The 57,671-nt window shown below is 55.5% G+C and carries 51 protein-coding genes and 2 tRNA genes (2 of these 53 only partly in view); 23 read left to right on the plus strand and 30 right to left on the minus strand.

Features of this window, described 5'->3' with window-relative positions:
• The 3 genes from purC to dapA form a co-directional block, all read right to left on the minus strand.
• Positions 1-492, minus strand: partial view of a phosphoribosylaminoimidazolesuccinocarboxamide synthase gene (gene purC / locus P8S54_RS07795; RefSeq protein ID WP_009101963.1) — the 5' portion only. Its footprint begins 225 nt before the window's first position; only the first 492 of its 717 coding nucleotides appear in the window; it begins with the start codon at positions 490-492; its stop codon lies beyond the left edge, outside the window.
• Positions 493-523: 31 nt separating this feature from the next.
• Positions 524-1,522 carry an outer membrane protein assembly factor BamC gene (gene bamC / locus P8S54_RS07800; RefSeq protein WP_281443930.1) on the minus strand — a complete coding sequence of 333 codons (999 nt, stop codon included), beginning with the start codon at positions 1,520-1,522 and terminating at the stop codon, positions 524-526.
• Positions 1,523-1,604: 82 nt separating this feature from the next.
• On the minus strand, positions 1,605-2,489 hold the full coding sequence (dapA, locus tag P8S54_RS07805; protein WP_281443931.1) for a 4-hydroxy-tetrahydrodipicolinate synthase: 885 nt from the start codon (positions 2,487-2,489) through the stop codon (positions 1,605-1,607).
• 258 nt (positions 2,490-2,747) lie between these two features.
• On the opposite strand from dapA, the gene P8S54_RS07810 reads away from it, so the two are divergent.
• On the plus strand, positions 2,748-3,224 hold the full coding sequence (locus P8S54_RS07810) for a peroxiredoxin (protein WP_281443932.1): 477 nt from the start codon (positions 2,748-2,750) through the stop codon (positions 3,222-3,224).
• A 52-nt stretch (positions 3,225-3,276) separates the two neighbouring features.
• On the opposite strand, the gene P8S54_RS07815 is transcribed toward P8S54_RS07810, so the two are convergent.
• Positions 3,277-4,389: an AI-2E family transporter gene (locus P8S54_RS07815; RefSeq protein WP_009101955.1), complete on the minus strand. Its 1,113-nt coding sequence runs from the start codon at positions 4,387-4,389 to the stop codon at positions 3,277-3,279.
• Positions 4,386-4,637 (minus strand): sulfurtransferase TusA family protein, encoded by a 252-nt coding sequence (locus P8S54_RS07820; protein ID WP_009101952.1) that lies wholly within the window; start codon positions 4,635-4,637, stop codon positions 4,386-4,388. Before P8S54_RS07820 ends, P8S54_RS07815 begins: the two co-directional genes overlap by 4 nt.
• Before the next feature lie 165 nt (positions 4,638-4,802).
• Between P8S54_RS07820 and P8S54_RS07825 the strand changes: the two genes are divergently transcribed.
• Positions 4,803-6,263, plus strand: coding sequence for a M48 family metalloprotease (locus tag P8S54_RS07825; RefSeq protein WP_105208844.1), 1,461 nt, complete (start codon positions 4,803-4,805; stop codon positions 6,261-6,263).
• 160 nt (positions 6,264-6,423) lie between these two features.
• On the opposite strand, the gene nadA is transcribed toward P8S54_RS07825, so the two are convergent.
• The 9 genes from nadA to purL form a co-directional block, all read right to left on the minus strand.
• Positions 6,424-7,452, minus strand: coding sequence for a quinolinate synthase NadA (gene nadA / locus P8S54_RS07830; protein ID WP_035540986.1), 1,029 nt, complete (start codon positions 7,450-7,452; stop codon positions 6,424-6,426).
• A gap of 286 nt (positions 7,453-7,738) precedes the next feature.
• Positions 7,739-7,814, minus strand: a tRNA-Lys gene (locus P8S54_RS07835).
• A 138-nt stretch (positions 7,815-7,952) separates the two neighbouring features.
• Positions 7,953-8,028 (minus strand) — tRNA-Lys (locus P8S54_RS07840).
• 90 nt (positions 8,029-8,118) lie between these two features.
• Positions 8,119-9,000 (minus strand): 23S rRNA pseudouridine(2605) synthase RluB, encoded by an 882-nt coding sequence (gene rluB / locus P8S54_RS07845; RefSeq protein WP_009101946.1) that lies wholly within the window; start codon positions 8,998-9,000, stop codon positions 8,119-8,121.
• A complete protein-coding gene (gene scpB / locus P8S54_RS07850) occupies positions 8,984-9,826 on the minus strand; it encodes an SMC-Scp complex subunit ScpB (RefSeq protein ID WP_281443933.1) in 843 nt (280 codons plus the stop codon). Before scpB ends, rluB begins: the two co-directional genes overlap by 17 nt.
• Complete coding sequence (locus P8S54_RS07855; RefSeq protein WP_009101942.1) at positions 9,823-10,767, minus strand: ScpA family protein; 945 nt, start codon at positions 10,765-10,767, stop codon at positions 9,823-9,825. Before P8S54_RS07855 ends, scpB begins: the two co-directional genes overlap by 4 nt.
• Positions 10,768-10,845: 78 nt before the next feature.
• Entirely contained in the window at positions 10,846-12,681 is a 1,836-nt protein-coding gene (locus P8S54_RS07860; protein ID WP_281443934.1) for a DEAD/DEAH box helicase, read from the minus strand.
• A 1-nt stretch (position 12,682) separates the two neighbouring features.
• Positions 12,683-13,474 carry a crotonase/enoyl-CoA hydratase family protein gene (locus P8S54_RS07865; RefSeq protein ID WP_281443935.1) on the minus strand — a complete coding sequence of 264 codons (792 nt, stop codon included), beginning with the start codon at positions 13,472-13,474 and terminating at the stop codon, positions 12,683-12,685.
• Positions 13,475-13,660: 186 nt separating this feature from the next.
• Positions 13,661-17,581: a phosphoribosylformylglycinamidine synthase gene (gene purL, locus P8S54_RS07870; protein ID WP_281443936.1), complete on the minus strand. Its 3,921-nt coding sequence runs from the start codon at positions 17,579-17,581 to the stop codon at positions 13,661-13,663.
• 183 nt (positions 17,582-17,764) lie between these two features.
• On the opposite strand from purL, the gene mltF reads away from it, so the two are divergent.
• Both mltF and P8S54_RS07880 read left to right on the plus strand, forming a co-directional pair.
• Entirely contained in the window at positions 17,765-19,228 is a 1,464-nt protein-coding gene (mltF, locus tag P8S54_RS07875; RefSeq protein ID WP_281443937.1) for a membrane-bound lytic murein transglycosylase MltF, read from the plus strand.
• An 18-nt stretch (positions 19,229-19,246) separates the two neighbouring features.
• Positions 19,247-21,199 (plus strand): diguanylate cyclase, encoded by a 1,953-nt coding sequence (locus P8S54_RS07880; protein ID WP_281443938.1) that lies wholly within the window; start codon positions 19,247-19,249, stop codon positions 21,197-21,199.
• Positions 21,200-21,202: 3 nt separating this feature from the next.
• Here P8S54_RS07880 and tadA read toward each other — a convergent pair whose 3' ends face one another.
• Entirely contained in the window at positions 21,203-21,673 is a 471-nt protein-coding gene (gene tadA, locus P8S54_RS07885; RefSeq protein WP_210403930.1) for a tRNA adenosine(34) deaminase TadA, read from the minus strand.
• Between the two features lie 111 nt (positions 21,674-21,784).
• On the opposite strand from tadA, the gene P8S54_RS07890 reads away from it, so the two are divergent.
• Positions 21,785-22,606, plus strand: coding sequence for an acyl-CoA thioesterase II (locus tag P8S54_RS07890; protein WP_281443939.1), 822 nt, complete (start codon positions 21,785-21,787; stop codon positions 22,604-22,606).
• Positions 22,607-22,704: 98 nt separating this feature from the next.
• On the opposite strand, the gene P8S54_RS07895 is transcribed toward P8S54_RS07890, so the two are convergent.
• Both P8S54_RS07895 and rpmE read right to left on the minus strand, forming a co-directional pair.
• Positions 22,705-23,976 carry a malic enzyme-like NAD(P)-binding protein gene (locus P8S54_RS07895; protein ID WP_281443940.1) on the minus strand — a complete coding sequence of 424 codons (1,272 nt, stop codon included), beginning with the start codon at positions 23,974-23,976 and terminating at the stop codon, positions 22,705-22,707.
• Between the two features lie 332 nt (positions 23,977-24,308).
• On the minus strand, positions 24,309-24,524 hold the full coding sequence (rpmE, locus tag P8S54_RS07900) for a 50S ribosomal protein L31 (protein WP_009099080.1): 216 nt from the start codon (positions 24,522-24,524) through the stop codon (positions 24,309-24,311).
• A gap of 19 nt (positions 24,525-24,543) precedes the next feature.
• Here rpmE and P8S54_RS07905 point away from each other — a divergent pair, with 19 nt between their 5' ends.
• The 13 genes from P8S54_RS07905 to tatC all read left to right on the plus strand — a co-directional run bounded on the left by P8S54_RS07905 (position 24,544) and on the right by tatC (position 37,206).
• Positions 24,544-26,928, plus strand: coding sequence for a primosomal protein N' (locus P8S54_RS07905; RefSeq protein WP_281443941.1), 2,385 nt, complete (start codon positions 24,544-24,546; stop codon positions 26,926-26,928).
• Between the two features lie 143 nt (positions 26,929-27,071).
• Positions 27,072-28,757: an arginine--tRNA ligase gene (argS, locus tag P8S54_RS07910; RefSeq protein WP_281443942.1), complete on the plus strand. Its 1,686-nt coding sequence runs from the start codon at positions 27,072-27,074 to the stop codon at positions 28,755-28,757.
• 3 nt (positions 28,758-28,760) lie between these two features.
• Entirely contained in the window at positions 28,761-29,492 is a 732-nt protein-coding gene (locus tag P8S54_RS07915; protein ID WP_281443943.1) for an SPOR domain-containing protein, read from the plus strand.
• A gap of 171 nt (positions 29,493-29,663) precedes the next feature.
• Positions 29,664-30,197: an ATP-dependent protease subunit HslV gene (hslV, locus tag P8S54_RS07920; protein WP_263066149.1), complete on the plus strand. Its 534-nt coding sequence runs from the start codon at positions 29,664-29,666 to the stop codon at positions 30,195-30,197.
• A 10-nt stretch (positions 30,198-30,207) separates the two neighbouring features.
• The gene (gene hslU, locus P8S54_RS07925) at positions 30,208-31,530 is read left to right on the plus strand and encodes an ATP-dependent protease ATPase subunit HslU (RefSeq protein WP_281443944.1); all 1,323 of its coding nucleotides are present in this window, start codon (positions 30,208-30,210) and stop codon (positions 31,528-31,530) included.
• 116 nt (positions 31,531-31,646) lie between these two features.
• The gene (locus tag P8S54_RS07930) at positions 31,647-32,030 is read left to right on the plus strand and encodes a DUF971 domain-containing protein (RefSeq protein ID WP_281443945.1); all 384 of its coding nucleotides are present in this window, start codon (positions 31,647-31,649) and stop codon (positions 32,028-32,030) included.
• Positions 32,031-32,152: 122 nt separating this feature from the next.
• Complete coding sequence (gene ubiE / locus P8S54_RS07935) at positions 32,153-32,908, plus strand: bifunctional demethylmenaquinone methyltransferase/2-methoxy-6-polyprenyl-1,4-benzoquinol methylase UbiE (RefSeq protein ID WP_281443946.1); 756 nt, start codon at positions 32,153-32,155, stop codon at positions 32,906-32,908.
• Between the two features lie 40 nt (positions 32,909-32,948).
• Positions 32,949-33,629 carry an SCP2 sterol-binding domain-containing protein gene (locus P8S54_RS07940; RefSeq protein ID WP_281443947.1) on the plus strand — a complete coding sequence of 227 codons (681 nt, stop codon included), beginning with the start codon at positions 32,949-32,951 and terminating at the stop codon, positions 33,627-33,629.
• Positions 33,626-35,248, plus strand: coding sequence for a ubiquinone biosynthesis regulatory protein kinase UbiB (gene ubiB, locus P8S54_RS07945; protein ID WP_281443948.1), 1,623 nt, complete (start codon positions 33,626-33,628; stop codon positions 35,246-35,248). Before P8S54_RS07940 ends, ubiB begins: the two co-directional genes overlap by 4 nt.
• Positions 35,249-35,300: 52 nt before the next feature.
• Positions 35,301-35,657: a phosphoribosyl-ATP diphosphatase gene (locus P8S54_RS07950; RefSeq protein ID WP_009099100.1), complete on the plus strand. Its 357-nt coding sequence runs from the start codon at positions 35,301-35,303 to the stop codon at positions 35,655-35,657.
• A 23-nt stretch (positions 35,658-35,680) separates the two neighbouring features.
• Positions 35,681-35,974, plus strand: a complete 294-nt coding sequence (tatA, locus tag P8S54_RS07955; protein ID WP_281443949.1) for a Sec-independent protein translocase subunit TatA — start codon at positions 35,681-35,683, stop codon at positions 35,972-35,974.
• A gap of 3 nt (positions 35,975-35,977) precedes the next feature.
• Positions 35,978-36,430 (plus strand): Sec-independent protein translocase protein TatB, encoded by a 453-nt coding sequence (gene tatB / locus P8S54_RS07960; protein WP_281443950.1) that lies wholly within the window; start codon positions 35,978-35,980, stop codon positions 36,428-36,430.
• Positions 36,427-37,206, plus strand: a complete 780-nt coding sequence (gene tatC, locus P8S54_RS07965; protein ID WP_009099107.1) for a twin-arginine translocase subunit TatC — start codon at positions 36,427-36,429, stop codon at positions 37,204-37,206. Before tatB ends, tatC begins: the two co-directional genes overlap by 4 nt.
• A gap of 95 nt (positions 37,207-37,301) precedes the next feature.
• On the opposite strand, the gene elbB is transcribed toward tatC, so the two are convergent.
• The gene (elbB, locus tag P8S54_RS07970; protein ID WP_281443951.1) at positions 37,302-37,961 is read right to left on the minus strand and encodes an isoprenoid biosynthesis glyoxalase ElbB; all 660 of its coding nucleotides are present in this window, start codon (positions 37,959-37,961) and stop codon (positions 37,302-37,304) included.
• A 174-nt stretch (positions 37,962-38,135) separates the two neighbouring features.
• Between elbB and hemB the strand changes: the two genes are divergently transcribed.
• Positions 38,136-39,143 carry a porphobilinogen synthase gene (gene hemB, locus P8S54_RS07975; RefSeq protein WP_281443952.1) on the plus strand — a complete coding sequence of 336 codons (1,008 nt, stop codon included), beginning with the start codon at positions 38,136-38,138 and terminating at the stop codon, positions 39,141-39,143.
• Between the two features lie 131 nt (positions 39,144-39,274).
• A complete protein-coding gene (ppk1, locus tag P8S54_RS07980) occupies positions 39,275-41,467 on the plus strand; it encodes a polyphosphate kinase 1 (RefSeq protein WP_281443953.1) in 2,193 nt (730 codons plus the stop codon).
• A gap of 88 nt (positions 41,468-41,555) precedes the next feature.
• Here ppk1 and metE read toward each other — a convergent pair whose 3' ends face one another.
• Positions 41,556-43,853 (minus strand): 5-methyltetrahydropteroyltriglutamate--homocysteine S-methyltransferase, encoded by a 2,298-nt coding sequence (metE, locus tag P8S54_RS07985; protein WP_281443954.1) that lies wholly within the window; start codon positions 43,851-43,853, stop codon positions 41,556-41,558.
• A 99-nt stretch (positions 43,854-43,952) separates the two neighbouring features.
• Here metE and P8S54_RS07990 point away from each other — a divergent pair, with 99 nt between their 5' ends.
• Complete coding sequence (locus P8S54_RS07990) at positions 43,953-44,891, plus strand: LysR family transcriptional regulator (RefSeq protein ID WP_281443955.1); 939 nt, start codon at positions 43,953-43,955, stop codon at positions 44,889-44,891.
• Here the strand turns inward: P8S54_RS07990 and P8S54_RS07995 are convergent.
• Positions 44,854-46,461 (minus strand): ATP-binding protein, encoded by a 1,608-nt coding sequence (locus P8S54_RS07995; protein ID WP_281443956.1) that lies wholly within the window; start codon positions 46,459-46,461, stop codon positions 44,854-44,856. The two genes, P8S54_RS07990 and P8S54_RS07995, sit on opposite strands and share 38 nt — an antisense overlap.
• Positions 46,462-46,478: 17 nt before the next feature.
• Positions 46,479-47,237, minus strand: a complete 759-nt coding sequence (locus P8S54_RS08000; RefSeq protein WP_009099122.1) for a winged helix-turn-helix domain-containing protein — start codon at positions 47,235-47,237, stop codon at positions 46,479-46,481.
• Between the two features lie 217 nt (positions 47,238-47,454).
• Here P8S54_RS08000 and P8S54_RS08005 point away from each other — a divergent pair, with 217 nt between their 5' ends.
• A complete protein-coding gene (locus P8S54_RS08005) occupies positions 47,455-47,592 on the plus strand; it encodes a hypothetical protein (RefSeq protein WP_168183923.1) in 138 nt (45 codons plus the stop codon).
• Positions 47,593-47,716: 124 nt separating this feature from the next.
• Here P8S54_RS08005 and P8S54_RS08010 read toward each other — a convergent pair whose 3' ends face one another.
• The 5 genes from P8S54_RS08010 to P8S54_RS08030 form a co-directional block, all read right to left on the minus strand.
• Positions 47,717-47,896 (minus strand): PLDc N-terminal domain-containing protein, encoded by a 180-nt coding sequence (locus tag P8S54_RS08010; RefSeq protein WP_009099124.1) that lies wholly within the window; start codon positions 47,894-47,896, stop codon positions 47,717-47,719.
• 78 nt (positions 47,897-47,974) lie between these two features.
• Positions 47,975-48,484, minus strand: coding sequence for a TIGR02281 family clan AA aspartic protease (locus tag P8S54_RS08015; RefSeq protein ID WP_281443957.1), 510 nt, complete (start codon positions 48,482-48,484; stop codon positions 47,975-47,977).
• Positions 48,485-48,509: 25 nt separating this feature from the next.
• A complete protein-coding gene (locus tag P8S54_RS08020; RefSeq protein ID WP_281443958.1) occupies positions 48,510-49,853 on the minus strand; it encodes an MFS transporter in 1,344 nt (447 codons plus the stop codon).
• A gap of 123 nt (positions 49,854-49,976) precedes the next feature.
• A complete protein-coding gene (locus P8S54_RS08025; protein ID WP_281443959.1) occupies positions 49,977-50,123 on the minus strand; it encodes a hypothetical protein in 147 nt (48 codons plus the stop codon).
• A 55-nt stretch (positions 50,124-50,178) separates the two neighbouring features.
• Complete coding sequence (locus tag P8S54_RS08030; RefSeq protein WP_281443960.1) at positions 50,179-51,804, minus strand: BCCT family transporter; 1,626 nt, start codon at positions 51,802-51,804, stop codon at positions 50,179-50,181.
• Positions 51,805-51,970: 166 nt separating this feature from the next.
• Between P8S54_RS08030 and P8S54_RS08035 the strand changes: the two genes are divergently transcribed.
• Positions 51,971-52,327, plus strand: a complete 357-nt coding sequence (locus P8S54_RS08035) for a hypothetical protein (RefSeq protein ID WP_281443961.1) — start codon at positions 51,971-51,973, stop codon at positions 52,325-52,327.
• Between the two features lie 117 nt (positions 52,328-52,444).
• Here the strand turns inward: P8S54_RS08035 and P8S54_RS08040 are convergent, their stop codons facing one another.
• The 4 genes from P8S54_RS08040 to dacB form a co-directional block, all read right to left on the minus strand.
• Complete coding sequence (locus tag P8S54_RS08040) at positions 52,445-53,338, minus strand: AEC family transporter (protein WP_281443962.1); 894 nt, start codon at positions 53,336-53,338, stop codon at positions 52,445-52,447.
• A 146-nt stretch (positions 53,339-53,484) separates the two neighbouring features.
• Positions 53,485-56,484 (minus strand): bifunctional [glutamate--ammonia ligase]-adenylyl-L-tyrosine phosphorylase/[glutamate--ammonia-ligase] adenylyltransferase, encoded by a 3,000-nt coding sequence (glnE, locus tag P8S54_RS08045; protein ID WP_281443963.1) that lies wholly within the window; start codon positions 56,482-56,484, stop codon positions 53,485-53,487.
• Between the two features lie 50 nt (positions 56,485-56,534).
• Complete coding sequence (locus tag P8S54_RS08050) at positions 56,535-56,906, minus strand: diacylglycerol kinase (protein ID WP_009099138.1); 372 nt, start codon at positions 56,904-56,906, stop codon at positions 56,535-56,537.
• 31 nt (positions 56,907-56,937) lie between these two features.
• A protein-coding gene (dacB, locus tag P8S54_RS08055) for a D-alanyl-D-alanine carboxypeptidase/D-alanyl-D-alanine-endopeptidase (RefSeq protein WP_281444079.1) crosses the window boundary here: on the minus strand, positions 56,938-57,671 show its 3' portion. Its footprint extends 700 nt past the window's final position; only the last 734 of its 1,434 coding nucleotides appear in the window; the start codon falls outside the window, past its right edge — the gene reads right to left on this strand; the stop codon is at positions 56,938-56,940.

A 57,671-nucleotide genomic window follows, 5' to 3' on the forward strand; every position in this document is an offset into this window, starting at 1 on the left:
TTGCTTAAGTATGTTGTTTACCTGAAAGGTCAACGTCTTCATTTTTGCTAATTGCTCTGGGGTCGCCCAGCCAAACGTTTCCGCCAATGATTCGTTGATCATCGGGTCGCCCTTTTCATCGTTCTTTAGGAACAGTTCAAAGGTGGGCGGATTGAGCGCAACGCCCTCTTCCACACCCAAACGCTTCACCAAACCACCGGCGGCTATGTTGCGCACTACGCACTCCACCGGAATCATCTGCATCTTTTTCACCAGACTTTCCGTATCGGAAAGCTGTTTCTCAAAATGCGTAGGGATCCCTGCCTCTTGCAGGCGCTCCATAATGAAGGCATTAAAAATATTGTTCACCATGCCTTTGCGGGCTAGCGACTCTTTCTTCTTACCGTCAAAGGCGCTGGTATCGTCCCGAAAGTGCAGCACCAGCAGGTCAGGGTCGTCGGTGGTATAAACAGATTTTGCCTTACCGGCATAGAGTTCTTGGCGCTTTTCCATGGGGGCTCCGAAAAGGATGCAACATCAAAAATTAACGTAAGTAGCCGGAGACACGCTCAAGCAACTCGCGCTGATCGTCGGCGCTGAAGCTACGCTCGCTGGCATTGACCGCACGCAGTATGGTCTTGTCGCCATCAGGCTGCAGGGCAAGACGAATCTCCTGCGACATGCGGCGCACATCTTGGCTGAAAACAATTTGCAGCGGATTACGACCACGCTCGCTTTCCGTCATGTATTCAACTAAGAACTCGTAGTTTTCCGCAGAGGTGTCGATCAACTCACGCTGGCCTTCAACGCTAAAATCGAGTGCCAGATAATGGTTTAGCTCTGCCCAAACACGATCAGCTGGTTGGGGAATCACCACTTGCCACTCATCGTCTTGTTGGCGTACCTGCAGGGTTTGCTGACTGGAAAGGCGTTGGGCTGTCCAGGAAGAAGACGCGCTGGCTGATGCACTGCGTGCGCCCAAATACTGCTCTAATGCGTCAAGACAGCTAGCTTGCGTTTGTCCGCCTTGCTCGCAGCGTACTTCACTGCTGCCTGCACGTAGCGCACTTTGCAAACGCAGCGTCGCCTGAGAAGTTTCAATTACCCCTTGGCTGGCGTTGCTCTGCTGTACACCTAGTTGCCGGCTGTGTGCAAAGGCTTCTAACTGCGGCCATACAGCGCCGGTTTCAGCGGCTACCACCAACCACGACTGCCCACCTACCTGACGACGCTCAACATAATCGGGTTCTAAGCCGCTACCAATCGTCAACGACTGCGGTGGCGCAATGTCTGCCGCTCTCTCAACCCGCGTGCCTTGGGTCGCTGCCTGTGGCACCGGCATCGCATCACGGTAACGCTGAGTATTACGGGTTTCGGGCAGCACCAGGGGCGGGGCAGGCGCTACTTCGGTGTAATCCAGGTTACGGTCATGGTAATAACCATCCCGCGCGCAGCCAGCGAGCACAACAGCGGTTGCCAGTGCCAGCGGTATCCATTTAAGCACACGTTTTTCAAGCACAGGGTTTTTAAGCACAGGGCTCATCAAGCCACCTTAACAGTCAACAAATTAGATACCCGGCAGGCCCAAGGGCCTTACGCCGGGTAGCAAGGGGTATCGCGACGGGTTACTCCTCTACAACGCCCGCAAGCTGCAGCGCCTCGCTGACGGTGCCGTGATACTTTTCCGACAACCACGTCAGCGGTAAACGAATACCTGCGTCCATATAGCCCATGCGATGCAACGCCCACTTAACCGGAATCGGGTTGGACTCGATCCCCAGATTAGTATGCAGCGGCATCAAACGCGTATTGAGCTGGTGAGCTTTATCAGCATCACCGGCAATAGCTGCGGCACATAAATCGTGCATCGCTTGCGGGGCAACGTTGGCGGTAACGGAAATATCACCATGCCCACCCATCAACATGAAGTCACACGCCGTAGCGTCATCACCTGAGTAGAGCATAAAGCCACTGCCTTTCAGGCGACTGATTAGATCTTCTGCGCGCTCAAGGTTCCCCGTGGCGTCTTTCAAGCCGATGATATTATCCACCTCGGCCAAGCGCAAAACGGTCTCATTGTAGAGGTCAGAGCAGGTGCGGCTAGGCACGTTATACAGAATTACGGGTAATTTACTGCCCTCGGCCACCGCTTTGAAATGCTGGTAGAGCCCTTCCTGGGTGGGCTTATTGTAGTAGGGGCAAACCGACAAGCAGTAGTCAGCGCCTACTTCACTGGCATAACGCGCCAGCTCCACCGCTTCAGATGTAGCGTTGGCGCCAGTGCCCGCAATGACTGGAATTCGACCATTCACCTCTTCTACCACGCTACGAATCACATCAAAGTGTTCGGCAAAGGACATGGTAGTGGGTTCGCCCGTGGTGCCCGCTGCGACAATGGCATCGGTACCATTGTCGAGGTGGAAGTTCACCAGACGACGAAGCGCCTCCCAGTCGATGTCGCCATTGACCTTCATCGGCGTCGCCAGGGCGACAATGCTGCCTGTGATCATCCGTTTTTTCCCTCACCTGCAAAATGTTGAAATCAACCTGCCACGTGCGACGCAATGAACTTCATTGAGCTAAAACGCAGCATTGATACCTTAAGGAGCATGGTCAGCCCCGCCCATAACCAGCAAATGGTACTCAGGCGACTCAAGCCTGTACAGCGTAAAGCGCAGTGAGTTTGCTTAACCTGGGTGATCCGCTTTGACAGGCGGGCTGCACTTGCGTGTAATCCCTCTTGAACGTTACCTCAAAAAGGAGTCTGTATGTCTATTGAACTTGGCCAGCCAGTAGCCGACTTTTCCGCCTCTGCCACGGGCGACACTACCATCACGCTTTCGGAGCTCAAGGGCAAACAAGTCGCCATCTACTTTTACCCAAAAGCCAGCACGCCGGGCTGCACCACCGAAGGGGGCGACTTTCGCGATCGTAAAAGCCAGTTTGATGCGGCCAATACGGTCATTATCGGCGTTTCCCGGGACGGCATCCGCGCCCAGGAGAACTTCAAAGCCAAGCAAGACTTTAACTTCGAGCTCATTTCTGACAAAGATGAAAACGTTTGTCAGCTATTCGACGTTATCAAGCTAAAAAAGATGTATGGCAAAGAGCATTTGGGAATTGAGCGCAGCACGTTCTTAATCGACAGCGAGGGCAAACTCGCCCAAGCGTGGCGCGGCGTAAAAGTCCCCGGCCATGTGGATGAAGTGCTAGCCGCTGCTGAAGCACTGCACGCCGGGCACTAAGCGCTCCTCTACTTTCTGGCAACTTGCGCTCTGCCCAATAGGCAGAGCGCGATCAATCTTTAGGCAACTCTTGCCCCGAATGATTCAGTAAACGATTTTCCTCCTGCTCTTCAACACCTCTCGGCCACGCATACACCAACGCTTTAAGCAGTGTTGCCAGCGGTATCGCAAAAAAGATGCCCCAAAAGCCCCAAATACCGCCGAAAAACAGCACTGCGACAATAATCGAAACGGGGTGGATATTGTTAGTTTCTGAAAACAGCACGGGCGCCAGCACGTTACCGTCCAATGCTTGAATCACACCATACGCCACCAGCACATAGGCAAACTGCTCGCTGATACCGAAATGAAAACCTGCAACTGCCGCCACTGGTAGTGTGGCGACCGCCGCGCCAATGTAAGGAACCAGCACTGACAGCCCGACTAACACCGCAAGCAGCGCCGTATAAGGCAGGCCAAAGAAAGCAAAAGTGAAGAAAGCCACGCTGCCGACAATGATTATTTCAATAAATTTACCGCGTATGTAATTAGCAATCTGATGGTCCATTTCATGCCAAATACGCGTTAACAGCGTGCGCTTCTGCGGCAGTAACGAAAGCGTAAAACCGACTAACGCTTCACGGTCTTTAAGCATGAAGAAAACCAGGATGGGCACCAACACCAAATAGATAATCAGCGACATCACGTTACCCAGAGAAGCCAGCGAAAGGGTCAACGCGCGCTGACCCACCTGACTAATTTCACGCCCGGCAACGCCAATCCAGCTCTGCATTTGGTCAGGGGTAATCAAGTTTGGGTAGCGAGCCTGCAGCTCATCCAACCACCCTTGGCCGCTGGCAAACATGCGCGGCGTTTCCTGTACGAGCCCTACCAACTGGTTCCAAATAAGCGGCATCAAAATAAAGGCCAGCGTTAGCAACACGCCAATAAAGCCTAGAAAAACGATAATCACGGATAACAAATGCGGCACACTTCGCCGCGTTAACACGTTCACCACGCCTTGCAACAGAAACGCCAACACGAGCGCCGTAAAAAACGGTGCCAACATTCGGCCAAACCAGATAATGGCCGCAAAGCCCGCTACCAGCACCAGCAGAAGAATTAACGCCTCTTCGTCTGAAAAGTAACGATCAATCCAACTTTTCAGAATAGTGCGCATGGTCATGAGTGTGTATTCCCTGCTTTACGTATCCAAAAAAAGTAAACATCGTCGCGCTGCTCACGCTGCTCTAGCACGTGGGCGCTTTGGTCGGTAAATGATGCCATATCCCGCCACGCGCCAGCATCGGTCGCACGAACTTCCAGCAGTTGACCCGGCGCAAGACCTGACAGCGCCTGTTTTGCCTTTAACAAAGGAAGCGGACAGTGCAGCCCACTCGCATCCAGTATTAAATCGGGGGTTTGCCCAGCCATAACCTCTCCCTCAAAATGCTGCCTAAATATGGCATTGTTGCATAAACTATTTTTTCGCGATGCCCGCTGTGGATTTGATTTAACGGCACTTCCCTGCCTGAATCAATGTCACACCGCTGTTCACTGCGCATAATACTTTACGTCAGACTCACTCATGAGGATGCCATGTCGCACCTTCGCACTGCTTACCCACGCTGGGCCCTTGCGCTTTTCTTTGCGCTTAGCACGGCTGCCGTTAGCCCTTCGGGCCACGCCATCGATGATTACCAACTGCCTAGTCTTGGCGGTGCAGCCACCTCAGTGAGCAATGAAGAGTATCGTTTGGGCCGAGCGTGGCTGCGTCAGTTTCGCGCCCACGCCCCCCAGTGGCAGGATCCTATCGTTAGCGACTACGTGCATGGCCTGATCGCCCGCCTTGCCCCCCACAGTCAACTCGGCAGCCTGCAAACCACTATCGTCATGGTCGACAACCGCTCACTGAATGCGTTCGCGGTTCCCGGCGGTGTTGTAGGCATCAACTCTGGGCTGTTTGCTTTTGCCGAAGATGAAGGCGCTTTCGTGTCAGTACTCGCTCACGAGCTTGGCCATCTTTCCCAGCGCCATTACGCCCGAGGCAGCGCCCGCGCTGAGCAGACCCAGCTGCCCGCCATGGCCGCCATGCTGGCGGGCATGTTGATTGCCGCAAGCGGCGGTGGCGACGCGGGCATTGCCGCTGCCATGGGGTCCCAGGCAGCACTGATTCAAGACCAGCTCAGCTACTCTCGCCGCTTTGAGCAAGAGGCCGACCGGATTGGCCTTCAAGCCATGGCAAATGCAGGCTACGACCCGGAGGCTATGGTACGTATGTTTGGTGCTATGCAACGCATGGCGCGCTTGCAGGGAGGCTCACCGCCAGAGTTCTTATTGACCCACCCTGTCTCTGATAGTCGCTTAAGTGATGCCCAGGCCCGTGCATCCCAGCTCCAGGTTGCCGATACTTACACCAGCGATACGCTGTACGACATGATGCGCGCACGAGCACTGCTAAGCATTAACCGCAATAACCCTCAGCAGGCTGCTTCCCGCTTTGCCCAGGAGGGCGCAGAAGAACCCGCACAGCGCTACCTAAGTGCTCTTATTGCGGCGCATAACGGCCAAACGGATAGCGCCCTCAATACCCTCGATCAATTAGCCCGTGAACTGCCTGATTACAGCATGCTACCTGCATCTGCCGCCAGCATAGCGCTTGATGCTCAGCGCTATGACGACGCCATTACCCGCAGCCAACGGTTACTAAGGCTATCACCAAGCTATTTACCCGCACAGTTAGTATTGGCTGAAGCACAGTTACAGCGAAATCCGGAAGCCGCTTACAGTCTGCTAAGAGACATTACCGCACGCCACCCGGAAAACCCGCAAGGGTTTAGCCTGCTTGCTGAAGCCGCGGGCCGCAGTGGCGATAATGGCTGGGCGCACCTGGCCCGTGCTGAACACCTTCAGCTCACCGGCAGAATAGATCGTGGCATTCGCCAGCTCAGCATCGCCAAAGATGCGGCTCAGCAGGAGAATGACCAGCAAGCGCTAGCGCGTATTGAACAGCGGCGGGAAGCGTTTATTGGGTACCGTGAAGCGCTTGATAAGTTTTGATGTAAAGAAACAAAACGACCCGAACTACCTATGGCGGTTCGGGTCGGGCGTGTCGGGTCGTTGTAAAGGCGTTGCGTGCACAAACCTTTCAGCACTCAGCAAGCCCCAGGCGATTGACGTCGCTATTCAAACTTAGGTGTTAAAAGTTAGGTGTTAAAAGTCAGGCGTTAAAACTTAGCATGCGCTCTAGCGGCTTTAACGCCTGCTGACGCAGTGCTTCATCCACAAAGATTTCACCGCTGCCGTGGCGCAGTGCGCCTGATAAATTATCCAGGGCGTTCATGGCCATCCACGGGCAGTGGGCGCAGCTACGACAGGTCGCACCATTGCCAGCGGTAGGCGCTTCAAACAGCGTCTTACCCGGCACCGCTTGCTGCATCTTGAAGAAGATACCGCGGTCAGTAGCCACAATCAGCTGCTCATTAGGCAGCGTTTGGGCTGCTTTAATTAACTGGGAGGTCGACCCAGCCACATCCGCCAGCTTGACGACGGCGTCCGGCGACTCGGGATGCACCAGCACTGCGGCATCAGGGTAGAGACGCTTCAGATCCTCAATACCTTTGGCCTTGAACTCTTCATGAACAATACAAGCGCCATCCCACATCAGCATGTCGGCGCCGGTTTTTTTCTGAATATAGCCACCAAGGTGTTTATCCGGTGCCCAGAGGATTTTCTCACCTTTCGCCTGAAGGTGTTCAATCACCTCTACTGCAATAGACGATGTGACCACCCAGTCGGCCCGCGCTTTTACAGCGGCAGACGTATTGGCATAGACCACCACCGTGCGGTCCGGGTGCGCATCACAGAAAGCGCTAAATTCATCAATTGGGCAGCCAATATCCAGCGAACAGGTCGCTTCTAGGGTGGGCATTAACACACGTTTTTCTGGCGAAAGAATTTTTGCCGTCTCCCCCATAAAACGAACGCCTGCAACAACCAAGGTCGTCGCATCGTGACGAGCGCCAAAGCGGGCCATTTCCAGGGAGTCAGCGACACAGCCGCCGGTCTCTTCAGCCAGTTGTTGGATAGCATCATCGGTGTAGTAATGCGCAACCAACACCGCATTGTGGGCGTTAAGCAACTGCTTAATTTCAGCAACCCGCGCCTCATCTTCCGCAGGAATACGGGTGGGGCAGTACGGAATTGGGAGCGGAGCGTCAAGCTCAGCTTGGGAAGTCATAATAGTCATCGTGTCTACCACTGTGACAAACAGGGAATCCCCCTGTTAAACATCAGTCACGGCGTATGCACTCCGCACGCGCCGCTCTCGATGCGACGTGCCGCTGCGTCTCTCGCGGTGGCTCGCCGCTCTGGCCTCAATAATGCGGCCAGCGCTATCGTGGTGTCACCGATAGCTAAAGCTTGGACTATTGTGGTGGACAATTGTTGCCTACTGCAAGCAGAAAGTTCGTTTCGAGGGCTGCCCACTGCATAGCAAAACGCCCTTGGCAGCAAGCTACCAAGGGCGTTGAATTTGGTGGGTCGTGTAGGATTCGAACCTACGACCAATTGATTAAAAGTCAACTGCTCTACCAACTGAGCTAACGACCCAAATTTTGCTACGTAGTATTTAATAAGCAATAACTACGTTGACTCACTCTTTTACTTAAAACCATATTGATAAGCGCTATATTAATAATCGCTAAGTAATAAATATTACATTACTCAATGCGCTATAGCCGTTCGAAATGGTGGGTCGTGTAGGATTCGAACCTACGACCAATTGATTAAAAGTCAACTGCTCTACCAACTGAGCTAACGACCCCCTCGAACGGATGCATATAGTACGGATACAGCTTGTCGATGGCAAGCGTTTTTTATCTTTAGCCTATAAACACCCGTTACTTTAGCGCTACTAACGATGCTTGGTCTTAGGCTTGGGCTTACGCATGGCCTGAACCGGGCGACGCTTGTTCTTGTCGCGGCTCCAGCGATTTTTCTCATCTGGGGTCAGCTCAGGCACTTTGCGAGTTTCTAAATTCGCCAGGGTTGCCAAATCATCCACTTCGTCCTGAGAAAGCTCTACCCACTCTCCGGCTTTGGCGCGCTTATCCAGGAAGATATTGCCGTAACGAACGCGCTTAAGGCGGCTAACCGTCAGCTCTTGAGATTCCCATAAGCGACGCACTTCACGGTTACGCCCTTCCAAAATCACCACGTGGAACCAAGTATTAATGCCTTCGCCGCCAAACTCCTGTACGTCAGTAAAGCGCGCAGGGCCATCTTCGAGCATTACGCCATCTACCATGGCCACAATGTGCTCGCGTTTAACCTCACCCATCACCCGTACCGCATACTCGCGCTCCACTTGAGTGGAGGGATGCATTAAGCGGTTAGCAAGCTCGCCATCGGTGGTAAACAGCAGCAGGCCACTGGTGTTGATATCCAAGCGACCAATCGCAATCCAGCGTTCGCCTTTTAAGCGCGGCAGCCGCTCAAATACCGTGCGGCGGCCTTCCGGGTCTTTACGCGTGCACAGCTCGCCTTCGGGCTTGTTGTACATAATGACCCGACGCGGCACTTCATTTTCAGGCCGCAATGTTACTGGCCGATCATCGAAACTAACCTTATCACGGGCTTCAACTCGGTCGCCTAACTTCGCTACCTGGCTATTCACCTTTACCCGGCCGTCGGCAATGGCGGTTTCCATTTCACGGCGGGAGCCAAGCCCTGCACGGGCCAGCACTTTCTGCAGCTTTTCGCTGGTGGGGGGCGTGGTGTTATTGCTCTGACTCATGGTCGTCTGACCTCACATCGTTGGTCTGCGTGCGGGCGCTGTCGTCGCTGCGCTGCGCACGTGCCGCAAGCCGCGCTTCTAAATCGGCAAAGCTTAGCGGCTGGGTTAACGCCTTCTCGGCGTGGTTATCGGCTGTCTCAGCCGCAGTTATCGCTTCTGGCTGGGGTGGCGCATCCTGCACGGTTTCTGGCGTTTCGTCCAGTGTTTGAGACGTATTCTGCTCCTTGGGGGCGCCACTGTCAGGCTCGCCCTTCTCAGCCGCTGCTGGCGTAAGTTGAGTGTCATCCTCTAGCGGCTCTTGCCAACTCGCTATCTCGTGCATCGGTGGCAGCGCATCCAGCGTTTTCAGGCCGAAGTCATCCAGAAAGCTGCGGGTAGTGGCGTACACTGCCGGGCGACCGGGCACATCACGGTGCCCCACTACGCGTATCCAACCGCGCTCCATCAGTGTGCGCATAATCGAGCTGCTGACACTCACCCCGCGCACCTCTTCGATATCACCCCGGGTCACCGGCTGGCGATAGGCAATGAGCGCCAGCGTTTCCAGCAGCGCCCGCGAGTAGCGCTGCGGGCGCTCATCCCATAAACGAGACACCCAGTGTGCCAGCCGTGGGCGGATACGCAACTGGAAACCCGAGGCGGTTTCAACCAGCTCCAGCGCGCCAGCATCATGGCGTAGCGCAAGCCGCGCCAGCGCATCCCGCAGAGCCTTTCTCGATGGGCACTCATCGGCCAAAAACAGCGTTTCAAGACGTTCAACGGCGAGGGGTTCCCCTGCGGCTAAAAGCGCCGCTTCAATAATATCGTCTAACGTGGTGTCTCTCACCGGGACTCCTCGCTAGGTTCAAACGCGGACTCTTCAAAAGCGCCACTTTCTTCATCGGCGTCTTCAAATGCACTCTCCTCCCCATCTGGCAAGGCTGCGCGCCGTGCGCGCACGTGAATGGGCGATAACGGTGCGTTTTGGACAATTTCGATCATGGCTTCTTTGGCAAGCTCTAAAATCGCCATAAAGGTCACCACCACCCCGGCACGCCCCTCTTCCAGAGTAAATAAAGCCTCGAAAGGCGTGTAGCGCTGCTGGGCATCATCGTGGCTAAGCAGCGCCATGATTTTCAGCATGCGTTCGCGGGTAGAAAGAACCTCACGGCTGATCTGGTGGGCCTGGACAAGCTCAGCACGCTTCATGATATCGGAAAGCGCCCCTAGCAGTTCATCCAGCCCTACCTCCGGGTGAATCACCCGCGTGTCCAAGGGGGGCAGCCCGGCCTGGACGCTAAACCAGTCGCGCCCTATCCGAGGCAGCGTATCCAGCGCTTCGGCAGCTTCTTTAAGGCGCTCGTACTCCTGTAAGCGACGGATCAGCTCAGCCCTGGGGTCCTCTTCATCTTCACCCTCTGCCTTTGGCGGGCGGGGCAGCAGCGTGCGGGATTTGATTTCCGCCAGCATGGCCGCCATGAGCAGGTACTCTCCGGCCAGCTCAATCTCCATAGACTTCATTAGCTCCACGTACTCGATGTACTGGTGGGTAATGGTCGCCACATTGATGGTCAAAATATCCAGGTTCTGGCGGCGAATCAGGTAGAGAAGTAGGTCAAGCGGCCCTTCAAAAGCCTCTAAGAACACCCGCAGCGCTTCCGGTGGGATATAGAGATCTTCCGGCAGCTGAGTGATGGGCTCATCAAACAGCCGCCCAAGCGCTTGCACCACAGGCTCGGCGGTCGTGGTATCAAAATGGTCAACGATGGCGCTTGGCGTCTCGCTCACGCGGGTCGAACCCCTCGGTTATACAGGCATTAAATGATGGCGCCAGTGTAACAGCGCCGCAGGAAGGCGAACATTCCCCTAGCCCGCCTCGGCGGCCTTGCGGTAGCGGCCTTGGTAGTCGAATAGCTTATCTCGAAGCTGCCAGTGCCGCCCGACTTTACGGCCCACCACAAAATCCGGGTAGCGCAGGCGGCGCTGCTCATCAACTACCTCATTCGGCGTCATCGGCTGCCACTTGGCGCCTGGGGCACGCAGGTGGTCGCGTAAAAAGACAGCGTAAAACGCCCGCCGCTGAGCGGCGGTTTCCAGTGCAAACCACTCGGCAAGGCTCGCACCATCTTCGTCGTAGTAGGTGACCTTTAAGCGCGGCAAGCCCCGCCCATTGGTGGTCGCCTCTAACTGCATACCGCTGACCCGTAGCACTTTAGCGTCTTTTAATTTGAGCGCATCTTTCAGTTTATCGTCGGCGTCCACCAGCAGTTGTTGGCAGCCGTGACAGCGGCGGGCGGCAATATCGTTTTCAGCACCGCAGCTATCGCATACTTTAAAGCGGAAGCGAAAGTCGCACTGCTTTTTATAGACGCCCGAAGCTGCGCCCCGGCCACCCGTGCTCTCGCTAACAGGCAAGTTAGGCTGCTCGACTAACCCCTGACAGCGGCGACCGAAATGCTCAATCACCAGCTCCCCGTCGCGCTTACCCCAAAATAGGTTGGCATGGCCGCAGGCCGGGCACGCCACCTGCACCGGTTCGCTATCGCTATCAGGCTTTGGCTCCCCCACTTCGGGCGCATAGAGATCCCACGGATTGCCCGCGTAGTCGAGAATCAGGCAATCGGCTTTCCCTGGTGAAAGCCGCAGCCCCCGCCCCACCATCTGCTGGTAGAGGCTCACCGATTCAGTGGGCCGCAGAATAGCGATTAAATCCACATGGGGGGCATCAAAGCCAGTGGTCAGCACCGCGACATTCACCAGGAACTTCAGCTCACGGGCTTTAAACCGCGCTATGATCGAGGTGCGTTCCTGGGAGGCCGTCGCTCCGGTAATGAGCGCTGCCTGCTCCGCGGGCAGGTAGCTGATCACCTCTTCGGCGTGGGCCACGGTGGCGGCAAAAATCATCACGCCCTGACGCTCTTTAGCGTACTCAACCACCTGGGCAATAATGCCGGGCGTAGCGCGGCTGCCCGCCACCACGCGATTAAGCTCCTCCTCGCGGAATAACCCCCCAGCGGCGGGTGCAAGAGCAGAAAAATCGTAGCCCTCAATGGCCATATCCAGCCGTTTGGGTGCAGCCAAAAAGCCCTGCTTCACCATCAGCCGCAGCGGCTGTTCAAATACGCAGTCGGCAAAGAAGCACGCGTCATCACCACGCACCATGCCATGGTGGTGGCGGTGGTAGATAAACCCCTGCCCTAAGCGAAACGGCGTGGCGGTTAAACCAAGAATTTTCAACTGCGGATTCTGACGCTGAAGATGATCAATCACTTGGCGATAGCTTGCGTCTTTCTCCAGCGAGACGCGGTGGCACTCGTCAATGACCAGCAGCGTAAAACTGGCGTCAGTGAAGCGTTCGAGGTTACGCACCACTGACTGCACCGAACCAAAGACCACTTGGCGGCTGGCCTCTTTGCGCTTTAACCCGGCGCTAAAAATATCCGCCGCAAGCCCGTAAGCTTGGTATTTAGCGTGGTTTTGCTCTACCAGCTCGCGCACGTGAGCCAGCACCAGCACGCGCCCACGGGCAAGCCTTGCAAGCTCGGCAATCACCAGCGACTTACCACTGCCGGTGGGCAGCACGACCACTCCTGGCGCACTGGTCGCACGGAAGTGCTCCACTACCCGTTGCACGGCTTCCGTTTGGTAGGGGCGCAGGCTGGGTGGCGAGCCAGAGCCAGCGGAAGCGTTTAAGTGAGGCATGTTAGTCAAAACGCGGGGCTCGACGCTCCATTCGTGCGCTTACCGCCTCGCGCTGTTCAGCGCTGGCCAATAGCTGCCGCTGCAAATGGGCTTCGAGCGCCAGCCGATCCCGGTGCCCCAAGGCTGGTCCACGGGTAAATAGCTCACGCACCGCCGCCACGGCTTGAGGCGAGCGTGACGCAATTAGCGCGGCGGTATCCCGCGCCGTCGCCAGCGGCGTTTCGCTCAGGCGAGTGCCAAGCCCAAGCTGGTAAGCCTCGTCTCCTGACACCTTGCGCCCGCTGATCGCCAGTTCATACAGCACCTCCTGACGCAGCCACTCTCCGGTCACACTTATGGCCATATCGGGGATGATGCCCCAATCAATCTCCAACAGCCCGAGACGCGCCTGCGGGTGGAGAATGCGTATATCAGCACCCAAGGCAATCTGCAGTCCACCCCCGTAAACGTGCCCGTGCAGGGCAGCGACGACGGGCACGCCCGCCTCACGCCACCCCAAGGCCAAGCGCTGCACCGGATTGACACCCGTAGCGTCGGGTGCCAGCAGAGTAGGCAACCGCTCTGCCTCACCCATGATCGACGCCATATCGAGACCGGCGCAAAAGCTGTCGCCATCGCCGCTCAAGATCACGGCACGTAGCCCCGCAAGCTCAGCTAGGTGCTGCTGTGCCGCCAGCAGACCGTCGATCATGGCCCAATCCAGGCCATTGTGATGATCAGGACGCGACAACATAACCTCGGCCACATGGTCAGCGAAGGTCAACGTCACGCGCTCATTGAAGGTTTGATGCATTCCAACTCCCAGAATTTTTTTAGCTCGCCACCCATTGGCGACCGCTGCACTTGTGAACTGAGTGTGGCGCGAGGGCGGCCCATTTTCAAACAAACGTTTCATCTCACCCCAACTGTCACCGCAACCACGTCTCTGTCATAAGCAAAAAGCGGCCCGCAGGCCGCTTTTCATAAGCAATGACAGGTCTTAACCCAGCCACACACGGGCGTTACGGAACAGGCGCAACCAAGCGCCATCTTCGGTCCACTCAGCGGGGCGCCAGGAGTTGGTAACTGCGCGGGTCACTCGCTCCGGGTGAGGCATCATGATGGTGACGCGACCATCTGGCGTGGTTAAACCGGTAATGCCCGACGGCGAGCCGTTGGGGTTAGCCGGGTAGCGGGTAGTCACCTGACCGTAGTTATCAATATAACGCAGCGCAATCTGGCTGCTGGACTGCATGGTGCGCAGGTGCGCGGTATCGCGGAACTCGGCGCGGCCTTCACCGTGGGCCACGGCAATCGGCAGCTTGGAGCCTTCCATGCCCGCCAATAGAATCGAGGGGCTCTTTTCTACCCGCACCATAGCGACCCGTGCTTCAAACTGCTCGGACTCGTTGCGTACAAACGCAGGCCAGTTTTCAGCGCCGGGAATCAGCGTTTTCAGCTGTGAGAGCATCTGACAGCCGTTACATACGCCTAACGAGAAGCTATCGTCGCGGGTGAAGAACGCGGCAAACTGCTCCCGGGCGCGCTCGTTAAACAGCACCGACTTCGCCCAACCGCCGCCGGCACCCAACACGTCGCCGTAGGAGAAACCGCCACAGGCGACGAGCCCTTTGAACTCATCAAGAGAAACACGGCCTTCCAGGATGTCGCTCATGTGCACATCCACCGCGTCAAAGCCCGCTTTGTGGAAGGCCCAGCCCATCTCAACCTGGCCATTAACCCCCTGCTCGCGCAGCACCGCAACCGCAGGTCTTGTGGTGTTAATAAACGGCGCGCTGATATCGTCGTTAATATCGAAGCTGGGCGCGGCACTTAAGCCAGGGTCGCGAGCGTCAAGCAGGTTGTCGAATTCGTTCTTTGCGCACTCAGGATTATCCCGCAGCGCCTGCATACGATAGCTGGTCTCAGTCCAAGTGCGCTGAGTCAGTTGGCGGGTGGTTTCTAATAGCGGTTCTTCAAACAGCGTGACCCGTACTTGGTCGTCGTAGCGGGGGCGGGCAATAACGCCGCAGGTCTCAATACCCGCGATGGCAAACTGGGTCAGCACTTCTTCAGTGTCTGCCCGGTTCACCTGAATCACCGCGCCTAGCTCTTCCGAGAACAGGGCGTTAAAGGCTTCCACCGGCTCGTCGATCAGCCAGTCCAATTTAATTTCAAGGCCCGCATGGGCAGCAAAGGCCATTTCCAGCAACGTGACCAGTAGGCCGCCATCGCTGCGGTCATGATAGGCCAACAGCTTACCGTCGCGGTTGAGGCCCTGGATTACCTCGAAAAACGCTTTTAGGTCTTCGGGGTCGTCCACATCGGGGCATTCGTTGCCTACTTGGCCATACACCTGCGCCAGCGCCGAGCCGCCCAAGCGGTTTTGGCCATTCCCCAGGTCAATCAGGATCAAGTCAGACTCTTCTTGCTCCAAATTGATTTGCGGGGTCAGCGTGGCAAGCGCATCAGTCACCGGCGCAAACCCCGTCACCACCAGGGAGAGCGGTGAAGTGATGCTCTTCTCGTCAGCATCGTCCTGCCACGCGGTGCGCATGGACATGGAGTCCTTGCCCACCGGTATAGCAATGCCTAGTGCTGGGCAGAGTTCCATACCCACTGCATGCACCGCTTCAAATAGCGCTTGGTTTTCGCCAGGGTGGTCCGCGGCGCTCATCCAGTTAGCCGAGAGCTTAATATCGGATAGCTTGGCAATGGGCGCGGCGGCTAAGTTGGTAATCGCTTCGGCAACGGCCAAACGGGCGCTGGCGGCGGGGTTAATCAGCGCGACCGGTGGGCGCTCGCCCATGGCCATCGCTTCACCGGCATGGGTGTCAAAGCTTGCGGTAGTGACAGCAACATCAGCCACCGGCACCTGCCAGGGGCCGACCATCTGGTCACGGGCCACTTGGCCGGTAATGGAGCGGTCGCCAATGGTGATCAAGAAGCTTTTGGAGGCCACCGCAGGCAAACGCAGCACCCGGTCCAGCGCCTCACGTAGGTCCAGGTTATCGAGCATCACACCTGAAAGTTCAGGCGTTTGACGCTCAAATGTGCGGGTCATCTTGGGGGCTTTGCCAAACAGCACGCTCATCGGTAGATCGACGGGTTTGGTATCAAAATGGCCGTCGCGCACTTCTAGGTGGTGATGTTCAAGAGCCTCGCCCACTACCGCATAGGGGCAGCGCTCGCGCTTACACAGCGCGTCGAAAGTAGCTAAATCTTCCGGCGCCACTGCCAGTACATAGCGCTCCTGGGCTTCGTTACACCAAATCTCCAGCGGGCTCATGCCGGGTTCAGCGTTGGGCACCGCGCGCAGGTCAAACAGACCGCCGCGGTTACCATCTTTGACGAGTTCTGGCAGCGCGTTGGAAAGCCCCCCTGCACCTACGTCGTGAATAAAGCGAATGGGGTTTTGAAGACCTAACGCCCAACAGCGGTCGATGACCTCTTGAGCGCGACGCTCGATCTCCGGGTTTTCCCGCTGAACCGAGGCAAAATCCAAGTCAGCACTTGAAACACCTGACGCCATGCTAGACGCTGCACCACCGCCCAAACCAATCAGCATGGCAGGGCCACCCATGACAATCAGCTTACCGCCAACGGGAATTTCGCCCTTTTGCACGTGCTGAGCGCGAATATTACCGTAGCCACCCGCCAGCATGATCGGCTTGTGGAAACCCCTGCGCTCAATGCCTCCTTCACTCAACGTATCCTGCTCGTAGGTGCGGAAGTAGCCGGTTAGGTTGGGGCGGCCAAACTCGTTATTAAACGCGGCGCCACCGATCGGGCCATCCAGCATAATTTGCAACGCCGACTGCATACGCTCGGGCTTGCCGTAATCAAAGGCTTCCCAAGGCTGCACGAATTCGGGAATACGCAGGTTAGACACGGTAAAGCCCGAGAGACCCGCTTTGGGCTTACCGCCGATGCCGGTGGCGCCTTCGTCACGAATTTCACCACCTGAGCCTGTCGCTGCCCCTGGAAATGGCGCAATCGCCGTGGGGTGGTTGTGGGTTTCCACCTTCATCAGAATGTGGATCGGCTCTTGGTGAGCGTCGTAGCTTGCCCGCTCGCCGGGAGCACCCGTCAAAGGCGTAGGGAAGAAACGCCCACCGTGGCTGCCCTTAATTACCGCCGCGTTGTCGCTGTAGGCGGAGAGCACGTTATCCGGCGAGGACGCAAAGGTATTCTTAATCATCTTGAACAGCGAATAGGGCTGCGCTTCACCATCAATTACCCAGTCCGCGTTGAAGATTTTATGGCGGCAGTGCTCAGAGTTTGCCTGGGCAAACATCATCAGCTCGACATCGCTTGGGTTGCGGCCAAGCTCAACAAACGCAGCCACCAAGTAGTCAATTTCATCTTCTGCCAGGGCCAGGCCAAGCTCGCGGTTAGCCGTTGCCAAGGCGTCGCGGCCACCGTCTAAAATATCCACACTGCCAAGGGGGGCAGGCGCGTGATGGGCAAACAGTTTGGCGGCGTCGGCGACATCGTCCAGCACGGTTTCTATCATGCGGTCATGTAGCAGTGCGGCGACTGCCTGCAGGGTGTCAGCGCTGACGTCTCCGCGTAGCCCTACTCGGTAATCAATACCGCGCTCGATGCGGCTAATTTGACCCAGCCCACAGTTATGGGCGATATCGGTTGCTTTAGAGGACCAGGGAGACTGAGTGCCTAAGCGCGGCACCACCAGAAAACGCTGGGCGTTTTCCGGGGCGTCTTGGATTTCGTGGCTACCGTAGTCGAGCAGCTGAGCTAAACGCTCTTGAGCGGCGTTATCGAGCTCTTCGTGGTGATCAATGAAGTGGACGTAATGGGCGGATAGCGCCTCCACCTCCGGAACACGTTCACGCAACACCGTTAACAGCCGTTCATGACGGAAGGCAGAAAGGGCGGGTGCGCCTCGCAGTTCGAGCATATCTGGGAGCCTCTAAAGCAGGAAGAGTTCGAGCAGGAAATCACCAGGCCGCAATGCGACCCCTCTTTATGATACCAATAAGTGCCTATGATACTGGAAAGCGTCGGCCACACGAAATCAACAAGGTGACAGCCTCTTAAAGGCTGGGTATCGTGACAGCATGTTTCACGCTGAACTGACGCCATGCTAACGCTGATCTACCGACACTTTGTTACCTCCCTAAGCACCTATAGGGCGTTAGCTATCACTGTTTTACTGGTAATGATTACCCCGCCTTCCTGGGTGCCGCCAAGCGAGCATTTAACCCAGATACAGGCAAAAGATTTTATTACTATTCATACCCGTAATACGCCAACGACCTATTACGAGGGCCGCCAGGGCCCTACCGGGTTTGAGTACGAGTTAATGCAGCGGTTTGCTGACCACCTGGACGTCAGCTTAAATCTAAACGCCAGCCATCACCCCGAAAGCGTACTGCCAGCGGTGCGCGAGCAAGGCGATTTAGGCGCAGCGGGACTGCCGTTACTGCCCGACTCACCAGGCATCCACTACACCCGCCCCATTATTCAGATGCAGCCACTGGTGGTGTATCGACGCGGTCTACACGGAATTGCCCACCCAGAGGATTTAGTCGGCATTGAACTTGGCACGCTTAGCGGCGCAGGCACCAGCCAAGCGCTGTTGGCGCTACAAAGCGACTACCCGGCACTTAGTTGGAAAGAGTCTCATGAGATAGAAGTTGCCGAACTGCTTGCCCAAGTTGAAAACGGCACGCTGGATGCGGCGCTCATTTTTGACCACCAGTTCCGGCTTAACCGGCTGTTTTTTCCTAATGTGGAACGGGGTTTTTTTCTCGGCGAGCCGCTGTCAATGGCATGGGCAGTGCCCAGCAGTCGCGGCTTGGGACTGTTAGAAGCCGCCAACCAATTTCTTCAAACGCTCCAAGAGGACGGCACGCTGGAGCAGCTGGTTAACCGCTACTTCGGCCACGATGACTACCTTGAGTACGTGGGAACGCGCACTTTCTTAGCGCACTTAAACGAGCGCCTGCCCTCCTACACCGAGCTTTTTAAACAGGCAGCCCAGGAAACCGGCTTTGATTGGAAACTCCTGGCTGCCGTGGGCTATCAAGAGTCCCATTGGGACCCTGATGCCGTATCACCTACCGGGGTGCGTGGTTTGATGATGCTTACCAACCCAACGGCCAGCGAGATGGGCATTGCCGACCGTACGGACCCAGCACAAAGTATCGACGGCGGCGCACGCTACCTACGCAGCATTAAAGACCGACTGCCGGAAAGCATTACCGGTGATGACCGGCTCTATATGGCCATGGCGGCTTACAACGTGGGGCTTGGGCATCTTTATGACGCTCGCAGGATCGCAGAAACCCTCGGCGGAGACCCTGATAGCTGGCAAGAGGTACGCACCGCGCTGCCGCTTCTCCAGCAGCGCGAGTGGCACAGCCAAACCCGCCACGGCTATGCCCGTGGCGGCGAGCCGGTCATCTATGTGCGCAACATACGCCGCTATTACGAAATGATTGAGTATGTTGAGCGTAGTCGGCTCCAGTTTTTCCAACTAGGGCAAACGCCTATCAACGATGAGTCGCTGCTATTGTTCGAGCTTGTGCCGCCGCTTAATTGATACGAGGAAGCAGTCTCTATGCCCATTGCACGAGCGGAGCGCTGGCTATCAGTCACTGCAGCCTGCTTTGCTATTACGCTTGTTGTAATGCAACCCAGCGTTAGCTCAATAGCGCTCGTGCTGTTAGCGTTAGGCCTGCTATGCGCTCAAAAAGATCGCTGGCTATTTGCAAGCCTGCTCAGCGCTGGGACGATTGGCGTTTTGCTACCGGGACTTATCAGCTACCTACTACCGGAAAACTGGGTAACAACGGCCCGCTGGGAAACCCTGGCTGCTTGGATATACCCTGGTAGCGTTGAGCGCTTCCGAGCACCGCTACTCATGACCCTGGCTTTGCAACTGAGCGCATTAGCACTCCTGCTACGCCATCGAGTGCGCTTAGGCGTACCACTACTCCTGATGATGGCGGCTCTACTCACCGGTCTACAGCTCATCAACCATCACTCGACATTTCCACCTCTTCTTCGCTACGCGGCCCATTGGCCGAGCCTGCTAACACTTAGCGTAGTACTACTTGGGCAATGCCTTTCATCAACGCAGCACTGGCGCAACAAACGCTATTTAGCGTACGCGCTTTGGCCAGCCTGCGGTTTGCTCATCGCAACATTGCTACTTTGGAAACAGCTACACCTTGAAGCTGAGCAAAGACTGTATCTGCAGGTTACAGAGCGCGCCCAGCAAGCAACGACACAGCTCTCCCAAGACATAGACAACCACTTAAATACAATGCGCCGTTTTGCTCGCATTTGGCAGCTGCAAACCGTGCCCCCTAACTACCAGCAGTGGACCGACTTAGCTGCCAGCTACCAGCAAGATTTTGCTTACTTAATTAATATCGCGTTTATCTCACCAGACAGCGGCATACGCCACGTTTACCCCTTCACCGAAACCAATTTAATCAACATCGGGCTGCGTCTTTTCAATGTACAGCCTGAAGGACGCACCGCCCTTGAGCCAGCGCTAAAGGGGCTACAAGAGGGCAACACGGATATTATTGAGCTACTGCAAGGTGGCCCAGGTATCGTGCACTATTTTCCCGTATTTAATGCAGAAGGGGTGCCCTTAGGCGCAGCAGCCATGGCTGTAAGCCTTCCCTTGTTTGCTGAGGAACTGTTTACGCGGCTGCCTGCAAGCCAAGGGGCCATACAGTGGTACAACGACACTCATGTGTTGGCAGAACATGGAGACACTACCGACCCAGGCCCCTGGGCATACCACTACCCCATTTATTTACTAGACAAGTCACTGACCCTCTCTTATCAACCACGGCGCCAGTACCTGATTAGCCAATTACCTCGACTACCCTCAATCAGCTTAGTCATTGGCTTAATCCTTGCCTATCTACTCTATCTCGTGCTCTACACGTTTCAGCGCTTAGGACAGCAACATAGCGCAATGCAAAAAAGTAACGCTGCGCTTCAACAAGAGATCAAAAAACGCAGCAAGCTACAGCAAGAAATTGAGTGGCTAGCGCGCCATGATGAATTAACCGGCATTGCCAATCGTCGCTATTTTCTGGAACAGATGGAGACTGCCCAAGCGATACGCCCCACTAGCTTAGTCCTGTTTGATATCGACCACTTTAAGCGGGTTAATGATCAAATGGGACACCTGGTAGGTGATGAATACTTGTTTGCTTTCGCTAAACTGGGCGAGGCAATTATCGAACAGCACGGCGGGATGTTTGCGCGTTACGGCGGCGAAGAGTTTGTCGCCTGGCTACCCGGCCACACCCTCTCTTCGGCTTATAACGTGGCGGATGAACTACGCCAACGACTAGCCGCATCCAATCTTACCCATGCCGATGACACCCCGATCACGCTCAGCGCAGGCGTAGTCACGCTGAATCATTCCGAAAATCCAGATATGGCGCGTATGATGCAAGCCGCCGACGAAGCGCTTTACAATGCTAAACACCGCGGGCGCAATCGTATTGAGCGGGGCACGCTTAATGCTCGTGAAGATGTTTAACGCCTATTTATTACCAGAGGACGCCCGCTGCTCGATAAAAAAGCGCTTGAGTAGCTTTTTAGCAGGTGCTGCCAGAACACCGCGCGTCACCGCTACTTGATGATTAAACCAGGGCTGGGCCAGCAAGTTGGCTTTCGATTCCACCATGCCGGAACGCGGCTCCGCCGCGCCGTATACCAAGCGGCTTAAGCGTGCATGCACCATGGCCCCTGCACACATCATGCAGGGTTCTAGCGTCACAAACAGCGTACAGCCTTCCAGACGATAGTTGCCCAGCTGCTGCCCTGCCTCACGCAGAGCACAAATTTCGGCATGGCTACTGGGGTCGCAGCTAGCCACCGGCGCATTTCGGCCCACCCCGATAATATCCCCCAGGGCGTCCACCACCACAGCGCCCACCGGCACCTCACCTGCTGCATAGGCCAAATGCGCTTGGTCAAGCGCCCGGTGCATGTAAAATTCATCGCTGCGTATCAAGGCAAACTCCGCTAAGGTAGCAAAACGATCGTTTTAATAATTCGATAGCCGCACCAGGTACGCTTTCGGTCATCGGCGGCACAACAGACAGCACCAAGGACACTGAGCATGAATGATGCGCTGAATACGCTGGTAAGTTTACTAGAGTTGGAGACCCTCGAAGAGACGCTATTCCGAGGCCAAAGCCAAGATTTGGGCTTCCCTCAGCTTTACGGTGGCCAAGTATTAGGCCAAGCACTAGCGGCGGCGGCCCGCACCGTACCCGATGAACGCCGCCCCCACTCCCAGCACGGCTACTTTCTTCGCCCAGGCGACCCCCATCGCCCGGTTGTCTACCAAGTTGATACCATTCGCGATGGCGGCAGCTTCACCACGCGGCGGGTGACGGCGATTCAAAAAGGCCGGCCTATCTTCTTCTGTAGCGCCTCGTTTCAAAGCGAGGAAGAGGGCATCAGCCACCAGCGTGCAATGCCCAAAGTACCTACTCCCGAGGCGCTGATTGAAAGCGGTGATGTTAAGCATGCCCGCTTTCCTGGCCACCCCATTGAATTTTTACACTTACCGGAAAATCCGGATAATGGCGCGCCTGCAGGCCAGTGCCTGTGGTTTCGTTTAGCAGGTGGCACGCTGCCTGACGACCCGGCACTGCACCGCCACCTGCTCTCCTATGCATCTGATTTCAACCTGCTCACCACGGGGTTAATCCCCCACGGCATTAAATACACCGACCCAAAACTGCGCATCGCCAGCCTCGATCATGCGCTATGGCTGCATGAGGATACACGGCTGGACGAATGGCTGCTTTACGTCATTGATTCCCCCTGGGCAGGCGGCGCCCGCGGCTTGGCACGCGGCCATATTTACCAGCGCGATGGCCGCTTAGTGGCCTCTACCGCCCAAGAAGGGCTAACCCGCTACCCGCAAAGCTAAAAGCTTTTTACCTCAGTCCCTTATACATGCCCTAAAACGACTACGCCCGCTGATTAGCGGGCGTAGGCTTAACGCGTATAGCAGCGACTAACGGTTACTTAGTTGCCGTAAACGTCGTTAATGGTTTGCAGCGGGTAGTGAGCCGGGTAAGGCTTACGCGCCACGCCGGAATCAACGGCTGCCTGGGCGACAGCAGAGGAAATACGCGCTAGCAGGCGAATATCCACCGGTGTCGGAATAATGTACTCACGACCAAAGCTCATTTCAGTACGCTCGTAGGCATCCAGTACTTCCTGGGGTACCGGCTCGCGGGCCAGGTCTTTCAGGGCGTGCACGGCGGCCAGCTTCATCGCTTCGTTAATGCGCGTAGCGCGTACATCCAAGGCACCGCGGAAGATAAACGGGAAACCCAGCACGTTGTTGACTTGGTTGGGGTAGTCTGAACGGCCAGTGGCCATAATCACGTCCGGGCGGGCTGCGCGGGCAACGTCTGGATGAATCTCAGGGTCGGGGTTGGTGCACGCAAAAATAACCGGGTCGGCGGCCATTTTCTTCACCTGATCAGCGGACAGCAGGCCAGGACCAGACAGACCAATAAACACGTCGGCACCGTCAATGGCATCGTCTAGCGTGCGCATATCGGTATCGAGGGCAAACTGCGCCTTATACTCATTGATGCCGTCGCGGTGAGTGTGGATAACCCCACGACGATCAAGCATTACTAGGTTTTCTTTTTTAGCGCCACAAGACACCAACAACCGCATGCAGGCAATGGCGGCAGCACCTGCGCCCATGCAGACGATTCTCACGTTCTCAATCGATTTGCCCGCAATATCCAGGGCATTCAACATGCCCGCCGCAGTCACAATCGCGGTGCCGTGCTGATCATCATGGAAAACAGGAATGTTACAGCGCTCGATCAAGGCCTTTTCGATCTCAAAGCACTCAGGCGCTTTAATATCTTCCAGGTTAATGCCACCCCAGGTATCGGCAATACGGGCAACGGTATCAATAAACGCCTGCGGACTCTCAGCGTCCACTTCGATATCCACCGAGTTAATGCCGGCAAAGCACTTGAACAGTACGCCTTTGCCTTCCATTACCGGCTTACTTGCGAGCGGCCCCAAATTACCCAGACCCAGAATCGCGGTACCGTCGGAAATAACAGCGACGAGGTTCCCTTTACCGGTATAGCGGTAAGCATTTTCCGCATCGCGGGCAATTTCACGCACCGGCTCAGCAACACCCGGGCTGTAGGCCAGCGCCAAATCCCGCGCAGTCGCGGTGGGCTTGGTTAACTCCACAGAAAGCTTACCGGGGATCGGTTTAGCGTGATAATCCAAAGCCGCTTGCTTGTTTGCATCCGTCATGGTCAGGGTCCAATTAGCCTAAAGTAGTTAAGTCACTTCAGAATATAGAAAAAACCCAAGGGTCTCAAGCGCATAGTCAACCTGACAGAAAAACGGCCGTTTTAGCGAATTTTAACTCACGTTCGTAACTTTTATCAGCCATTTGCTGCAACTTATACATCAAGCCACCAGCCATAAAGGTTTGCTTATTGATGCAGCGCAGCATTTTGAGACTGCTTACAAGAGGTATCTTCACGCTATTATCATTTCGACACCCAACAAAAAACCCACGCCGAAGCGTGGGTTTTTGCGCAAAGCACATAACGTGCCTGCGAAGCGCAAATCCGTTAGGATTAGCCGCGCTTAACAGCAGCGCCAAAGCGCTTGTTGAAGCGCTCTACACGGCCACCAGTGGTCGCTTGCTTCTGCTTACCGGTATAGAACGGGTGGCAGTTGGAGCACACGTCCAGAGAGAAGTCCTGACCAGAGGTAGAACCAACCTGGAAGTTTGCACCGCAAGAACAAGTAGCGGTGACCGTGTTGTAATTCGGGTGGATACCTTGTTTCATCTTGAGCCTCATGAGCTGTATGCCGCCACCTGATCCGTTGCCAGGCACCGCATACGGGTGTGAAAAAACTACTAACCGGTTAGTCGCTCGATCTGACAGATTCGAAGCGGCCGCGCATTTTAGCAAACTTAACGCCGGAGGCCAATTGCCCGATTCCGTTTCTTCCCTGGGAGGCTCACAAAAGCCACCTCAAGCCTCCTGCCAGGTGCTTAAAGTTGCCCTACCGTCGCCTTTACGGCGTCTATTTGACTATTTACCCGCCCGCCAGACACCTAAAGTGGGCTGGCAGCCGGGGCTTAGGGTGCGCGTACCGTTTGGCCACCGGGAGGTAGTCGGCGTTGTCGTAGCGCTGGCGAACAGCAGCGAACTGCCCCACTCGCAGCTGCGTGCTATTAGCGACGTACTTGATGACGCGCCACTGCCAAGCGATTGGCAGTGGCTGTGCCACTTTACCGCTCGTTACTACCAGCACAGCCTGGGCGACACCATGCAATTGGCTATGCCCGCCAGGCTACGCCAAGGGCATCCCATGGCAGGGCGAACGCATACGCTTTGGCTACCCATTGAAATGTCTGATGCATCATCCCTGCAGCGTGCCCCCAAACAAGCCGAGCTTTATGCCTTATTACGTCAGCATCCGCACGGCTTGGCAGCGCGCGCTATCAGCGCCCACGGCTTTACCCGCGACCAGTTATTAGCGCTGCAAAAAAAAGGGTTCACCCGCGCCGAAGAGATGATTTTAACCGCCTCCAAACCTACCACTGGCAGCTTACTGGCCTCCCCCTCTCTGCCACTTAATCGCGAACAGGCCACGGCGCTGGCCGTGCTACATGAAAAACTCGATAGCTACCACCCTTGCCTGCTGGAGGGGGTTACCGGCAGCGGCAAAACCGAAATTTATCTACAGCTCATTGAGGCGCTGGCCGCCAAGGGGAAGCAATCCCTGGTGCTGGTGCCCGAAATCGGCCTAACGCCCCAAACCCTGGCGCGCTTTAGAAGCCGTTTTCGCGTGCCCGTGGTGGCGCTGCACTCCGGGCTGACCGACCATGAGCGCCTTGATGTGTGGGAAGCCGCTGCCAATGGCCGCGCGCTGGTCATCATTGGCACCCGCTCAGCAATTTTCACCCCACTTGCTAACCCCGGTGCCATTATTGTCGATGAAGAGCATGATGGTTCTTATAAACAGCATGATGGGCTGCGCTACCACGCCCGCGACCTAGCCGTTGCAAGAGCGCACTACCACAACATTCCGTTGTTGCTGGGCAGTGCCACGCCCTCCTTTGAAAGCTTACAGCAAGCGCTTTGCGGCACGTATCGTCACCTGCGCCTCACTCAGCGCCCTAGTCGTCACCCGCCTGCCAAGCTTGAGCTTATCGACCTGCGCCACCAGCGCCGCCAGGGCGGGCTGCTGCCAGGCGCCATTAAAGCCATAAAGAGCACCCTTAATGCGGGAAAGCAGGTATTAGTGTTCATTAATCGTCGCGGCTTTGCCCCCACGCTTGCTTGCCATAGCTGCGGCTGGATGGCCGAATGCGGCCAGTGCGACGCCCGTATGACGCTGCATCGCCAGCCACCGCTGCTGGCCTGCCACCACTGCGATAGCCGTCGCGCCCTGCCAGACGCTTGTCCAGAGTGCGGCAGCGGCGACCTGCGCGCCCTGGGCAGCGGCACCGAGCGTACCGAAGAAACACTGCAAGGGCTTTTTCCTAAGGTTACCGTTCACCGTATTGATCGCGACAGCACGCGCAAAAAAGAGAGCTTTGAGCAAATACTTAAAGAGATTCAGCGCGGAGAGCCTTGCCTGTTAGTGGGCACCCAGATGCTCGCCAAAGGCCACCACCTGCCCCATGTGACCCTGGTGGTCGTGGTCAATGCGGATGGCGGCCTTTACGCCGCTGACTTCCGCGCTCTGGAGCACAGCGCTCAACTACTGGAACAGGTTGCCGGTCGCGCTGGCCGCGCCGCTCACCCCGGGCGGGTGTTAGTTCAAACCCTGCACCCGGATGACCCGCACTTGGGCCAACTTGCCGAACACGGCTACAGCGCATTGGCACGCAGCCTGCTAGAAGAGCGCCGCATCGCTAAGCTGCCACCGTTCTGCTTTATGGCGCTACTGCGCTTTGAGAGCCCTAAAGAAGAGGCGGCCCTTGCCTTGGCACAGCAGGCCACCCAGGCACTTCGCCAGTGGTTAAAGGAAGCAGCGCTGCCGGTACGCTGTTTAGGCCCAGTGCCCGCCCCCATGGAGCGGCGCCAAAACCGCTACCACCTTCATATAATGTTGGCCGCAGACAAACGCAGCCAGCGGCACGCCGCTGCCAACTGGTTAGTGCAGTGGCTTGAGGCCAACCGCGAGGCGCGCAAAGTGCGCTGGTCGATCGATATTGACCCGCAAACCCTCGCTTAACAGCGCCGCACCCGGTACCGTCTGCGCTACCCTACTCAGTAATACGGCTTTGAAACTGCGCGCCAATTGCCGATAATGGCCGCTTTGACGCCGCAAAACTGCGCGCATGCACACGCCGCTATCGACGACACCCGGATATTTACATGAAAGACACGATTATTTATTTGCTCGAAGGCGCGGTGACCGCGCTTAAGCACCAAGGCGTGCTGCCCGACGATTTACAGCCAGCCATTAAGGTCGACCCCACCAAAGATAAAGCCCACGGTGACTACGCCACTAACCTGGCGCTGATGCTGGCCAAACCCGCGGGCATGAAACCCCGTGAGCTGGCCGACGTCCTGGTGGCGGCTCTCCCCGCTAGCGACGCGATTCAAAAAACTGAGATTGCAGGCCCGGGGTTCATTAACTTTTTTGCCGCCGCTGATGCCGCGGCGCAAATCGTTGCCCAAGCGCTGGATAGCGGCGACGCCTTTGGCCGCAGCCTGATTGGTAAAGGCGAAAAAGTGCAGGTGGAGTTTGTTTCCGCCAACCCCACGGGCCCGCTGCACGTGGGCCACGGCCGGGGGGCGGCCATTGGCGACTGCCTATGCCGCCTATTAGAAGCCACTGGCTACGACGTGACCCGCGAATTTTACTACAACGACGCTGGCGCCCAGATCAAAAATCTAGCGCTTTCCGTACAGGCACGCGCGAAAGGACTGGGGCCCGATGACCCCAGCTGGCCGGAAGACGGCTACCGTGGCGAATACATCATCGATGCTGCCAACGACTACATGGCAGGCAAAACAGTGACTGCCGACGACCGTGAAGTCACCGCCAAAGGCGATGCTAACGATCTGAGCGCTATTCAGGACTTCGCCGTTGCTTGGCTGCGCCGGGAGCAGGATCTAGACCTTAAAGCCTTTGGCGTTGAGTTTGACGTCTACTTCTTGGAGTCATCGCTTTATGAAGATGGCAAAGTGGACGCCACCGTCGAAAAGCTGGTCGCCAACGGCCACACCTATGAAGAAGATGGCGCCCTATGGCTTCGCACCACCGACTTTGGCGATGACAAAGACCGTGTAATGCGCAAGCGCGAGGGGGGTTACACCTACTTCCTGCCCGATGTGGCCTACCACCTCAACAAGTGGCAACGCGGCTTTAAAACCGTGATTAACGAGCAAGGCGCGGACCACCACTCCACCGTGACCCGTGTCCGCGCTGGCCTGCAGGCCCTGGAAGTGGGTATTCCTAAAGGCTGGCCCGACTACGTGCTGCACCAGATGGTCATGGTGACCCGCTCAGGCGTTGAGGTAAAACTCTCCAAACGCGCCGGTAGCTATGTGACGGTGCGCGACCTTATTGATGAAGTAGGCCGCGACGCGACGCGGTTCTTCCTGGCGGCTCGCCGGGCGGATTCGCAGCTGACGTTTGATATTGATTTGGCTCGCTCCCAATCAAACGACAACCCGGTGTACTACATCCAATACGCCCACGCCCGGGTATGCAGCATGCTGCGCAAAGCTCAGGATGCAGGCAACCCCTTTGATCATGGCCTCGCCATGGCCAACTTGGCGCTGCTGGATAGCGACCAGGAGAAAGCCGTACTTAACCGTTTGGCTCGCTACCCGGAAGTGGTTGAAAACGCCGCCAAAAACCGCGAACCCCAGCAGGTCGCCCAATACCTGCTGGATTTAGCCGGCGACTTCCACACCTGCTACAACGCGGTCAAAGTCATGGTGGATGACGACACCCTGCGCAATACGCGCTTAGCGCTTGGCCTCGCCACCCGGCAGGTGCTGCGGAACGGGCTTAATCTCATGGGGGTTAGCGCCCCAGAGGAGATGTAAGCTATGGCCAGCCCACGCAAAAAGCCCACCCGCCGCGGCGCCACCTCGCAGCGCAAGTCCACTAACCGCTCCGGCGGTGGGTGGCGTGCTCCCGGCTGGCTTTGGGGGCTGGCAGGGGTGGCCGTTGGTTTTTTCCTAGCGCAGCACCAGCACGGCACCGCTCCTTGGCAAGAGCCCAGCACGACAACACCCCAGGCTACCGTGCTCCCCAAACCATCCAGTAGCGATGAACGCAGCGCTGCGCGCCAAACAGAGAGCGCGGCAGAACCCTCAATGCCCACCTTTGAGTTCTATACGCTGCTGCCTGAAACCGAGGTTATCGCGCCTGGCGTCACATTGCCCTCTACGGTTACCCGGCCAGAAGTCGCCGAACAGCCAGCCGAAAGCTCCGCGGATAGCAGCCCTGGCGACGACCCGATTGCCCAGGTCATTGCAGCCAATATGCGTCCGGAGGAACAAATCACCGCGGCCCAACAAGCGCCCGCCAGCCCCAGCACGCCCAATCGCTACGTACTGCAGGCCGCTTCGTTCCGTGAGCTTAGCGACGCTGAGCAGCTGCGCAGCCGCCTTCGTAACTTAAGCCTGCTTGCGCAAATTAGCGAAGTGCAGGCCGGGGGCGACACGTGGCACCGCGTTCAAGTAGGCCCCTATGAAGATACCCGGGAGCTGAACCGTGCCCAGGATCTTATGAGCACCCAAGGTATAGAGCCGCTGCTGATTCAGCTGCAAAACTAGCAAGCCGATCACCTAGAGACGACCCAAACACGCTTTATCTAACGGCTTTATCAAGCGGGCGGTTGATTTTTTATCTGCCGCCCGCATTTTGTTGGGAATCGCTTTTTGTACGGCCGCTGTAGTCGGCCCATCAGTCATCGGGAGCACGCCTCCCCCCAAGGAGTTATCTCCATGACCACGATTGTTTCCGTACGCCGCGGTAACCACGTTGCCCTCGCAGGCGACGGCCAGGTCTCACTGGGTAATACCGTGATGAAAGGCAATGCTAGTAAAGTACGTCGCCTCTACCGTGGCAAAGTGCTGGCAGGTTTTGCCGGCGGCACCGCTGATGCCTTTACCCTGTTTGAGCGTTTTGAAGCACAGTTAGAAAAGTACCAAGGCCACCTCACCAAAGCCGCCGTTGAGCTTGCCAAAGATTGGCGCACCGACCGCGCACTGCGCCGCCTTGAAGCACTGTTGGCCGTCGCCGACCACAGCGCCTCGCTGATCATTACCGGCAACGGCGATGTCGTCGAACCTGAGCGCGGCATTATTGCGATTGGCTCTGGCGGTAACTATGCCCAGGCCAGCGCCCGAGCGCTGCTCGAAAACACCGAGCTTTCCGCCCGCGAAATTACCGAGAAATCCCTGCAAATCGCCGGTGACATCTGCGTATTTACCAATCACCACGTGACGCTTGAAGAGCTGAACATCAACGACCGTTGAGGCCAACTTTATGACCCAGATGACACCCCGCGAAATTGTTCACGCCCTGGATCAATATATTATTGGTCAGCAAGACGCTAAACGCGCCGTCGCCATTGCTCTGCGTAACCGCTGGCGTCGCATGCAGCTCGATGACGACCTACGCCCTGAAGTCACGCCAAAAAACATATTGATGATTGGCCCCACCGGCGTAGGTAAAACCGAAATTGCCCGCCGCTTGGCCAAACTGGCCCGTGCACCGTTTATTAAAGTTGAAGCCACCAAATTTACCGAAGTGGGTTACGTCGGCCGCGACGTTGAGTCGATAATCCGCGACTTAATGGAAGCCGCCATTAAAATGGTGCGCGAGCACGCCAAAGAAGAAGTGGGACACCGCGCCGAAGACGCCGCGGAAGATCGCGTGCTAGACGCCCTTCTACCACCTCCCCGCGGTCAAGAGGATAAGCCTCGCGAGGATAACGGCACGCGTCAGGTCTTCCGTAAAAAGCTGCGCGAAGGCCAGCTTGACGATAAAGAGATCGATATAGAGGTCTCCTCCCAGGGCCAGGGCATCGACATCATGACCCCGCCGGGTATGGAAGAGATGACCAGCCAGCTGCAGAGCCTGTTCTCCAATATGGGCCAGCAAAAACGCGAGCAGCGCCGCGTTACCGTGAAAGAAGCGCTGGTTTTACTGCGCGACGAAGAAGCGGGCAAGCTAGTCAATGAAGAAGAGATCAAAGCCCGCGCTGTTGAAGCTGTTGAGCAGCACGGCATTGTGTTCCTGGATGAGATCGACAAGGTCGCTAAAGGCAGCGGCCAGTCCAGCGGTGGCGAAGTCTCCCGTGAAGGAGTACAGCGCGACCTTCTGCCGCTGATTGAGGGCTCTACCGTCTCTACCAAGTACGGTATGGTGAAAACCGACCACATACTGTTCATCGCCTCCGGCGCCTTCCACCTATCGCGCCCCTCGGACCTGATTCCTGAGCTGCAGGGCCGTCTGCCGATTCGCGTTGAGCTAGACGCCCTAACACCGGGTGACTTCCAGCGGATTCTCACCGAGCCATCCGCTTCTCTCACCAAGCAGTATCAGGCACTACTGGCGACGGAAGGGCTGGATATTGAGTTCACGCCAGACGGTATCGAACGTATTGCCGAGATCTCCTGGCAGGTCAACGAAGGCACCGAAAACATCGGCGCTCGCCGCCTGCACACAGTGCTAGAGCGCTTGCTGGAGGAAGCCTCGTTTAAAGGCGGTGATATGGATAGCCCCCTGGTTATCGATGCTGATTACGTCAACGCCCAACTGGGTGAACTGGCGGTGGACGAAGACCTGTCGCGCTATATTTTGTAATCCGTAACTGAGCGCGCTTGGTAGGCGCCATCATCATCGCTGCTTGAGCAAGTGCGCAACGGCCAAGCAGCGGTCATGATGTCCGCCACCGACGCCGTAAAGAGGTAATGTCATCCATGAACGCTCCCACCCCCACCCGGGTTCACTACCATAAGCAGGCCCGCGAGCTGGAGCTTGGTTACGCCAACGGCGAGAGCTACCGCCTGCCGGTCGAGTTTTTGCGGGTTTACTCTCCCTCTGCCGAGGTGCGCGGCCACGGCGGCGATACGGCAGTGCTTCAAGTCGGCAAAAAAGATGTCGGCCTACAAAATATTACCCAAGCGGGTAATTACGCGTTGAAGCTACACTTTGACGATGGACATGATAGCGGCCTGTACAGCTGGAACTACCTGTTTGATCTTGCCCAGCACCAGGATGCCTACTGGCAGAACTATCTCCAACGGTTAGAAGAGGCAGGCGCCTCACGGGAACCAGCCAGCATTCAATTTAAACAGCTGTGACGCTGCGCCCCAGGTGAAGCACAGACAAATTGGGGCAGAGAAGGCTACAATATCGCCAACCTTTTTATTGCGACGACCTCCAGGTCGATTATTACCGCCTCGAACTCGGGAGCTACAGCCCCATGAGCCCCACGGATAAACGCACTACCCATTTCGGTTACCAAGAAGTTCCCGTTGACGAGAAAGCCGCTCGGGTAGCTGATGTATTCCACTCAGTCGCTGCTCGCTACGACGTTATGAATGACCTCATGTCCATGGGCATTCACCGCGTTTGGAAGCGACTCACCATTGAGCGCGCTGGCGTTCGCCCTGGCCACCAGGTGTTAGACATTGCTGGCGGCACCGGTGATCTAACGCTTAAGTTTTCACGCTTGGTCGGCCCCAGTGGCAAAGTGGTGCTTGCTGACATCAACGCATCCATGTTGAAAGTAGGCCGCGACAAGCTGATGGATAACGGCGTAGGCGGCAACGTTGAGTACGTTCAGGCTAACGCCGAGTGCCTGCCGTTTCCCGACAATAGCTTCGACTGCATCACTATCGCCTTCGGCCTACGCAACGTCACCGATAAAGACGCCGCGCTGCGCTCCATGGCCCGGGTGCTAAAACCCGGTGGCCGGCTGTTGGTGCTTGAATTTTCGAAGCCCAATAACCCGCTACTGTCCAAAGCCTACGACGAGTACTCCTTCCGTCTGCTGCCCAAAATGGGTGAGCTAGTGGCGGGCGATGGCGAAAGCTATCGCTATCTGGCGGAGTCTATTCGTATGCACCCTGACCAAGAAACGCTGAAAGGGATGATGGAAACCGCAGGCCTTGAACGGGTTGAATATACCAACCTGACCGGCGGCATCGTTGCCCTTCACCGTGGCATCAAACTATGAAGTCACTGTAAACCATGACGTTACTGAACAAGAGGTCAGCATGCTGGTAACCCCGACCCTACTGCTGGCCGGATGTGAACGCACGTTGAACGCCCTCCTCGCCCGCGACCCGGCAGCCCCTACCCGGCTGGCTCAGCTTGCGGGCAGCCGTTTGTTGGTGAGGCTGGAAAAGCCTCATCTGCAGCTGGTGCTTCACTACCACCATGCCGGTATCGACCTGCTGCGGGGTGACGAGCTGGATGAGACAGACGTAGACGCCATTGTCGAGCTTACCCCGGAAACCCTTTCAGAGTGGCTTAGCGGCGCCTCTGTCGAGCGGCTTATGTTTGATGGCAAACTCTCCGTGCGTGGCCGCATTCATTTGGTAGAAGCGACCCGTGACCTGCTGCTTGACCTGGATATCGACTGGGAAGGTGAGTTAGCCCGTTGGCTAGGCGACCTACCGGCTCACTCCCTGGCTGAAGGTATACGTCGCGCCGCCCGATGGGGGCTACGGGCCAAAGACGAGCTACTTAAAGATGTATCGGAATACGTATTTGAAGAAGCGCGCCTATTGCCTGGCCGCCAGCAGCGCAGCGTGCTACGCGACCATTTAACCGAACTTGAGGTGGCTACCGACCGCCTGGAGGCGCGGCTTAATCGCCTTCAGCGCCGCCTAAGCCAGCTGGCGCCACCGCCGTCATCAAGCGCGCCCGTAAACACCAAGGAGCAGCGCCCATGAGCCTGCGGCTGTTCAAAATTGTCTGGGTAATTACCCGCCACCGCCTAGACACCTTGATTCCCATTGAACGCCTGCCGCTGTGGCTACGCACGCTGATGTGGTTCTCCCCACTGCGTTTAGTGCCCGTTGGTCAGCTCTCTAGAGGCGAACGGTTAAGGCTGGCGCTTGAAGCGCTAGGGCCAATTTTTATTAAATTCGGCCAGATGCTCTCCACGCGGCGGGACCTGCTGCCCGAGGACATCGCCGATGAGCTAAAGCGACTTCAAGACCAAGTGCCTCCCTTCCCCGGCGAAAAGGCCGCAGCAAGGGTGGAGAAAGCGCTGGATATGTCGCTGACCGAAGCGTTTGCGGCATTTGATCGGGCGCCGCTGGCCTCCGCGTCGATTGCTCAAGTACACGCAGCCACGCTACACACCGGCGAAGACGTGGTGGTGAAAATTATCCGCCCCGGCATCGACCGTATTATGCGCCAGGATATGGCGTTGATGTATCAGGTCGCCAAGCTGTTCGCTAAAGTGCCCGAAGCCAAGCGCCTACGCCCGGTGGAAGTCATTCGCGACTATGAAGCCACGCTGTTTGACGAACTCGACCTCTACAAAGAAGCCGCCAACACCTCACAGCTAAAGCGCAATTTTAAAGATTCGCCGCTGCTGTTTGTACCCACCATCTATTGGCCCTTCACCCGTCGGCATGTCATGGTGCAAGAGCGAATCCGCGGCGTACCGGTTGCCGACCTAGAGACACTTAGAGCCCAAGGTACCAATCTAAAAAAACTCGCCGAACGTGGCGTAGAGCTATTTTTTACCCAAGTGTTCCGCGATAATTTTTTCCACGCTGACATGCACCCCGGCAATATTTTTGTTAACTGTGACAACCCCGAGGATCCGCAATATATTGCCATCGACTGCGGCATTGTGGGCAGCTTAACCCGGGAAGACCAAGACTACCTGGCGCGCAATCTCCTGGCGTTTTTTCACCAGGATTACTATGAAGTCGCCGCCCTGCATATTGAGTCCGGCTGGGTGGGTGAAAACACTCGCGCCAATGAGTTTGCCGCCGCCATTCGTACCGTTTGCGAACCTATTCTTGAGAAGCCGCTAAAGGACATCTCGTTTGGGCAGGTGCTTTTGGGGCTTTTCCAAACCGCCCGACGTTTTAATATGGAAGTTCAGCCCCAGCTGGTGCTACTGCAGAAAACGCTGCTTAACATCGAAGGGCTGGGCCGCCAGCTTTATCCTGACCTGGATTTATGGAGCACCGCAAAGCCCTACCTTGAGCAGTGGATGAAAGACCGAGCCGGCGTAAGCGGCCTTTGGGAGTCGTTAAAGCGACAAGCGCCAGAGCTTTCCCACCAACTGCCGGAGCTACCGGTATTAGCCCACCAAGCGCTAAGCCGTATGGAGCATGAGCACCGCCAGCGTCATCAACAGGTCAGCACTCTGAGTAACATGCACAGCCAGTTAACACGCCAAGGTAAACGCCAGTACCGGCTACGGGTGGGTTTAATTCTGGTGGCAATTGCCTTAGCGTGGCAACCGCTTAGCAGCTGGGCTGCCACCCAAGAGTGGCCCGTATTAGCCGCAGCTGGCCTAGGGCTACTGCTGCTGTTATGGCAGTAAAACCCGCCGGCCAGCGAGACTAAAATGCCCTGCCGATTCAACAAGGAACACCATGAGCACAACCGCTAACCAAACGCCCGTATTGGACGCTTTAGCCGAGGTATTGAAGCAGCGCCGCCATGCGTCAGCAGAAGATTCTTATGTTGCCTCCTTGCATCATAAGGGTTTGAACAAGATACTCGAAAAAGTTGGCGAAGAAGCGACTGAAACGCTGCTCGCAGCAAAAGATGCCGAACACGGTGGCGAGCAAGCACGTAAAGCGTTGATCGCTGAAACCGCCGACCTGTGGTTTCATAGCCTGGTGATGCTGTCGCACTTAGACCTGGATCACCAGTGCGTACTCGATGAGCTAGCAAAGCGGTTGGGTATTTCTGGTCACGACGAAAAAGCGTCTCGCACACAACGTTAACCTGCACCGATGAGGAAATGCATATGTTAGGTGGTATCAGTATTTGGCAGCTGCTGATTGTTCTGGGCATTATTATCCTGATTTTCGGCACTAAAAAGCTGCGTAATGTGGGCACCGACCTAGGCGGTGCAGTCAAAGGCTTCAAAAAAGCGATGCACGAAGAAGAGAAAGACGGCGATAAAAAAGACGCTGATCAGCCCCAGGCAAAGGTAAGCCATGAAGAGGCTGGCAACACTTACGATGTGCAGGCCGAAGAGAAGCGTGCGGCGGAAGCGGAAGAGAGCCGCCCTGTAGACAGCAACCAAGAGCGCAAATAACCCATGCTGGATATCGGCTTCCTTGAACTCATGCTTATTGGCATCGTCTCGCTGCTGGTTCTCGGTCCTGAGCGCTTGCCAAAAGCGGCGCGTACTGCGGGTATGTGGATTGGCAAGATCAAGCGAACGGTATCCGGTATGCAGCGTGAAATTAGCGCCCAGCTGGAAGCAGAAGAGCTGCGCCAAAAGCTTAACGAGCAGCAAAAAAAGCTCGATGACAGCTTAACGAAAGTGAAGCAGGACGTTGAGAGCATTGCCGACTCATCCCCGGCCAACACCTCAACGCCCGCCGCGCAGCATGAAACTGAACAGCGAGTCGCCAGCGCCAGCGCCCGGTTAGACGACGCCCTACAAACGGTACGCGAAGATGCTAATAGCACGGATCTTCACAACGCCGACCTTGAAAAGGCTGATCTTAAAAAGGCCGATGTTAAAAAGGATAGCAATCACCAATGAGCATGTCTGGCGATTCACAGGAGCCGCGTAACGAGCAAAGCCAAGCCCCGCTTATTGAGCACCTAATAGAGCTGCGAACGCGCCTCATAAAATCCGTGGTCGTCATTCTGGTGATCTTCCTCGGTCTTTATGCCTTTGCTAATGATATTTATACCTTTGTTGCCGATCCATTAATGGCCCTGCTACCTGAAGGGTCACAGATGATTGCTACCGAGGTAGCCTCTCCTTTCCTTGCCCCCTTTAAGCTGACCTTAGTGGTCGCTGTGTTTATCGCTATCCCCTTTGTGCTCCACCAGGCGTGGGCGTTTGTGGCGCCGGGGCTATACGATAATGAAAAAGCGCTGGCGATTCCTATTTTGGTGTCTAGCGTTGCGCTTTTTTACGCTGGCGCGGCATTTGCTTATTACGTGGTGTTTCCGCTGCTGTTTGAGTTCTTCACCCAAACAGGTCCAGAAAATGTCGCGGTAATGACCGACATTAATCAGTACCTTAACTTTGTGCTGAAGCTATTTTTTGCGTTTGGTGTCGCTTTTGAAATCCCCATTGCCACTTTTTTGCTGATTCTTTCAGGCGCTACCACTGTTGAAAGTCTCTCCAAAAAACGCCCCTATATTGTGTTGGGCTGCTTTGTCGTGGGGATGCTATTAACGCCCCCCGATATTATTTCCCAGAGCCTTCTCGCAATCCCCATGTACCTGCTCTATGAAGTGGGGCTGCTGTTTGGCCGCCTAGTGCGCAAGCGCAAGACCGAAGCTGCCGATGAAGAGAACGAATAGCGGCTAACTACCCATAAGCGCTCACTAAAAAACCCCTGCCATCTTAGATGGCAGGGGTTTTTTGCTCTATTTACTCAACCGCGGCGAGCGTTCGTTCACTCCATCATTTCATCAATACGATCAACCAATTTAAAGATACCCGTGGCGGCTTCGCTAATCCGCGTGGCGAGCATATAGGCAGGTGTTGTGACGACGCGATGCTCTAAGTCCACGACAATATCCTCGACGCTACAGCTGCGGTGTAGCCCACCCATAGCACTGATGGCACCTGACACGGCGGGGTCATGGCCGATAGTCACTGCGATGCCTTCACCCAGCAGACGGGGCACCATCACCGGTGCAATGCACATTAGGCCAATGGGCTTAGCGTCTTGTTTAAAGCCCGCTAGCGCGTCTTTTAGGCTCTCCAGCACCTGCATGCTGTCGCCTTGCGTAGCAAAGTCAGACAAGTTCTTAGCGGCACCAAACCCACCGGGCACAATCACCGCGTCAAATTCATCGGCATTTAGCTCGGTGATAGGGCTGATCTCGCCTCGGGCCAGCCGGGCCGACTCTTGCAGTACGTTGCGCGCCTCCCCCTCAACAGGTGACTGGGTTAAATGATTAATCACATGGTGCTGCTCCACATCTGGCGCAAAACAGCGGTAACCAATGCCCAACTGATCCAGGCGCAGCAGGGTTAGTGTGGTTTCGTAAATTTCTGAACCATCAAAAACGCCGCAGCCTGCTAATACGATTGCTACCTGTTTGGTCATGCCTATCTCCTTATGGTCGCCGTTATTTTCACCACTTGCCTAGCGACTTGGCAAACGTTTCACTCTAGTCAGTCTGCCTAACCGCCACAAGGCGGCTTTCGCCGCAGGTTATGGCTGATATACTCACTGTAAGCCTACGGGCACCCTTATGTTAGCGTTTTGCGGAGAACTCCTTTGAGTATACCAAGCACCCGTCACTTCCCCGCCACTCGTATGCGCCGCATGCGCCGTGACGACTTCTCACGCCGCCTGATGCAGGAGACAACGTTAACGCCGGCAGATCTTATTCTGCCGGTGTTTGTGCTAGAGGGTGAAAACCAGCGTGAAGCCGTCGCCTCAATGCCAGGCGTTGAGCGCTTATCCATCGACCTGCTCATTGAACAGGCCCGCGAAGCTCACGCCCTCGGCATTCCGGCGCTGGCACTCTTCCCCGTGGTGGGCAAGGAGCAGAAGAGCGAACTGGCGGAAGAAGCTTATAACGCGAACGGTTTGGTGCAGCGCTGCGTACGTGCCCTAAAAGAGGCGCTACCAGAGCTTGGTATTATTACCGACGTTGCCCTCGACCCTTATACCATTCATGGTCAGGACGGCATCATTGATGAGCAGGGCTATGTGCTGAATGACCGCACCGTAGACACCTTACTCAAGCAGGCGCTCTCCCACGCTGAAGCGGGTGCCGACGTTGTGGCCCCCTCCGACATGATGGATGGTCGCATTGGCGGCATCCGTCAGGTTCTGGAGCAGGAGCACCTGCACAACGTGCGCATTATGGCCTACAGCGCCAAATATGCCTCTCACTATTACGGCCCCTTTCGCGATGCTGTCGGCTCCGCTGCCAACCTGGGCAAAGCGGATAAGCGTACCTACCAGATGGACCCTGCCAACAGCGATGAAGCACTTCATGAGGTTGCCATGGATATCGCTGAAGGCGCCGATATGGTGATGGTCAAACCCGGCATGCCTTACCTAGATGTAGTACGCCGTGTCAAAAGCGAGCTGCAAGTGCCTACGTTTGCCTACCAAGTAAGCGGTGAGTACGCCATGCATCGCGCCGCCTTCGATAACGGCTGGCTAGAGGCTGAACCCGTGATACTTGAGTCGCTGATGTGCTTTAAGCGCGCCGGCGCCGACGGAATATTAACGTACTTTGCCCTTGAGGCCGCTCGCCTGCTACAGCGCTAACCTCTCACTTCCCTAATTACGCTGCTAAGATGACAAACAGGTGACACCTGTTTGTCATCTACCCCCTGCATACTGCCGTAAATAAGCGTTAACACGCTATGCTTGAGATAGGTCATTTACGCGGGGCAGCTATGGACAACCAACTATCAGATTCAATGCCATTAACGCCTACTGAGCCGTACAGTGGCGAAGGGGAAAGCTTGCCACTGCGCATCAATCGAACGCCCACCGGTGTGCAGGCACGGGAGTCCCACTCGGAAGCCGACTTGGACGACCCGCAGCTCTATTTCAACCGCGAACTTTCACATTTGCAGTTTAATATTCGCGTGTTGGAACAAGCGCTGGATGACGCGCACCCGCTTCTTAATCGACTAATGTTTCTGCTGATTTTTTCATCCAACATGGATGAGTTTTTTGAAATTCGCGTTGCGGGCCTAAAGCATCAGCTAGCACTGGGCGATGATACCACCGCCGCCGACGGCCGCTTGCCTAAAGCGCTGCTGGCAGAAGTCTCCGAGATTGCCCACCAGCAGATTGCGCGCCAATATCAAATTTTAAATGAGGTGCTGCTGCCTGCCCTTGAGGCGCAGGGACTACGTTTTCGCCGCCGAGATCAGTGGGATGATGCCCTAAAAGCCTGGGTACAGGCGTTTTTTGAGCGCGAAATCATGCCGGTGATTAGTCCTATCGGCCTGGATCCCTCCCACCCTTTTCCCCGCTTGGTGAATAAAAGCCTTAATTTTATTGTTGAGCTAGAGGGTAAAGACGCCTTTGGCCGTGCGGGGGGAATGGCGATACTTCCCGCACCTCGCTCGCTGCCTCGCTTAATGGCCCTGCCCAAAGAACTTTGCGCTGAGGGCTTTTCGGAGTATGTGTTTTTATCCTCCATGATTCACGCTCATGCCGAGGAGCTGTTCCCTGGCATGCGTGTACGCGGTTGCTACCAGTTCCGGCTTACGCGGAATGCAGATATGACCGTTGACCCGGAAGAGGTCTCCGACCTTGCCTCGGCACTACGCGGCGAACTGCTGGCCCGCCGCTATGGCAGTGGCGTACGCTTGGAGGTAGCCGACAACTGCCCCGATGATCTTGCCGACTTTCTACTGCGCCAATTTGAGTTGGAAACCAATGACCTATACCGGGTACAAGGGCCCGTTAACTTAACCCGCATGATGGCAGTACTCGGCGATGTTGACCGCCCAGAACTGCTGTATCGGCCTTTCACACCCAGCGTGCCCAAAGTGCTCAAGGGCGGCAGCCTGTTTAGCGCTATCGCTAAAAGCGACATATTGCTGCATCACCCATTTCAAGCCTTTTCGCCAATTGAGGACTTACTTCGCGAAGCTGCCCGCGACCCGGACGTGCTGGCCATCAAGCAGACGCTTTACCGAACCGGCGCCGACTCTTCTATTGTGAGTGCCCTGGTAGAAGCCGCTAGCCACGGCAAGGAAGTCACTGTGGTGATAGAGCTACGGGCACGCTTTGACGAGGCGGACAATCTACAGCTAGCAGCAAGGCTACAAGAAGCTGGAGCCATTGTGATTTACGGCATTATGGCCTATAAAACTCACGCCAAAATGCTGCATATCGTACGCCGGGAAAAAAACGAGCTACGCTACTATGCCCACTTGGGAACTGGTAACTACCACGCTAAAACCGCCAAACTGTATACCGACTACAGCCTGCTAACTTCGAACACAGCACTGTGTGCCGACGTGCACAAAGTCTTTCAGCAGCTTTCCGGTATGGGCCGTGCACGAAAAATCGATACCCTGCTCCATGCACCCTTTACCCTGCACGAGCGTTTGGTAGAGATGATCGACCGTGAGGCCCAGTTAGCCCGCAAGGGCAAGCGTGGCCATATCATTATCAAATGCAATTCACTGACAGAACCCAAGCTGATTAAAGCGCTGTACCGTGCATCCCAGGCAGGGGTGGAGTGCGACCTGATTATCCGTGGAATGTGCTGCCTTAAACCAGGCATTGAAGGCGTCTCGGAGAATATTCGCGTGCGTTCTATTATTGGCCGTTTTTTGGAGCATACCCGGGTGTTTCACTTCCACAACGACGGCAAATCGGAAATCTGGTGCTCAAGCGCTGACTTTATGTCGCGTAATATGTTCCACCGAGTTGAAACCTGCTTCCCGCTGCTGGATAAGAAGCTCGCCAACCGGGTTCGTAAAGACCTAGAAACCTACTTGGTCGATAACTGCCAAAGCTGGCTACTGCAGAGCGACGGCAGCTATCAGCTACAGGATCCTGGTAGCAGCGATGCCATTAGCGCTCAAGAAACGTTGCTCTACGCCTACGCGTCAAAAAGCTAGCTGTATATCTACAAACCCCATCAAAAAACCCGCTGCCTAGTGCAGCGGGGTAATGCATCAATACTCACTCTTCACCAATGCTCGCTCTTTAAGCGTAGCGCTGTCTTAATATCTTGGCGGCCTCCACCATGTTAGCCAAAGCCGGCTCTACTTCTGCCCACCCACGGGTTTTCAAACCGCAGTCGGGATTCACCCACAGCCGTTCGGCGGGGATCTTTTCCAAGGCTTTCTCCATCAAATCAACCATCCAGCTCACTTCGGGGATATTCGGAGTGTGAATGTCATACACTCCTGGCCCAATTTCATTCGGGTAGGCGAAGTCCTGAAACGCATCCAGTAGCTGCATATCTGAGCGGGAGGTTTCGATGGTGATCACATCGGCGTCGAGTGCCGCAATGGCGCCGATAATGTCGTTAAACTCCGAATAGCACATGTGGGTATGAATCTGTGTGCTATCAGCCACGCCTGCAGCGCTTAGCTGAAAACTTTCCACGGCCCAATCCAGGTAGCCTTGCCACTCTTGCTGACGCAGCGGCAGCCCTTCGCGTAGCGCTGGCTCGTCAATCTGGATCACCTGTATACCGGCTTTTTCCAGGTCCACCACCTCATCGCGCAGCGCCAGGGCTATCTGTCGACAGGTAGTGGCCCGGGGCTGGTCATCGCGAACAAACGACCACTGTAAGATGGTGACCGGCCCGGTAAGCATCCCTTTCATCGGTTTTTGGGTCAGCGTTTGGGCGAACTCGCTCCAGCGGACGGTCATCGGCGTCGGACGCGTGACGTCACCAAAAATAATCGGCGGCTTAACACAGCGGGTACCGTAACTTTGCACCCAACCAAAGTGGGTAAAGGCAAAGCCCTCTAGCTGCTCACCGAAATACTCCACCATGTCATTACGCTCGGCTTCGCCGTGCACCGGCACATCCAGCCCTAACGCTTCCTGCCGCTCAACGGCGTAGGCGATCTCTTTACGCATACGCGCTTCGTAGTCAGCTTGGCTAAGTTCACCTGCTTTAAATGCCCGTCGTGCCGCGCGAATATCATTCGTTTGTGGAAAAGAGCCTATCGTGGTGGTGGGAAACAGCGGCAGTGCCAGCGACCGGCGCTGAGCCACAGCGCGCTGCGCGTACGGAGAACGACGCTGACTATCCTGCTTGGTAATCGCCGCTAGACGCTGGCTTACCGACGGCTGGTGAATGCGCGCGGACTCTCGGCGAGTATCTAAGGCCCGTGTTGCTTCGCTCACCCGCTGCTCGTCTACGGCAGTGGCACGATTATCGACAAGACGTGCCAGCGTAACGACTTCATCAATCTTTTGGCGCGCGAAGGCCAGCCAGCTCACTAAATCGCTATCTAGCTCAGCTTCCTGAGTCAGGTCTACCGGTACGTGTAGCAGTGAGCAGCTTGGCGCTAACCATAACCGTTGTCCAAGGCGTACTTTTAGGGGCAGTAAGCGTTCACGCAGTGCAGCTAAATCCGCGCGCCAAATATTGCGCCCATCCACAAAGCCAATAGAAAGCACTTGGTGCGGGTTTAACCGATCAATCACGTTTTCAATCTGCTGGGGCGCACGAACCGCATCAACATGCAGTCCTGCCACGGGTAAGCGGGTAGTTAATGAGAGGTTGTCGCCCAGCGCGCCAAAATACGTGGCGACCAGTACCTTAACCGGTGCCGACTGCAAACGATGATAGGCGCGCTCAAACGCTTGCTGCCACGCCAGGGGCAGGTCCTGCACCAGCGCTGGCTCGTCCAACTGCACCCACTCAATACCCTGGGCAGCCAAACGAGATAAAATGGCGCTATAGACATTCAGAACGTTGTCCAACAGCGTCAAACGGTCAAACTCGCGGCCCTTGGCTTTACCCAACCACAGCCAGGTCAGCGGGCCGGTTAGGGTTACTTTGGGTGTAAAGCCTGCCTGCAGGGCTTCGTCCACTTCGTCAAACAAGCGCTGAGAAGCCAGCGTAAACGTCTGCCCTTCATGCAGCTCCGGCACCAGGTAGTGGTAATTGGTATCGAAATATTTGGTCATTTCGCAGGCGGCCGCAGGTTTGCCGCTAGGCGCACGGCCACGCGCCATGCGAAAGGCCGTGTCTAGCGTTACGTCTCCCGCAGAGACCTCTTGTTGAGCGCCAAAGCGTCCTGGCACGGCGCCCAGCATCACTGAAACATTAAGCACCTGATCATAGAATGCAAAATCACCAACGCTAACAAAATCCAAGCCAGCGTTTTGCTGCGTTTGCCAATGGTGCAGACGCAGCGCCTGTCCTGTTGCCTCTAACTCTTCACGGGTTACCTCACCTTTCCAGTAGGCTTCGGTTACTTTCTTGAGTTCGCGCTGAGCGCCAATGCGGGGATAGCCGAGAATATGAGAAACTGTCATGATGAATCCTTCCAACGTGAATGACTTCTCACAGTCTGACCACCGCCAAAAGGTGAATCAAACTAAAGTTTTTAATACCTAACATGAAATAAAATCACAATGATTGAATTACGCCATCTGCGAACGCTGCTTGCTCTGCGAGAAACCGGCTCCCTGGTAGAGGCTGCTGAGCGCGTGCACCTCACCCAGTCGGCCTTATCGCACCAACTTAAAGACTTGGAAAGCCGAGTTGACAGCCCTTTATTCGCGCGTAAAACCCGCCCCGTTGAATTTACCCGGGCAGGGCTGCGTCTTCTGGCGTTGGCTGATGAGATTCTGCCTGCGGTGCGTAAAGCTGAGCGGGACCTAGCCCGCTTAGCAGGCACGGAACAGGGGCGGCTGCATATGGCCATTGAGTGCCATAGCTGTTTTCAGTGGCTGATGCCTACGGTGGATTATTTTCGCGATCACTGGCCAGAAGTGGAGATTGATATTCCCAGCGGCCACCACTTCGACCCGTTGCCCGCACTCGCCCGCGAGCAGTTGGACTTGGTGATTACCGCTGACCCCCAGCCGCTAGAGGGCATTCACTATGCGCCACTCTTTCGTTACGAGGGGCTGCTGGCCGTTGCACGACAGCATGATTTTGCGGGACAGGCGTTTATCGAACCCCAAGCGCTTGCCGAAGAGACGCTGATCACCTATCCGGTAGAACACGCTAGGCTGGATGTCTTTAGCCAGTTCTTATCCCCCGCCAATGTACGGCCGAAAGAGATTCGCACCGCCGAGCTAACCATCATGATGATGCAGCTAGTGGCCAGTGGGCGCGGCGTCTGCGCGCTGCCGAACTGGGCGCTCACCGAGTATTTAGAGCGCGATTACGTGTGCGCCGTTAAATTAGGTGAAAACGGCATTTGGAGCACGCTATACGCCGCGATCCGTAAAGACAACCTAGAAGCGCCATGGATGCAGGACTTTTTACGCACCGCCCGGGAAACCTCCTTTGCCGTGCTAACCGGTATTAAGCCGGCAAATCGCGACGAGGAATCAGCAGCGTAAAGCGTGCGCCCCCCAGGGTAGGGCTGGTATCGACGGTGACACTCCCCCGGTGACCCGCCATGATTTTCTGGACGATGGAGAGCCCTAGCCCATAGCCACCGGAGCTGCGGGCGCGGCTATCATCTAACCGTGTAAAAGGTTTGAAAATATCGCCACGTGCTTCAAGGGGGATACCGGGGCCGTCATCTTCAACATCAATACGCACGAGGTTAGGCTCATCACACAGGCGAATCACTACCTGGGATTTGCCATAGCGGCACGCGTTACCTACCAGGTTTTGCAGTGCCCGCTGCAGGTAGCGGGGTTCAGCGTACAGCTCAATATCATCGCCAGGATCAAGGGTTAAGCTCAACCCTTTATGCAGCGGCGACAGCGTATCAATGACGCGCTCAGCCATTGCTCGGCACTCGACCAGCGCCATCTCTAACTCAGCGCCATTAATGGTTTCGCCGCCTAAACGGGCATAGGTGAGGATTTCATCGACAAGCTCATCAAGCTCTGCGATATCGGCATCAATTCCCTGGAGTTGGCGCCGAATAGCGGGCTGATCGGTCATATCTTCAACCATTTGTACCGCAAAGCGAATACGCGCCACGGGCGTGCGCAGTTCATGGGAAACGGCGCGGATCATCTCCTGTTGCCCACGCAGTAAGGTTTGTACTTGATTTGCCATGCCGTTAAACGCCATGCCGACACGACCTAAAAAGTCACCACTCTCCACTTTAACGCGGGTTTCTAAACGCCCGCTGGCAATCCGCGTGGCCGCAAGCTCCAGGCGTGCCATCCGGGCTTCAATACTGCGCATAATTAAGTAGACAATGAGGCTAAGTACAATCATTAAGCCGACTAATAGCGGCAAGTGCAGGTTCACTGGCAACGTATCGCCACGGGAGATGGGGCCAGCCTGCACCCACTGGCTTTCGTTAGGTAGCTGATAGAGTAAGGTGATTGCCAGTTTATCGGTCGCAAGCCGCGTAAGAACCCCGCCCAGCGTTAGTTGAAACTGCTGTTCGAGCGTTAGGTCGTCAGGCAGCGTGGAGAGTAACGTGAGTGGCCAACTGCCTGCTCGTAACGATGCCATAGCGGTTGCCCGCTCATTGGCGGGCGTGTCAGCAAGCCACTCGCCCAACAGCACAAGACTGCCCTGCCACTGCCGCTCGCTCCACGCCACCAGGGTGGCTTCCAGCATCCAGCTACCCTCGTCGTTGTCTGAGGGTAGCCGCTGGCGAAGCCGCCATGGCGATTCCGCCACCACCACATTGCCCCGCTCTATGCGAGTTCGCTCAAAATAGCCAAGCTCAGCGTCTTCCAGCGAGCGTAGCGATAGCTGCATTCCCAGTGCTTCAGAGAATCGGCCAAGGCGCTCTTCACGCTGCGCCACGGGTAAATCAGCAAGCTGCTGGGTCATTAGTGACATGGGCAGTGCGGCGAGCTGCTCCCGGTAATCCTCACGGCGAACCTGCTCAATAAACGAGCGCCCACCCAAAGCAATCAGGAATACCACACACAACGCTAGCCCCAGCAGTAAATAGAACCTTAAAAAAGAGCCGTGGCTGAGCACTCGCCGCATAAGGCGAACCTCTCTAATTAACTGTCTTTAACAAAAAGATAGCCTTTGCTACGCACTGTTTTAATGCGGTGAGGCTGGTTGGGATCGTCGCCAATTTTGGGCCGAATACGCGAGACACGCACATCAATTGAACGATCTTGCCCATCGTATTTGATACCACGCAAATCGCTAAAGATCTCTTCTCGGGTCAGTACCCGGCCAGCATTGCGGGCTAATAACCACAAGAGATCAAATTCTGCGCTGGTTAGGTCAATACGCTCGCCAGATAACCACGCCTCTCGGGTCGCGTTATCTATCTCCAAATTCTCAAACTTAAGGCGCATTTCGCCATCGGCGGAGGGGCCATCAGCACGCCGCAGTAGGGCACGCATACGGGCCAGCAGTACCCGCGGCTGAACCGGCTTGGGCACATAGTCATCCGCCCCCATCTCTAGCCCCAGCACTTGGTCTAAATCATCGGTGCGGGCGGTCAACATCATGATAGGGCCGGCAAAATTAGGCCGCACACGCCGACAAATAGCTAACCCATCTTCCCCTGGCAGCATTAAGTCGAGAATGACGAGATCAGGCTGTAGGGTTAAAATGCGATCAACACCCTTCGCGCCGTCGGACTCCAGCGTGACTTGAAAGCCATTGGCTTCCAAGTAATCACGAGTGAGTTCCGCCAAGCGCTGGTCATCTTCAATAATCAGCACGTGATCCTGATCAGGATAGTCAGGCACCGCTGGTTCTTGTGACCCAAGTGCTTGAAATTGCTGCTCCAAGTGATCTGTCATCCTTTTTCTTCACTCCGCTTAGGTCGTATGTGTAAACACCCACTTTCTTTTGCTAAAAGTAGGTTGTGGTAGCGTTCAGGATACCTCAAAACCACGCCAACGCCTGCCTCTTCCTGCTTATCTTGTTGAACCGTTCAGGAGCACCTTGATTATTTCATCGACAAGCGCTAATGTGAGTTAAGACTAACTGTCGACAATCTGACGGGAGGAGAGAGCGATGGACAGTGGCAAAACTAAAAGTGTCATCAAGCGCATTTATGTACCCACCCAAGTGCGCGACTTGCCCAATGGAGAAAAATTAAAGATCCCTGGGCATTACAAAGCGCCTCCCAGCAGCAATAACTTACCTGACTAACTCACTAAGCAACCCTATCGTAACTCCATGTTTAGGTAACGAAAAAACACCACTAAAAAAGGCAGGCTCATTAGAGCCTGCCTTTTTTACGCTTGTTTGCCTAAACAGAGCAGCGTCCAACTCGCTACCCTTTGGGCCCAAGCAAGAACCAGGCAATCAAACCAACCAGTGGGAAAAACAGCAATACTAAGATCCATAACAGCTTCGCTATACCGCCAGCAGAGCTTTTAGCAACCTTAACCACGGCCCAAATCACAATAATGAGCCAAACAAGACCTAATAAACCACCTACTTCAATACCCATAGCAACTCCTTAGCGTGTTGGCATCCATGAGTTTCCAGCTAATCACAACATATCGCCGCTGACAAGTTTGATCCAACGTCACGGTAGGCTCAGCACCATTTCACCGTCACGCATTTCAATCGCCAGCAAGTTTAAAAAACTCATCCCAAGCAGCACCGTATCGCGCTCCATACCTGGGCTAATCGACCCCTGAACATTGTTTGCGCGTATACCGCCTAAAGTCACTTCATCTAACATAGTCAAGCTGCCTTCGACACGCCCATTCGCCGTATTAAACCAGGCACTGCGGCCTGGTTCTAAGCCTAGGCTAGCGGCTAAATCCCGAGGTACTGCAACGTAGGTAGCGCCGGTATCCAGCAAAAACGTCACCGGTTTGCCGTTAATCTCACCTGGCGCCTCAAAATGCCCCGCGCGCGTGCGCTTTAGGGTGACGGGGCCACCGTCAGGCGTGGCGTTCATAACATGGGCGTTGGGTGTCATGATGTTGTCAAAGCCACCGTCAACCAACCAAGTGCCTGCTCCGATAAGCAGCACCCAGAAAAGCAGCATCATGACGATACCACCGCGCTGCGCTGTGTATGAAGTCATGCGCCTCCTTAGGCTTTACGCTTTTCTATGCGCTTTTCCATGCGAGCGCGGCTTCGCGCCCTCGCCGTTCATTAACGCTTGCACAAATCAGCATGGCGATAATAAATAGTCCCACACACAATAGAATAGACGCTTGCAGGCCAATGAGCGTTTGCAACACACCGAGCATGACAATTCCCAGCACGCCCGCCAGCTTGTTCGCCAACCCCCAGAAACCAAAAAATTCGGCTGACTTCGCCAGCGGCGAAAACAACCCGACAAGCGCCCGGCTAGCGGACTGGCTAGACCCTAAACTTAGGCCCGCTAAACAGCCCACCACTAAAAACACGTGCTGCGCCTGCCACTGCCAGCCAAAGCGACTGTTTGCCCAAACAGTTAACTCTGGGGTGGCCCAAATAGCCACAATCGCCGTTACCCATAGCGCCAGCGTCATTTGATACGTGCGCTTGGCACCCAGCCTGTCCTGAAGAAACCCAAACCCGAGCGCCCCCGCAGCAGCGGTAATTTGTACAATAATAAACATGATATTGCGGACGCTCTCATCCCAACCAATGACCTGGGCGCCATAGATAAAGGCAAAGGCAATAATGATGTAGACCCCTGCCATCGAAAACAGCAGCGACACCAAGAAAATGCTTAAATCTTTGAAATAGCGGAGTTCATGAAGCGTCGAAAGTACGCGCTGTTGAGCAATGCGGCCATAGGCAACGCCGCGAGGCTGCGGCGTTCCCCGCTCTTTAAGCCATAAAAACGTAGGAATGGCAGCTAATAAGAAAAACCCGGCAGCAAAAGGCCCTACCCAGCGTATCCGTTCAAAATTCTCTAGCGTGGCTTCGCCAAGCACTGCTAGCGTAAACCCTGCAGCAAAGAGGCCACCTATGTAGCCTAATGCCCAACCAAAACCAGAAATCTTACCCAGCGCATTCGGCGGCCCAAGCTCTGGTAAAAAAGCTGCAATAAAGGACTCTCCCATGGAGTACGCGTAGTTAGAGAGCACAATTAGCAGTAACCCCACCACAACAAAGCCTGGCTCCACAAAATAGAGCATCGCAGTCGTCATCACCGTGGCAAGATAACTAATGAGCAAAAAGCGTTTTTTTTCAGCACGGTAATCCATCACCGCACCGCACAATGGGGCTGTTATTACTACCATCAAATAGCTGATTGCCAGCCCTAAACTCCATAGAAAATTGGCAAGCCGAAAACCGTCTCCCCGGTCGCCTACAATCACCGTGGTAAATAGCTCGCCAAAAACAACGGTAATAATAAGTAAGGTATAGGCCTGATTGGCAAAATCGAACATCGCCCAGCCAAAAATTTCGCGGCGCGATGCATAGGAAGCAACCGGTGCAGCAGTAGCAGGCAGCATTGATGACTCTCTCTAAAGGGGGGTGACAGGCAACGGACTGCCGCTCGAGCACAATCAACGACTAACGCCCGGCTAGGCCGGGCGTTAGTCGTTGCGACGTTCAGTATTCACAACAGACAGTTTTCACAAAAGCCAGTGCGCAACAACGGCAGCTAACCCGATCACTATGGCAGTCACAACAGCAACGGTGACAACCCGATCTAGCCAGCGGTCAAACGCCACGTTTTTAGACGACCGGCGCGTTGCGCCGTGACGTACTTGCCGGGCCATTAGCACGCTCGTTCCATGTGTGCGCTCTCCCACAAGTGAGGCTGGTTATTAAGGACTAGCTATTGATGCGCCGATTGATGACGTTTGGCGAGCGCCGTAAACGCTCCTCTTCACCCAACTGTTCGGCTTCAAACGCGTCTGCGCCAACCGGCGTTTCACCATGGCGGCGATAGAGCTGGGTCAGCATCGCTTTACGGTCGGCCCGCAGCTCACGTATTAGTACTACTATCATCATATACAGAATAAACGTAAACGGTAGTGCCGAAAGCACTGCAGCCGACTGCAGCCCTGATAAGCCGCCCGCCACAATAAGCGTGAAGCAAATAGCGGCAATTAATACCCCCCAGATCACTCGTTTATACAACGGCGGATTGATCGAGCCGTTATCCGTCATTTGCGCCACGATATAGGACGCTGAATCCGCCGAGGTGACCAAGAAAATAAAGATCAGCAGCATCGCCACGACCGATAGCACGTTTGAGAAAGGCATTAGCTCGAACATCTCAAACAGGGCAACAGTGATATTCGCTTGGGTGGCAGCGGCAAGCCCCAGGTTGTCGCCACTTAGCTCCATGTGCAGCGCGGCACCGCCAAATACGCCCATCCATAGGCAGGCCAACAGCGGTGGAACCAGTAATACGCCAAATACATACTCTTTAATGGTTCGGCCACGGGAAACACGGGCAATGAAAGTGCCAACAAACGGCGACCATGCAATGACCCAGGCCCAGTAGAAAATCGTCCAGCTACTGGCCCACTCATTATCGCTATAAGGTGAAATACGGAGACTCATACCGATGAAGTTTTGTAGGTAATCACCAATGCCAAGCGTAATGGTTTCAAGAATGGCAATGGTCGGCCCCGTTACCAGCACATAGAGCATTAAGCCAATACACAGGATCATATTTAAATTCGACAGCCGCTTAATCCCTTTATCAAGCCCCGACCACGTAGAAAGCATATAGGCACAGAACATCACAAAGAGAATAATAAACTGCCAAAAGCCATTCTCTGGTAGGCCGAAGACCGCGTTAAGGCCGCCGTTCATTTGCAGAACACCTAACCCAAGAGAGGTAGCCACCCCCATCACAGTGGCAACGACGGCAAACACATCCAACCAGGAAGCGTAAGGGCGAACCCGGGGATGCTTTGCAGTGACCGATGAAAGCACCGAGGAGACAAGCCCCGCCTGACCTTTACGAAACTGAAAATAGGCAATGATTAAACCGACCACGGCGAAGGCAGCCCATTGATGAATGCCCCAGTTAAAATAGCTGTACTGGATGGCATATCGCGCGGCGGCTTCGGTTTCAGCAGGCATATCCCCATAGGGCGGGTTTATATAGTGGCTCATGGGTTCTGCCATGCCGTAAAACACTAAGCCCACACCAAACCCCGCGGCCAGCAGCATGCTTATCCAGGAGAAAAACGTGTAGTTTGGGGTGCTATCTTGGGGCCCAAGGCGCACTTTGCCGTATTTGCTCAGCGCTAATCCGAATAAAAAGATGACAAAGCCAAATACCGAGAAGAGATAAAACCAACCGAACAGCTCAGTCACCGTGGCTAATGCCGATTCCGCCGCATTACCAAAGCCCACAGGAAAAGCGGCCCCCGCTACAACTAAGCCGAAAATGATAATCGCTGACGCGATAAACACCGACTTTCCTCCATGACTTGTCATAGAACCTCCTTGTTAGATAAGCATTATGCACATCTGTCTGGCATGTATAGGTAAATCCTAACATTTGAGCATCGCAATCGCATGTGTGCTGATGGATGGATCATCTAGCAGTGAACTTGATAGCGCCTCTATGTTCCAATGAGGCAAATGAACGATGGAGGCTTACATGCCACAGATGAATCGTGACCAACGTAACGCCGCTTGGCAGGCTGCCAATCAATGGCGTGCGAGGGCAACTCAAACGCAGCCTACAAGCTTACTGGGCAGTTTAAAGCTACTGCTTACTTGGCTTGCGTTTGGCGCCTTGATGATTGTTGGCGTGGTGCTCGGCTTGTTCTTCTTGCTGATTGGCTGGGCAATGATGCCTTTTGTTCGCCATAAGATGAAAAAGCGAATGGAGCAAATGCGTGCTGACCAAGCGCAGGATATCGGTAGTGGTTATGCTAGTTCGCGGCATCAGCCCAATCAATATGATGCGCTTGAAGGCAGTTATGAAGTTAAAGACGAAACTCATCGCCGCTAACGTTTCACTCTTTGCGAACACCACGCTTTTTATTAGCGCGTCTTCTGACCACGCGCGATCTATTTTGTCGCCATATTCATACTCAGCGTGTTAATACCTGGCTTTAAAGCGCCGCTATCAAAGCGGCGCATAAATCCAGGCAAACGCCGCAGCCAGCGTCAATGGCATCACGATCAAGCTACCCAAGTTACCAATCAGCACCAACGACGCCACTTTTTGTGGCTGCAGCTTGTACTGCTCGGCGACCAAGTAATTAAGCACCGCTGGGGGTAGCGCTGCAAACACCAGCAATACCGCAGTTTGTAGCGGGTTAAGGGGCAACAACCACATGAGCGGTAGCGCGATCACAACGCCGGAGAGCGGGCAAAGCACCGCGCCCAGAAGCCCCGTGCGCCAGTCACTAAAGTCAATCTCTAGTAAGCGTACGCCCAGCGCAAACAACATCAGTGGAATACACACCCCACCCAACATGTGCATCGCTTCCAGCAGCCAGCTGGGGAGCGGCACCCCACCAACGTTAACCGCCAAACCCGCTACGCTAGCCGCGACAATCGGCATGCGCAGCAGCCGCCACAGCGACGTGCGCGGGTCGAGCATATAAAGCCCTACCGAGAAGTGGAGCAGCATTTCGACGATAAACACCACAACCGCCGCAGGAAGCGCTTCTGGCCCAAAAGCGAGCACCAGCAGCGGCACCCCCATATTGCCCGAGTTGTTAAACATCATCGGCGGCAGGAATACTTTTAAGTCCAGCGACAACCATTTAGCAACGGGCCACAGCAGCAGCCCAGAGCCTAAAACAACGGCCACCGCGGCGGTGGCAAGCCATGCATAATCCGCCAACGGCGCCTGGCGGTCGGCGAGTACCGCAAAGACCAAAAGCGGTACAAAAAGCTCCATATTGAGGGTATTGAGACTTCTAATATCCGGCGTGCGGAAGCGCCCATAAGCCGCACCACAACCCGCGATAAGAAACACCGGCAGCAGCGTTGCAAGAATATGCCCAATCATAAACGCGTGACTTCTAGACAAACCGTTACATCACGCAGTGCCAGCATCGCTTACATCCTTATCGTTATACGCAGCCGTTAGTGGATAAAAATTGTTATCAAGCTATCTTCCTTGTGGATGCTACTGAAAAAGTGGCTCAACGCCAATCATGGCTCAAGAAAACGCTGCCAAAGTGTAATAACGTGGTTACGCTGCTCTTTGAAATCGCCCGCCTGCACGGTGTTTTTTTCACCGGTAAGCGCCGCCCGATGGGTACGGCTTCGATAGGCAAGATAAGCGTCGCGGAGCTGATCAGCTTCGGCTGGTGAAAGGTGCCCACACTCAGCCAACGTTTCTAAAATGCGGATATTATCGCTGTACGTAATTAGCGACGGTGTTTGATGCGCCAGCGCCAACACGGCGTACTGGCAGAGAAACTCAATATCCACCATGCCGCCAGCGTCGTGCTTCAAGTCAAACTGCGCTGTCTCATCATCACTCGCAGCATCTGCCGTCGCCTGCCCTCTTGCCCCTGGCCCTTTCGTGCCTAAATGGTCGCGCATTTTATGGCGCATACTGACCACATCAGCGCGTAGGCTTTCACAGTCTCGCTCGCGGCAAAGGATATCGCCACGCACTTTATCAAAGGCTTCTGCTAAGGCTGTGCTCCCGGCGACTACCCGGGCGCGTACCAAGGCCTGATGCTCCCAAGTCCAGGCATTTTGGCGCTGATACTCGGCGAAGGCGGCAAGCGACGTTACCAGCAACCCGGCGTTGCCTGAAGGACGTAGGCGCATGTCTACTTCGTAGAGGCTGCCAGCCGGAGTGACCGCCGTTAATAGGTGGATAATACGCTGCCCCAAGCGAGCAAAAAACACCGGCGTATCCACCGGCCTAGGGCCATCAGTACTGCCCTTACCATCGCTGTCATGGAGAAACACCAGGTCCAGATCAGAGCCGTAGCCAAGCTCAATCCCTCCTAGCTTGCCGTAGCCGATAATCAAAAACGCGGGCTCTTGAGCATTAAGCCCTTCAGGAACCCCGTGCTTACGGGTAACGTGTTTCCATGCCATGGCCAGTACCGCATCTAAAATCACTTCAGCGATATAGGTTAAGTAATCACTTACTTTCATGAGATGGCGGGTTCCCGCCACATCAGAAGCGGCAACGTGCAGCATTTGCGCGTGTTTGAATACCCGCAGCGCTTCTAGCTGAGCCTCATCATCGTCTTCCGGCAGCCGGTTTAGGGTTTGGCGCAGTTCATCGGCAAGGCGTTCTTTGTCTGCGGGGGTATAGAGCGTTTCTGGGGTGAGCAGCTCATCAAGCAGAATCGGGTAACGCGCCAGCTGTTCGGCAATCCAAGGGCTTGCCGAACACAGACGCATTAAATGCTCAAGCGCATGGGGGTTTTCGCGCAGCAGAGCTAGGTATGCCGTGCGGCGCAACACTGACTCAATCAACGGCTGCACTCTGGCAAGCGCGGTATCCGGCGTTTCACTCTCCGCCACGGCATCCAGCAGTAGCGGCATTAGGGCATCCAGACGCTCAAAACCAATGCGCTGCATGCTCTGCACTTGGCGGGAGTGGTAGAGACTATGCAGACGCTTGAGCGCTTTTTCAGGCTCTTTGAAGCCAGCCTCAGCCAAGGGGGCAAGCGCTTCCTCATGCTCCAGCTCACCACGCCAGATTAAGCGCCATTGATCTAGGCTAAGGCTTGATTCATCGCTGCCCTCTTCAACGTCCTCCTCGGGGTCAGCAATCACCGCATCAAAGTGCTGACGCACCCGCTGGCGCACTTCATCTAGCTGTGCCACTAGCCCTGGCCAATCTTCATGCCCCATGGCGAAGGCCACGCGCTCCCGGTCAACGTCATCGGTTGGCAGCATTTGGGTTTGGCGGTCTTCCAGTGCCTGGAGAACATGCTCCACATCCCGCAGGAAGGCGTAATCCGGCAGCAGTTCGTCGACCACGCCTTGAGGTAATAGCCCTAATGCCGGAAGGCGGTTCAGCGCTGTTTTTAGCGAACTCACCTGAAGCTCGGTATCCCGGCCGCCGCGAATGAGCTGGAACGCCTGAACAACGAACTCTACTTCACGTATGCCGCCCGGCCCCAGCTTGATATTGCTCTGCATACCTTTGCGCTTAACTTCGCGATTAATCATCGCTTTTAGCTCGCGCAGCGACTCAATCGCACCAAAATCCAGGTAGCGGCGGTAAACAAACGGCCGAAGGCTTGCTAAAAGCTCATCGCCCGCTTCTAAATCGCCGGCAACGGGGCGCGCTTTTAGCATGGCGTAGCGCTCCCACTCCCTGCCCTGGTCTTGATAGTAGCTGGAGAGCATAGAGAAACTACCCACTAAGGGACCGCCATCGCCTAAGGGGCGCAGACGCATGTCGACTCGAAAGACAAAACCGTCGGCAGTCATGGCGTCCAGCGCAGCGATTAAGCGCTGCCCAAGCTTGGTGAAGTACTCCTGATGCGCTAGGGGCTTACGCCCCCCTTCGGTTTCGCCTTTTTCGGGGAATGCGAAAATCAGGTCGATATCCGAGGATAAATTCAGCTCACCGGCCCCTAACTTACCCATCCCCAGCACCACCAGCCGCTGGGGGTCGCCGTCATTACGTGGAGCTGGCAGACCCCAACGTGGCGCGTAGAAGTGCTCTAGCCACGTCAACGCGGCTTCAATACAGACTTCCGCTAACCACGATACTGATTGGGCGGTATCCCACATGCTATAGCCAGCTGGCCGATTAAGGTCGCGCCAAACAATACCCAGCATTCGGGCACGACGAAAACGGCGAATAACGCCGTGCATCGCCTCTTCATCGTCAGCATTTTCAAGCGTTTCTTCCAACCAGCGCGCCTGGGCATCTTTACTCGGTGCAGCATCCAGCTCACCGGCAACGTCCAGCTCCACCAGCCAGTGAGGAAAGCGCGTTAAGGTGTCTAAGGCAAATGTCGATACGCTAAGTACCTTGGTAAGGGCTTCCCGACGTGGCTCAGAAAGCGCCTCCCAGCTGCTAGAGGGCAGCGGCTGCTTGGTCATTTCAGCCACATTATCTGCTTGGCTCAGGGCCTCACTCAGCCGTTGCCACGCTTTTTGTGCAATCGGCTTAAGCGGCGACGGCAGCACTTCTCTAGGTAAAAACGCATCGTTCAATTGCATAACCACCTCGCTAACAAGCGTTTTAAATTATTATTTAAACTATCAAAATCTTAGCCAAAGAATTTCTGCCAGCCAAGCACGCCCCATGTTAGCCCCGCCATTATCAGCGAAAGCATCACCGCTGCAGAGCCTATATCCTTCGCCCGCCCTGAAAGTTCATGGTGCTCGGTCCCTATACGGTCGACCACGTTTTCAACGGCGCTATTAAGCAGCTCCACTATCAGTACCAGAAACAGGCTGCCTACCAGCAGCAGCCAACTGATTGACGTGTCTGCGATCCACCACGCTAAAGGTAGTAATACGGCAGTAATCACTACCTCTTGACGAAAGGCAGTTTCGTTTCTAAATGCGGCTTTAAGGCCTTTCCACGAATAGCGTGTGGAATGCATTAAATGGGTTAACCCGGTATGCCTTGGCTTCATGCACGCTCCCCACCCTGCAAATAATTCATCATTAGTTAGCCAGTATCATTGCGTCCAAATCCAGCGACAGCGGGTCGAGCACCTCGGGCCAGCTTAGATAAGGGGTGCTACCACTGCCGTTCACTAACACGGTAAAAACGCCCCATCGCCCCTGGGCGGTACGGAAATACCCAGCCATGGCACGCACCGCAAAGGGTTGGTTCAGCGTACCGGTTTTAACCATAACGTTGTTCTGGAAGGTCGGTGAGCCTCGGCGTATAAAACGCATTACGCCGTTGGCAGGAGATTGAAAAGACGCCACAAAGCTTGGGAACAACGCGCTTTGGTGAAACATATCCTCCAACATCACGTTCACGCCTTGAGCGGAGGTGCGGTTGTCGGTGGTTAAACCGCTGCCGCTGGAAAACGTCAGTGGGCCGTGCCCTGGCAAGCTCTGGGCGTAGGCTTCGATGGCTTGCCCCGCTTGGCGCAGCTGCGCCTGGGGTGTTTCCACTAAGTTAAGCGCCAGCACGTCGGCCATATAGTTATTGGAGTAGTTCATGGTGCGCAGCAGCAGTTCCTGTAGCGGCATACTATCCACCGCCGCTAAACGCTGCGCGCCGGCGGGCCGCGTGCTGCTGACCCGCCATGGATCGCGTACCGTAACCCCCGCTTGATTTAGCATGCTCAGCAGTACTTGGGCGGTTTTTTCTGCAGCGTCCCCTGCACCACGGTAGATATCCCTGGCAGCAGCATTGGTCGAGATTTGCCCCGTCAGGCGCATCA

It is taken from the genome of Halomonas sp. M1, assembly GCF_029581375.1.
Classification (GTDB): Bacteria; Pseudomonadota; Gammaproteobacteria; order Pseudomonadales; family Halomonadaceae; genus Vreelandella.

Coding starts and splice junctions, on each gene's coding strand:
- bamC (WP_281443930.1), bottom strand. CDS start 1,522: ATGAGCCCTGTGCTTAAAAACCCTGTGCTTGAAAAACGTGTGCTTAAA.
- dapA (WP_281443931.1), bottom strand. CDS start 2,489: ATGATCACAGGCAGCATTGTCGCCCTGGCGACGCCGATGAAGGTCAAT.
- P8S54_RS07810 (WP_281443932.1), top strand. CDS start 2,748: ATGTCTATTGAACTTGGCCAGCCAGTAGCCGACTTTTCCGCCTCTGCC.
- P8S54_RS07815 (WP_009101955.1), bottom strand. CDS start 4,389: ATGACCATGCGCACTATTCTGAAAAGTTGGATTGATCGTTACTTTTCA.
- P8S54_RS07820 (WP_009101952.1), bottom strand. CDS start 4,637: ATGGCTGGGCAAACCCCCGATTTAATACTGGATGCGAGTGGGCTGCAC.
- P8S54_RS07825 (WP_105208844.1), top strand. CDS start 4,803: ATGTCGCACCTTCGCACTGCTTACCCACGCTGGGCCCTTGCGCTTTTC.
- nadA (WP_035540986.1), bottom strand. CDS start 7,452: ATGACTATTATGACTTCCCAAGCTGAGCTTGACGCTCCGCTCCCAATT.
- rluB (WP_009101946.1), bottom strand. CDS start 9,000: ATGAGTCAGAGCAATAACACCACGCCCCCCACCAGCGAAAAGCTGCAG.
- P8S54_RS07860 (WP_281443934.1), bottom strand. CDS start 12,681: ATGCCTCACTTAAACGCTTCCGCTGGCTCTGGCTCGCCACCCAGCCTG.
- P8S54_RS07865 (WP_281443935.1), bottom strand. CDS start 13,474: ATGCATCAAACCTTCAATGAGCGCGTGACGTTGACCTTCGCTGACCAT.
- purL (WP_281443936.1), bottom strand. CDS start 17,581: ATGCTCGAACTGCGAGGCGCACCCGCCCTTTCTGCCTTCCGTCATGAA.
- mltF (WP_281443937.1), top strand. CDS start 17,765: ATGCTAACGCTGATCTACCGACACTTTGTTACCTCCCTAAGCACCTAT.
- P8S54_RS07880 (WP_281443938.1), top strand. CDS start 19,247: ATGCCCATTGCACGAGCGGAGCGCTGGCTATCAGTCACTGCAGCCTGC.
- P8S54_RS07890 (WP_281443939.1), top strand. CDS start 21,785: ATGAATGATGCGCTGAATACGCTGGTAAGTTTACTAGAGTTGGAGACC.
- P8S54_RS07895 (WP_281443940.1), bottom strand. CDS start 23,976: ATGACGGATGCAAACAAGCAAGCGGCTTTGGATTATCACGCTAAACCG.
- rpmE (WP_009099080.1), bottom strand. CDS start 24,524: ATGAAACAAGGTATCCACCCGAATTACAACACGGTCACCGCTACTTGT.
- P8S54_RS07905 (WP_281443941.1), top strand. CDS start 24,544: ATGCCGCCACCTGATCCGTTGCCAGGCACCGCATACGGGTGTGAAAAA.
- argS (WP_281443942.1), top strand. CDS start 27,072: ATGAAAGACACGATTATTTATTTGCTCGAAGGCGCGGTGACCGCGCTT.
- P8S54_RS07915 (WP_281443943.1), top strand. CDS start 28,761: ATGGCCAGCCCACGCAAAAAGCCCACCCGCCGCGGCGCCACCTCGCAG.
- hslV (WP_263066149.1), top strand. CDS start 29,664: ATGACCACGATTGTTTCCGTACGCCGCGGTAACCACGTTGCCCTCGCA.
- hslU (WP_281443944.1), top strand. CDS start 30,208: ATGACCCAGATGACACCCCGCGAAATTGTTCACGCCCTGGATCAATAT.
- P8S54_RS07930 (WP_281443945.1), top strand. CDS start 31,647: ATGAACGCTCCCACCCCCACCCGGGTTCACTACCATAAGCAGGCCCGC.
- ubiE (WP_281443946.1), top strand. CDS start 32,153: ATGAGCCCCACGGATAAACGCACTACCCATTTCGGTTACCAAGAAGTT.
- P8S54_RS07940 (WP_281443947.1), top strand. CDS start 32,949: ATGCTGGTAACCCCGACCCTACTGCTGGCCGGATGTGAACGCACGTTG.
- ubiB (WP_281443948.1), top strand. CDS start 33,626: ATGAGCCTGCGGCTGTTCAAAATTGTCTGGGTAATTACCCGCCACCGC.
- P8S54_RS07950 (WP_009099100.1), top strand. CDS start 35,301: ATGAGCACAACCGCTAACCAAACGCCCGTATTGGACGCTTTAGCCGAG.
- tatA (WP_281443949.1), top strand. CDS start 35,681: ATGTTAGGTGGTATCAGTATTTGGCAGCTGCTGATTGTTCTGGGCATT.
- tatB (WP_281443950.1), top strand. CDS start 35,978: ATGCTGGATATCGGCTTCCTTGAACTCATGCTTATTGGCATCGTCTCG.
- tatC (WP_009099107.1), top strand. CDS start 36,427: ATGAGCATGTCTGGCGATTCACAGGAGCCGCGTAACGAGCAAAGCCAA.
- elbB (WP_281443951.1), bottom strand. CDS start 37,961: ATGACCAAACAGGTAGCAATCGTATTAGCAGGCTGCGGCGTTTTTGAT.
- ppk1 (WP_281443953.1), top strand. CDS start 39,275: ATGGACAACCAACTATCAGATTCAATGCCATTAACGCCTACTGAGCCG.
- metE (WP_281443954.1), bottom strand. CDS start 43,853: ATGACAGTTTCTCATATTCTCGGCTATCCCCGCATTGGCGCTCAGCGC.
- P8S54_RS07990 (WP_281443955.1), top strand. CDS start 43,953: ATGATTGAATTACGCCATCTGCGAACGCTGCTTGCTCTGCGAGAAACC.
- P8S54_RS07995 (WP_281443956.1), bottom strand. CDS start 46,461: ATGCGGCGAGTGCTCAGCCACGGCTCTTTTTTAAGGTTCTATTTACTG.
- P8S54_RS08000 (WP_009099122.1), bottom strand. CDS start 47,237: ATGACAGATCACTTGGAGCAGCAATTTCAAGCACTTGGGTCACAAGAA.
- P8S54_RS08005 (WP_168183923.1), top strand. CDS start 47,455: ATGGACAGTGGCAAAACTAAAAGTGTCATCAAGCGCATTTATGTACCC.
- P8S54_RS08010 (WP_009099124.1), bottom strand. CDS start 47,896: ATGGGTATTGAAGTAGGTGGTTTATTAGGTCTTGTTTGGCTCATTATT.
- P8S54_RS08015 (WP_281443957.1), bottom strand. CDS start 48,484: ATGACTTCATACACAGCGCAGCGCGGTGGTATCGTCATGATGCTGCTT.
- P8S54_RS08020 (WP_281443958.1), bottom strand. CDS start 49,853: ATGCTGCCTGCTACTGCTGCACCGGTTGCTTCCTATGCATCGCGCCGC.
- P8S54_RS08025 (WP_281443959.1), bottom strand. CDS start 50,123: ATGGCCCGGCAAGTACGTCACGGCGCAACGCGCCGGTCGTCTAAAAAC.
- P8S54_RS08030 (WP_281443960.1), bottom strand. CDS start 51,804: ATGACAAGTCATGGAGGAAAGTCGGTGTTTATCGCGTCAGCGATTATC.
- P8S54_RS08035 (WP_281443961.1), top strand. CDS start 51,971: ATGCCACAGATGAATCGTGACCAACGTAACGCCGCTTGGCAGGCTGCC.
- P8S54_RS08040 (WP_281443962.1), bottom strand. CDS start 53,338: ATGATTGGGCATATTCTTGCAACGCTGCTGCCGGTGTTTCTTATCGCG.
- glnE (WP_281443963.1), bottom strand. CDS start 56,484: ATGCAATTGAACGATGCGTTTTTACCTAGAGAAGTGCTGCCGTCGCCG.
- P8S54_RS08050 (WP_009099138.1), bottom strand. CDS start 56,906: ATGAAGCCAAGGCATACCGGGTTAACCCATTTAATGCATTCCACACGC.